This window comes from Flavonifractor hominis, from assembly GCF_040095835.1.
Lineage (GTDB): Bacteria > Bacillota > Clostridia > Oscillospirales > Oscillospiraceae > Flavonifractor > Flavonifractor hominis.
The window spans coordinates 1-57671 of the sequence record NZ_JBBMFT010000006.1; the positions used below are offsets into that span (position 1 = coordinate 1).

Genomic DNA, 57671 nt, shown 5'->3' on the forward strand with positions numbered 1-57671 from the left:
GGGTGGTCGCTGGACACTTCCGTGATGGCCGTGCCCTCTTCCGGATATGTATTGATGTACAGATACTTGTCGGTGCCCGCCTCCAGGCTCTTCACGTCAAAGAGGCCATTCAGCACCAGCTTCGTGCCGGTGGGCACCTCTTCTGCGGCCACTGCCGGTTCAGCTGGTTCTGACGTGTACGCAGACGCCGGAAGTGTGCTTCCTGCGATGCTCAGTGCCAAGGCCAATGCTAGGACTCGGCTCATCTTCCGTTTCATCAAATCCCTCCTAATGTTACATGCGGTGACCGTGGAGTTTTGTGCGCAGCACAAAAACAACAGCCAATTTGCACACTAGTATAATAGATTACCTTAACGTTTACGTCAAGAAGATAGAATTAGCTAACACAATATTTAAGTAAAGTGCAACAAAAACAATAGAAAAAATTATACATTATGCATAAGGCGAGAAAAAGGAGTGTTCGCGGATTGTGGACAAGAAGGGGAATCTATGAAGGAGAATTGGAGCCCTTTTGACGCATTTATTGACAAACAGATCCTTTTAGCGGTATTTTAAGAATAAAATACAATGTTTCTGAAAGCAGCTGTTTTGATGCGTGGAAACGAGGTGGAGGGATATCATGAACTATACAGCACAAGAGGTTATGCAGTATGTACAGGAGGAGAATGTAAAATTTATCCGCCTGGCGTTCTGTGATGTTTACGGACGGCAGAAGAACCTCTCCATCATGCCTGGCGAGCTTCGCAGAGCCTTTGAAAGCGGCATGGCCTTTGATGCTTCTGCCATTACGGGGTTCGGCGGGGAGGTGCGTTCGGACCTGTTCCTGAGGCCTGACCCGACCACGCTATCAGCGCTGCCATGGCGACCGGAAAATGGTCGGGTGGTGCGAATGTTTTGTGACATTATCCGGCCTGATGGCTCCGCATTTGAAGCTGATGCCCGGCAGCTGCTGAAGCGGGCACAAGCGGAGGCTACGCGCCGGGGATATGCCTTCTCCTTTGGCGCGGAAATGGAGTTTTATCTGTTTCGGACCGATGAAAACGGTATGCCTACCAATCAGCCCTATGATCGGGCGGGTTATATGGATATTGCCCCTGATGACCGGGGGGAAAACGTCCGGAGAGAGATCTGTCTCACACTGGAGCAGATGGGCATCCGCCCTGAGAGCTCTCACCACGAGGAGGGGCCCGGGCAGAACGAGATTGACTTCCGCTATTCTGCCCCTATGAAGGCCGCCGATGATGCGGTCACATTCCGTTCGGTGGTCAAGACCATTGCCGCCAGCAATGGACTGTGGGCCGATTTCTCTCCCAAGCCCATCAGCGGCGCACCGGGCAGCGGATTGCACATCAATCTTTCGGTCCACGGCCCGGACGAGAGCGACCCTATGCCTCAGGTTATTGCCGGCATGATGGAGCACATTTATAATATGACCGCGTTTTTTAACCCCTGCCAGGAATCCTATTTGCGCCTTGGCAGCAGTAAAGCGCCGGGCTTTATCACCTGGTCTTCGGAAAACCGTTCCCAGCTCATCCGGGTACCTGCGGCAGAGGGAGAGTACCGGCGAGTGGAATTGCGTTCCCCCGATCCTACGGCCAATCCTTATATTGCCTTTGCATTGCTGATTTATGCCGGACTGGATGGCATCCAGAGAGCACTTCCACTGCCACCCAGTACTGACCTTAACCTCTATGGCGCGCCGGAGGAGCAGCTGGCCGCTTTCCGCCGCCTGCCCGCTTCGCTGGAGGAGGCCAGGGCTGCTGCGGCATCCAGCGCATTTATCCGCCAATATCTGCCGGCTGCTTTGCTGGCGGCCTACACTGGGGGATGAGCAGTATCTTCCGCAGCGGTGGAGGAGGGAGAGAGATGGTGTTTCAAGAGCGGACTTACAGCGTGCTGCTGGTCTCCGCAGGCGAGAAATTTGCAAAGACCCTGGCGGAGCTGATGCCGCCCGCGCGTTTCTGGCCGGTGACAGTGGTAAAGAGCGCCGATGAGGCGCGGCGGGTCCGGCTTTCCGGCGGGTATGACATAATACTTATAAATACGCCCCTCCCCGACGAGCTGGGGGTACAGCTGGCCATTGATCTGTGTGCCCACAGTGATGCCGGCGTACAACTGCTTGTCCGGACGGAGCTGTTTCAGGAGGTCTATGACAAGGTGACGGAGCATGGCGTGCTGGCCTTGGCAAAGCCCACTTCCACCCCCATGCTGGTCCAGTCTTTGCGGGCACTGTGTGCAGTCCGGGAGCGGCTGCGGCGGGCAGAGGCCAAGCAGGCCACAGTGGAGGAGAAAATCCAGGAGATCCGCCTGGTGAACCGGGCCAAGTGGACGCTGATTCAGTGCCGGGGCATGTCGGAGGAGCAGGCCCACCGCTACATTGAAAAGCAGGCTATGGATACCCGCTCGTCCAGGCGGGAGGTGGCGGCCCGTATTCTGGAGGAGTGTGGGTAAACCATTATGGTTCCACCCGCTTCGAAATGTGCTAAAAAGGCGGCCGTAATTGCAAAATGCGATTACAGCCGCCAAAATAATTGAGTTGCCCCCTGGTACAGGCCAAACGGTCCTGTACCAGGGGGCTTTTTGTTCATTGATCAGCGTGTCCAGATGTAGATGCGGATCTGATCCTGCCCTTGATCAAAGTCAGCGGGCAGATCCCAGTTGACATTTACTGTGAACTCACCTACGTCAGCTTCTTCCGCCGAAAGCTGTTTTGCGTGGCTGTCTTTCAGAGCGCCGTTTTGATCATAGACCGCGATGACGAATGCCAGGTCCTCATCAGGCACATAATTCATGGTTCCGCTCAGGTTGACCAGACGTGTGTACTCTTCGTTGAAACCGATGGTCTGGATCTGGAGCATCTCCACAGGGGTAATATGGACATCCCACTCATCGTAAAGAGCAGCGTCAGTCTTACTGGTAGCCCGGACAGTAATGGTCTGCTCTGACGTGCTGCCAAGGACCGTCAACAGGCCGTCCTCTCCGATGGAGATATCGTCAGGGAAGATTTTCTCTCCATCCTGATAGAGTTCGTACATGAAAGCGCTGCTGCTGCTGGGCATCGCTTCGCCCTTGGCGGTGAACAGTTTGCCGGTGAACTGAAGCGTGCTGGCAGCAGGGATCTCGGTTTTGTCACCCTCAGCGCTCAGCTTGACTTCGCTGGGAGCCACTTCATAGACCCGAACATTGTCGATGCTGACGCCCTTGTCAATCACCATGCGGTTGGTGGCGCGGTCATTCCGCCGATAGATATTCTCGAATTTCTGGATCTCGCCGGTCAGCTGACCATTGCTGTCGTAGGCCTGAACATAGAGGTCCACCTGACCGTCATCCACACCGTAGGTGCCGCGCAGAGTGATCTGGTACCAGGTATCGGCGTCTACATTCGCGTCATAGCTGGCGCCTTTTTCTACCGCGAGCGTGGTGCCGCTGCGGTAAAGATGGGTGTTAAAGTTACCGCTTGTACCGGATTTATTCCGCAGAGTGAAGCCGGCACCGTCTGTTTCAAACCGGATGTCCGCCTGCCAGACGGTAAAGCTGGACAGCTCACGGCCCCAGTTGAACTCAAACAGAGTATCGCTGCTGTTGCTGGGGTCGGTACGGTAATAGGGGGTGCCATTGGGAGACTGACCATCCTTGATCAGCAGAGCGCCGGTACGATCTTCAGCGGCACAGTTGTCGTAAAAATAGGTGCTGCCCTGGAGCCAGTCCGAGTGCTCTTTGTCAAAAGGATCCCCGGGCTCGGGCTTGCTGTTGTCCTCACCGGGATTTACCGGGTCGTCAGAGGCGTTGACCGTGATCTTCAGCTCATCCGAGGTCACACCGCCGCTGGTGGCTGTAACGGTGACGGTCTGGTCGGCAGCATCGGCGTCCGAGGTCAGAAGACCGGTATCGTTGATGTGGACCTTGTCATCTGTGCTCCCGCTCAGGGCATAGGTAACGGCATCGGGCATGGGCTCATTGTATTCCGTCAGAGCGGTTCCCGTCAGCTGGAGCATTTCGCCTGCGGTGATTTCTGTCTTGTCTTCTTCGGCGTTCAAACGGACGGAAGACACGGGGACCTCGGTCACATGGATGTTGTCTGCGCTGGCATCCCCGGTAAAGACCAGACGGTCGGGCTTGGCCTTGTTACTGCGGGAGGCAAAGCCTTCTGCAAAGGTCTGCCGCTCGCCCGTCAGTACCCCGTCCTGATAGGACTGGAGATAGAGCGAATAGTAGGAATTGCCTGCGGTCTGATCGCCAAGGCTGTAGCCGCGTATCGTGACATGGTACCAGGCTGCAGGATCAATAGCGACTTCAGCTCCGCCGCTGACGCGCTGCAGCACCAGTTTCCCGTCGGTTACACTGGCCTGGATTGCGGGGTCGCCGCCGTACATCCTGTCGCGGTTTTTGTCGGCCTCGCGCAGTTCAAAACCGCCGCCCTCCTGTCCAAACCGCAGATCAAACTCGATGTTCAAAAAACTGCTCTTCTGTTCCTCAGAAAAATCAACTGCAAAGCCGCTTTTGCCGTCTGCGTCGTTTTCTCCGTTCCACTGGTAATATGAGGTGCTCCAGGTGCTGTCGGCATCGGTTACCTTTACATATCGGCCATTGGAGGCATCGCTGCCGTCGTTGGAATAGTCCAGCCGGCTGTCGGCTGCCCAGGCGGTCGAGGTGCAGCCCAGGGTCAGAGCGGCAGCCATCGACAGGGCCAGCACTTTTTTCCGGATTGTGTTCATTCTGTTTCCTCCCTTATGCCGTTTTTCCGGTAGTGACACGGAACTCCGTCATGCCGGATGTCCAGTCGTTGGTCTGGAACCCAAAACCTCTGGCAATGGCGCTCAGTTCTGCATAAAGTACACCGTCACGGAATTCCGCCATCTGATTGATGGTGGAGTCCTGACCGCTGGCGTTGGTCATCAAGGAGCCTGTCAGCGTTACCGTCTTATCACCCACTTTGATGGTCAAAGGGGTGCTTTCCAAAACATCTCCAGGTTTTGGCAGGGTATACTCTGCACCCAGTGCTTTCAGGAAAGGCTCCACGGGGCCAAAAACGCAACTTGCCGTTTCATAAGCGGTCAGCGCTGTACCGGAAGTGCCGGTGCCAAAATCTACTTTGTTGTCATTGACGTAGACATCCACAACTTTTACTTCGGGGCCTTCGTCCTTGACGATAACGGTATTACCACCTTCGCCGAACTTGACCTCCACATATCCGGCCACGGGCTTCATGCCGCTGATGGAGGGCTCGGGCTCGGGCTCAGGTACGATACCGGGGTCAGCGATCTGCTGCGGCATCTGAGTGGTCAGCCCTCCGGTGGTTTCCACGGACTGAGAAGTGAGGGTAATGCTGGCGTCGGGCAGACCTTCCCGCTTAACGGTGAGAGTGATATCACCGGCGGTGTAGCCCGCACGCAGGAAGACACGGTTGGTGCCGCACTCCGCGCGAATGGTGCTGGGGTCACGGTTCAGCTCTGCAGCATTGACCTGATCCTCACCATAGTTGACAATATAGCCGCTGTTGTAGCCGCCGCGCAGTTCCGCCGGACCCTCCACGGAGAGCTTGAGTTCGCTGTAATCCAGAGGAAGGACACGGCCCTGAGCGTCTACGATTTCCACATCTACAAAAGCCACATCCGAGCCGTCGGCCAGCAAGCCCTGAGGGCCGGTATGGGCCGTCAGGCGGATGGAAGCGGCCTCACCGGCGGTTTCGATTTTGTGGCGGGCCAGCTCTTCGCCCTTGCTGTTGTAGGAGACGGCCTCGATGTAGCTGCCTTCGGTGCACTGGGTGATGTCAATACCGGGGAAGGCGTAAACGAAGCCATCGGACGGACTTCCGTTCTTGCCTACGGACTGACCGTTGATGAACAGTTCCACATACTTACAGTTGGAGGCCAACACATAGACCGTCTTATTCTTGGGGTCACGTCCCTCGGGATAGACACTGGGGTCGGTGGGATAGTTCCAGTGGCCGACCAGATAGATGGAGGGCTTTGTGCTCTGAAGCACCTGGAATGCGTAGAAAGACTGCTTCAAATTACGGGCGGGGTCTACGCGGCCGCTCATACGGGCGTTCTCGGTCTGGGTATTACGCCCATGCTGGATAGAGTCGGTCCAGCACAGGGCTGCCGCTGCAGAGTAGACCGGGGTTTTGCTGTTGGCCCCCACACGGCTGTTGTAAAACTCCATGTAGGCCCCGGCGCTGTTGATTACAAAGTCCTCGGCGGTCATATCCCAGGCATCGCCTTCATTGGCGGTGGGTCCATGCTTATAATCAAAGTCCGGGGGAGAGAAGTCGTCCCATACCCGGCGGGGCGCCTCTTCGCGGTAATATTCGCTCTCTACAATGGCACGCTTATCACGGGTCTCTTCGCCGTTGCCGGTGAATTTGCCGTCGTAGTAGACTTTGCGGCCAAGCATAGTGCCTACGTATTCGGAAGCGTCAACTGCAGCCATCTCATCCGCCAATGCGCGGCAGCCCATGGAACGACCGCCGTGGGGATCCAGCTGCTTGCGCAGGTCGGTCATCTCTTTCATGTGTTCAGCGCTGACACTGCTGTTGCCTGCCTCCCAGAAAAGAATGGAGGGGCTGTTGCGGAAATAAATAATGGTGTCCCGCATGGCTTCTACACGCTGGTCCCACTGGCGTCCGGAGACATCGCCCTCCTTGTCGCCGGCGGGCTGCACACAGGCAATGCCATATTTGTCGCAAGCACGGATATCTGCCGGCTGGGCGGCCACGTGCATCCAGCGAATAAAGTTGGCGTTGCTCTGGCGGACCAGCTCCATATCATAATCATGCATCCAGTCCGGTGCTACGCCGATTGCGGCCCATTCGTTGGTGGAGCGCTGCGCATAGCCGGTGAGCCATACCAGCTCATCATTGATATAGATGCCGCCATCTACACCGCCCTTGGATTCCACCTTGCGGAAACCGGTGGTAATTTCGGTGACATCAAGCACATTGCCTTCGCTGTCCTTCAGGATGGAGTAGACCTGATAGAGATAGGGATCCTTGGTGCTCCACAGATGCAGTCCGCTTACCCGTGCAGACGCAGTAATGGTCTTTACCTCTACGGTAGAGGTATCGGTAGGAGCGGGGTCTTCTGCATAGGCGTCATCGGGAACAACGGTCTGAAATGCTGCGCCTTTATCCTGGGCAACGGGAACGGTGACATTGGCCTCGGATGCAAAGTGATACCAGAGCATTCCGTCACGGTCCACCACAGCCACTTCAAGGGTCAGGTCTTGGGCGGCCTCGGATTCGTTGCGTACTTCGGCTTCCACAGTGATCGTGGCGGTTTTGTTGGGAATGTCAAAGTCGCTGCCGTACACATAGGCGCCGGTGGTTTTCAGGTTGCTGTACAGGGGCAGGGTCTGATAGACGTCATTTTTTACATGCAGAATGACATCCCGTGTCAAACCGCCGACGGTGGGATTAAAGTCATTGGTGTTCCACTGGTAACCCACGCCATCGTTGCTGCCCGGTGTGCTGCCTGGGCGGGTCTCCGACATGTAGTTGGTCATACCGCGGGCGGAGGTGTTGTCCAGCGCCACCGCAATGACGTTATCTTGATCGGAACCGAACTGCACATACTCGGAGATATCGAAGCCAAAGGGGTCTACGCCGTGCTCATAGTATCCGACAAACTGGCCGTTGACATAGAGATAGGCAGCCTGACGTACTCCTTCGAATTCGAGGAAAATCTTCTTGCCGGCATGTTCCTCATCCAGGGAAAAGTGTTTGCGGTAAAAGGTGATGCACCGGGTTCCAGCATCGCCTGCACCGGTGATGAGGCTGTCAAACAGCTCACCGTCATTAAAGGTGTGTGGTACGCTCACGGTTTCCCAGGAGCTGTCATCCAGAGCGGGATCGTAAAATTCCTTGCCGCCAAACGCATTCCGTACGCTCTCCTGTGCGGCGGACAGGGGCCAGTTGTTCCCCTCCGGCATATAGAACTTCCAATCCAGATTCATGTTGTAGTCCACATTGGGGGATACCGGTACCACATAAGTGGTATCCTCTGCCGGTGCCTGGGGGTCGCTGGTTTCGGCAGCCAGGGCGCTCCCGGCAGGCAGGAGCATCTGGACCGCCATCAGTACGGCCAGAAATAGGCTCAAACGCTGTTTCTTCATGATCTTACCTCTCCTCACTTCTCGAAGCTGTCCAGTATGATGGACTCGCCGCCGCCGATCAGCAGGGTATAGACACCCTCTCCGGCTCCGCGTTCCAACGGGAAGGAAACGGTAAAGCGGCCATCGGCGTCCACGTCAAACTCTCCGATGTAGCTGGCCTGGTCCAGGTGGTCAAACCAGCCGGCAGCCCCACCCGTGTAGCCAGGTTCCATGCAGATGACGGAGGCCCGGCTGTCTGCAAGTTCGACCAGCGTACCCGTTACAGTGACGGTATCTCCATCCACAACGGCATCCACATTGGGATTGTCCGGATATTCAGAGCCTTCCTCCTCTACATAGACCCGGAAGGTTGTACTGGCATCCTTACAGTTTTCAGCCTGCGCCTTTACTGTAATGGTGGTCATACCAGGCGCGCCCGGAACGATGAGCAGTTCAGAGCCTTCCAGAGAGACCTGTGCTACACTACTGATGCTGGAGGATGCACTCAGTGTTGCCTGGCTGTCATTGCTGGTTTTGGCCGTTAAAGTTACACGATGAGTGGCCCCTTCTGCCTGAAGCGTCAGGTCCTCAAGAACGGGCAATGTGATCGTTCCCATTTCGGTGTCAGGCTCCTCAGTGTCGCCGCCGCTGGAGCTCTGGGTCCATTTGGCGTAGAGGGTCAGATCTGCATTCACAGGCTCGGAGAAATCATATTTCACAGTCAATGCCTTGTCACTGTACCAGCCCGAGAAGCGATATCCGCTCCTGGTAGGATCTGCGGGGCGCTGGGCACGGGTTCCGGCCTGCACCACCTGTCCCTCCACCGAGCTGCCGCCATTGCTGTTGAAGGTAATGCGGAAACTCCCTGCCGGGACCTCACCGGACGACTGACCATCTGCGATGTCGGCCAGCCGAGAGATCACTGCGGCCACTTCCGCACGCTGTACCTGGCGTGCGGGACCAAAGCTGCCGTCTGTGTAGCCGTTCATCAGACCGCTTTGCTGACAGTCCGTGACCGCTTCCGCAGCCCAGCTGCTGATGGAACTTGCATCTGTAAAAGCCGCAGGGGTCTGCGTCTGTTCCAGATCAAGTCCTGCATGCGCGCAGTAGCGGGTAAGCATCACTGCCATCTGCTCACGGGTGATTGCCTGTTCAGGCAGAAAAGCATCGTTGCCATTGCCCTGGGTGACACCGCTGTCAACAGCCCAGTCTACGGCGCCAGTGTACCAGCTTCCGGCCGGTACGTCGTGGAACCCGGTAGATGCGCTGTTATCCACACTGGTTCCGTCCAGCCGGCTGAGGACCGTCACGAACATGGCTCTGGTCATAGGACTTTCGGGAGAAAAGGTCGTGCCATCTCCCGTTCCGAGAAACAGACCTCTGGATGCCACATCCGATATGTACGCATAGGCCCAGTGCGTTCCGGGCACATCTGTAAACTGTGCAGGTTCCGCTGCGGAAGCGTATCCCGTGCCCAGATAAGGGATCGCAGATGCCAGCGTGGTGAACGCCAACAAGAGCGACAGACTCCGTTTCGTCCGATTCATCTTCATCCAAACACTCCTCTTTTGATAAGATCCTCGCTTGTCAGTAATTCGTTTTCGTAGCCCCTGTGGCCAGTATCTCCCTTCTTTCCGGTCTATAAGCGTTACTTTTATTGTAGCATACTTGAATGATATGTTCAATATTGCCCAAAGTGTTGCCTTAATTTTTGTGCATAACATAAAATTCTATTGGAATTATAAAATGCGATACAAGCGGAAAGATTCCTATTTAGGACAATAAAAGGATAATTTTAGGTAAAACGTTTTCGAAATGGACCAAAATTGATTTGTACAATCTGCTGACTATTTTGGAAACTCCAAACATAAAAAATATGGGCGCAGAGGAAACCAGCTCTCAACGCCCACATTTTTATGTTAAGGAAAAGAAGTAAAGGCTTGGAATATGAACTTGATAAATTTGCAATAGCGGAAATCAAATTCTACCCACGTTGCGGGCAACATAATAGGCCTGTGTTGTGGCATTCATAATGTTTTTGGGAGACACACAGTCTCCGATCTGATAAAACTCCTTTGCCATGCCGGCCAGTGCCGCTCCTTCTTTCTGCAGCGGCTGCTGCCCCACGGCATAGACCACCGTATCTGCGGTAAAAACGGCTTCGCCATCTGTGGTGCTGCACAGAACGCCTTCTTCCGTAATCTGTTCCGCTTTTGTTTCAAAATGAAGCTGAATTCCATACTTCTTGAGCTGAACCTTCACGCCCCGCACATGGCGGTCATTTCCACCGTCGTTGATTTTTGTATCCATCTCAACAATCGTTACATGCTTTCCCAAACTGGCCAAATAGATTCCCAGCTCTACTCCAACCAGTCCGGCACCGAGGATTACGACCTCTTGTCCCACCTGTTCAGGGGTCACATAGGCCTGCTCAGCGGATTTTACATGGGGAAGATGGATACCGGGAATGTTGGGGCGAACCGGCCTAGCCCCCAAGGCGGCGATTATGACATCTGTCCCGATGCGAGCGGCATATTCCGGGGTCACCTCCGTGTTGAGCCGGAGATCAATGGGCGCTTTGCGGATGGCCCGCTCCTGTCCGCTGATATACTCCGCCAACTTTTCCTTAAAAGGTACTTGCTCTTCACAGAGAAGCGTGCCGCCCAACCGCGGCCCCTTTTCACACAATATGACGTCATGTCCACGCTGCGCGCAGATCAGAGCGGCCTCCATTCCTGCAATGCCGCCGCCGGCCACCAGCACCTTTCGTTTATGCATGGGCGGCGTATCGTTGCGGGCCTCCAGTTCCCGACCTGCCTGGGGGTTAATGGCGCAGTAGAACTGCCCCTGAGACATCAGACTGGAAAAACACGCCAGGCAGCGCATGCATTTCCGAATCTCATCCTCACGGCCCATCCGGGCCTTCAGCGGCATATCAGGATCGCAGATCAGACCCCGGGCCATCTCCACCACGTCGGCCTGACCGGAGGCAATAATTTCTTCCATCAAGGCGGGATCATCCAGTGCACCCACCGTGGCGACGGGCGTCTTTACATGCTTTTTGATCTCCGCGGCATACTTGACATTTACTCCATCCGGCAAAAACATGCTGGGGTGGGTAATAGTAAACACTTCCTCCACCTCATGGTTACCGGCGGAGACGTGGAGCAGATCGCAATACCCGTCAAGCTGTTTGGCAAAGGCAATCCCCTCTTCGATGCCAAAGCCGCCTTCATAGGCCTCGCTGCCGGAGAAACGGAACTCGATGGGAAAGCGGGGACCGCATGTCTTGCGGATGGCCTTGCAGATTTCAATAGCCAGCCGGGAGCGATTTTCAATATCAGGGCCGCCCCATTTATCCGTCCGGGTATTGAGAATGGGAGACATAAATTGGCTGAGCAGCCATCCGTGGCCGCCATGGATGGTAACCATGGTAAATCCTGCTCGTTTGGCATATTGGGCGGCGGCCGCGAATTGCCCGACCACTTCCCAGATTTTTTCCTCTGTCATGCCCAGAATGATCCGTCCATTTTTCTCACAGTCCACTGGTCCGTACGCCAGACCCCGTGAGGCTTCACCGGTGATCCCGCTGAGCCTGCTGGCGAACATGCCCGCATGACACAGCTCGGCAGAGCAGTTTGCTCCATGCATCCGCACGGCGTTGGTAATGCGGCAGAGCATATAAAAGCTGTTGGGATCGTCCATCGGCACATGATGGGTGCCGCTGCGCCCGGTTTTGGAATCCACAACAAGCTCTCCCAGCGCAACGGAGGCAACGCCGCCCTTTGCCTTTCTCTCATAGTAGGCGATGGCCTCTGGAGGAAGGTCGCAGAAGCGATTCATGTCCTGGTAGCCTGTGGGGGATGCGAAAATCCGGTTATTGAACAGCGTTCCTGCCAGTACAATGGGTTCAAACAGATGCTTGTACTTCAGTTGTTCCATGAGAGACCATCCTTTCTTTTATGAGTGATAAACGGCGGAGCGGCCCGCTTTTAGATGACCCAGGCCGCTCCGATGATGTACGATCTATGCTTAGTCTCTGCCAATATTGCGGGCAATGCTGTATGCCACAGAGGTAGCGTTCATGATATCCTTGGGTGCGACGCAGTCTGCAATCTGATAGAATTCCGGCGCGCACTCATTAAGCGCCATGCCTTCATCCCGCAGAGGCCGCTGGCCAACCGCATAAAGCACACTGTCCGCCTCAAAGAACCGCTCGCCCTCAGGGGTGGTGCAGCGCACGCCATGTGCTGTGATTTCCTCCGCCTTGGTAGACAGGTGGACGCCGATGTTGTGCTGCTTCAGCTGCATTTTTACGCCCCGCATATGGTGGACATGTCCGCCGTCGTTCATGTGGTCCGTCATCTCCACAATATCCACTGTTTTTCCCTGCCAGGCCAGGAAGATGGCCAGCTCCACGCCAACCAGGCCGGCACCCAGGATGACAACCCGCTGGCCGGTTTTTTCGGCGGCCACGTAGGCCTCCTCAGCAGACATGACGTTGGAGTTATCAATTCCCGGAATACAAGGCTTGACCGGCCGCGCGCCCAAAGCCGCGATGATCACATCCGCCTGAACGGAGGCGGCGTACTCCGGCGTCACTTCGGTATTCAATCGAACCTCAATACCTGACTCGGCGATCTTCCGCTCCTGCTGGTCCAGGTATTCCGACAAATGCACCTTGAACGGCACCTTCTCCTCACAACGAAGGGCACCGCCCAGCCGGCGGGTCTTTTCGCAGAGGATAACATGGTGCCCCCGCTTGGCGCAGGTCAGAGCTGCCTCCATGCCGGCGATACCGCCGCCGGCCACCAGCACTTTCTTGGACTGTGCAGGAGGGATCTCATACCGGGATTCCAGCTCCCGGCCGGCCTCGGGATTGATGGCACAGTAGAACTGGCCGTTGGACATGATGCTGGAGAAGCAGGAGAGGCAGCGCATGCATTTGCGGACGTCATTCTCCCGGCCGGTGCGGACCTTGACGGGCAGGTCAGGGTCGCAGATCAGTCCTCTTGCAATTTCCACCACATCGGCCTGGCCGGAGGCGATGATCTCCTCCATGAGGGCCGGATCGTCCAGCGCGCCCACCGTGGCAACGGGGGTCTTTACGTGCTTTTTGATCTCTGCGGCGTACGTTACATTCACACCGTCGGCCATAAACATGTCGGGAGAAGTGACGGTAAAAGCTTCGCTTTCGTGGTTGCCGGCGGAGACGTGCAGCAGGTCGCAGTATCCCTCCAGCTGCTTGGCAAAGGCAATGCCCTCTTCAATGCCGTAGCCGCCCTCGCACACCTCGCTGCCAGAGAACCGGTACTCAATGGGAAAGTTGGGACCGCAGACCTTTCGGATGGCCTTACACACCTCAATGGCGAACCTGGAGCGGTTTTCAATGCTGGGGCCGCCCCATTTATCCGTCCGGGTATTGATCTGGGGGGACATGAACTGGGTCAGCAGCCATCCGTGGCCGCCGTGAAGGGTGACCATACCAAAGCCGGCACGCTTAGCGTAGTCCGCCGCCGCGGCAAATTTTCCAATGGCATCCCAGATCATCTCCTCGGTCATGGGCAGGATGATCCGCCCGTCTTTGACGCACTCGATGGGGCTGTAGGCCAATCCGCGGGAAGCCTCGCCGGTGATGCCGCTGGAGCGTGCTGCAAACATGCCCGCATGGCACAGCTCTGCCGAGCACACTGCGCCCTGATTGCGCACGGCGTTGGTAATCCGGTTGAACATGACAAAATTGTGAGGGTCATCAATAGGGACGTCCTTGGCAATACGGCCCAGCTTGGAATCTACCGTCAGGTCGCCGATACACACAGAGGCCGCACCGCCTTTGGCCTTACGCTCATAATAGGCAATGGCCTCGGAGGGGAGCTCGCCGAAGCGGTTGGAATCCATAAAGCCAGTGGGGGCGGCAAAGATTCGGTTCCGAAACAGGGTACCGCCCAGAATGATGGGTTGGAACAGATGCGGATACTTGTTTTCCATCATGATAATGTCCTCTTTTCGTCTCAGTATGGTCTTACCTCTCCGGCATCATGCCTGCGCGGAGGTGATGTTTCGCCCTTTTACAATGTCCATAATTTTAGTCACCACAATACCGATGATAAAGATGATGCCCACATAGGAGGACATGGTCAGTACCAGATTCAGCAGCTGAGTAAAGGAGCCAAACAGGGAGTACACATAGGCGGCTACTCCTACCAGTACGGCTACCAGTCGATACCACTTATTGGTCTCTGGCACAAGATTGGAGGCCACAATCCAGTCCATGCCGGTTACTGTGGTATAAATTGCCAGAACCAGAATGATGCCATACACCGCGGAGAAGGCATTGCCCAGTCGGCCTGCCAGCATCAAAACGGGCACATCCGTGCCGCCAACGATGGAGCCATTGACCAGAAACGCAGTGAGCATGATGATCTGGATTACCATCATCGTAAGCTGACCAGAGATATTGCCGATGATCATCTCTTTGTCGCTGGTGTTGGGCCTGGTCACCACGGAGGCTACGTAGGACCCGGCCATCAGTACCACCAAGCTGAACTGCAGAAGACCTGCAATGACAAAATTGTCGGAGATACGCAGCTCTACACCCTGCTCCAGCAGCGCCGCATTGCCGGCGGCAAGACCATCGGTGGGATTGATAATGTTATAAATGCAAATAATCAGCACACCGGCCAGAATAATAGGAGCAATATTGCCCAAGATCGTGACCAGTTTCTTCATGCCCAGCATAGCAGTACCCACAGTAACCACCATCATGATCAGAGCACCGATATTGAGGTCAAGACCATAGTTCTGGTTCATGGTAGATGCGCCACCGGCAATCATGACCCCGCAGAACATAAACATCATAACAACGGTGTACCATCTTAAAAAAATACCCACGTATTTTCCACAATAATGCCGAAACATGCTGTTCATATCCACAATGTTTTTCTTCCGGCAGTCCCGTGACACGATAAACACCAGTACAGCAGTCAGGCTGGTGGAAAGGATCAAGCCTAGGATGCCCACCGCGCCCAGGGAACCAAAATACTGCATCAGTTCCTGGCCTGTACCAAAGGAAGCACCTACAGAAAATGAGAGATAGGCGCCGCTCAAAATGATGATTGTTGCCAGTGAGATTTTGTTGTTTTTCATGGTAACCCTCCTTGTTCTTAGCTCTCTCAATGGGATCTCTGCCGCTTACCACACTCCTTTTCCAGGACAGGGTTAGAATCCGCGCTTCTGATAGGCACTTTCTAACTGCTCTAAAGCCTGTTTCAGTGTTGCCCTGGCACATCCGATGTTCATGCGCATAAAGGACGCGGACGCACCTCCAAACAGCGTTCCTTCTTCCACCCCTACTCTTGCATCTTCCACAAAGAAACGCTTCAGCTCCTCTTGCTCAAGTCCCAATCCCGAACAGTCCAGCCACATCAGATAGGTTGCTTCGGGTTTTTGACAGCGAATCTTGGGCATATGCTCACGCAGATACTGATCCAAATAGAGATAATTGCCCCACAGGTAGTTCATCAGTTCCTCCACGTATTCCTCGCACCCGCCGTCAGAGTAGGCTGCTTTCCATGCAATAGAGCCGAATAGGTTTGGAATGTAACACCGGCGATCCAGCTCTTCCTCCAACCGCTCCAGCATGTCTCTGGACGGAGCAATCAACGCGGACATCTGCAGACCGGCGATATTAAACGTCTTGGAGGGGGAGACCGCTGTCACGGTAATTGCCGCAATCTCCGGACTGAGAGAGGCAATGGGAATGTGTTTGTGGCCGGGGTAAATCAGGTCAGAGTGAATTTCATCAGAGGCAATGACCACATGATGCTTCAGACAAATTTCCCCGATCTTCTCCAGCTCATCACGACGGTATACGCGGGAAACCGGATTGTGAGGATTACACAGCAACAGTATTTTATTGCAAGGGTCTTTTGCAAGACGTTCCAACTGTTCAAAGTCGATTGCCCAATGATCTCCATTGTTATACAGCTCATTGAGGCACAGTTTTCTTCTCGTCTTTTCAACTGCTTCCCGGAAGGGATAGTACACAGGCGGCTGAATAATCACGCCATCGCCCTCTTCACTGAAGGCGGAAATGATAGCATTCAGCCCAACGACCACGCCATTGCAATATGTAATCCATTGAGGATCCACATCCCACTGGTTCCGTTTTTTCTCCCACTGTGCCAGCAACGCGGCAGAATCGTGGTCGATTTGTCCGTATCCGTAGATGGGATGCGCCGCCCGCTTCTGAATGGCCTCCACAATTTCCTTTGGGCACGGAAAGTCGGTATCCGCCACCCACATAGGAATTACATCCGGCGCCTGGGGAAATTCTGATGCAACCTCATCCCACTTGTAGCTGAAGGTTCCATGCCTGTCCGGCAAATGGTCAAAATCGTAGTTCACACTGATGCCTCCTTTATAAAGCTTCCTAATAATTAAGCTAATTAACTATCTTGTGGCTACACTATAGCATATCCGCCAAAAAAGTCAAGATATATTTTTCAAAAAACGCCAAAAAACACAAACAAAACCGCCAGTCCGCATTTTCACGGAACTGGCGGCCCCATTATACTTTGTTTTCAGCCGTTTTCGTCAATATCGGCTTTAAATGCTTCATTCAGCCGTTTCTGGATGGCGATATACACAAGCAGTTCCTGTTCTGAAAAGTTATCCAGATAAGTATAACTTCTCTTTAAACAGGCTTCATCAAATTCCTCATGGGCACAATAGATTTCCCGGCCTCTATCGGTGAGGTAAAGCTTATACTCCCGGTTGTTCTGGCTGTTACGAACTTGGGTAAGCAGGCCCCTCTTCTGCAGTTTATGAACCATCTGAGAACAAGCGCTCTTCGTCTTGGAGGCATTGACTGCGATTTCTGTCATAGTGATACCGGGAGCTCTTCCAACCGCCTGTAATAAATGCATTTCCGATTGATAAAGGGTTTCCTCTCCATATCTGTGGACCATGGAATCATACTTCTCAGCTAAATCAAACCCTTCGTCAAATGCAGCAATCACATCACGAAAAAGTTCCATCCTACGTTCCATTTTATTACCCCTATATTTTGTATCTTTCTATTTATACATGAGCTACATAATTAAGCTATTTTAATATATTAGCTGTTCTCTTCTCTTTTTGCAAGCATTTTAGCTGCGACTTTGTTAAAGTTACGGAAAGGCACAGCACGCCGACATCACTTATGGAAAACAACTTCGGTAATAAAAATAGCAAATGGACCTTGAAACCCTTTTGGTTCAAGGTCCATCACTGGAATGTCAAACTCATATAGAGGATGCTGCGAATTAGGACTCGTAGAGCAAGATGGTACGTTTGTGCTGCAGCAGGGGGTTAATGCCGTCCGAAATTGCGTTCAAATGCTTGTGGGATATCGCAACGGTATAGATGCGGCAGTTTCCAAGTTTGTACCCAAACCCAAATCGAAGCCCAGCGACAGCGGGTTCGACTTGGAAAGGAGAACAAAGAAGCGGGCGAATGGCGTCTTTCTTGCCATGAAAATAAAAAGATGTCGGAGCAAAGCGAACTTTGCTCCGACGTGGTGCGCCTGAAGGGACTCGAACCCACACGCATCGCTGCACGAGAACCTAAATCTCGCATGTCTACCAATTCCATCACAGGCGCATATTCAGTTTGAAAGGATGTTGGTACCAAAAATCGAGTGCGAATCCTTTGCCGAGATGACCCACCTAAATCCGATCCATTTACCGGTTCTGTGATATCTGTAATTGAACGGACTCTAGTTTACCATCGAACGGCGTCGTTGTCAATTATGCTTGGAAACGATATAATCAGACGTAACAAAGCCTGAGATGTTCCAATTTTCAGCCGCAGTTACCAGGAGAAAAAAGTAAGACCGTGTGAAGGGTGGATGGCGGACCGGGGCGCGGAAAACCACGGGCTTTTAGGTACCGCCACTGCCAAGCAGCAGATCACCTGAACCGGAAAATGCCGTAGAAGAAAGACAGGCTTTCCATGTCTTTCTTTTTTGAGTCCATCGGAAGAAGGTCACGGGGCAGAATTGCCGATTGCGCCGCAGCGCGGAAGAGACTATAATAATCTCAATTGCAAAAGAGGAGGAAGACAACATGGCACAGGCACCACGCATTGCCGCGATACAGGATGTCTCAGGGTTTGGACGCTGTTCCATGACCGTGATCCTGCCGGTACTGGCCGCCATGGGCGGGCAATGCTGCCCGCTGCTGACGGCATGGCTGTCCGCCCATACGGCATTCCCGCCCAGCCGACATGCCACTTTTTTGGATCTGACCGGACAGATGGAGCAGACAGCGCTGCACTGGGCGGAGCTGGGCGTGACATTCGATGCGATCTATAGTGGATTTCTTGGTTCGGAGGCACAGATCGGATTGATCGAGGAATTCTACCATCGGTTCCGCCGGAACGATACCCTGGTGCTGGTGGACCCGGTGATGGGCGATCACGGCAAGCCCTACCGGACCTATACGCCGGCTATGTGTGCGCGGATGGGGGAGCTGGCAGCCCAAGCGGATGTGATCACCCCAAATCTGACGGAGGCAGCTTTGTTGTTGGGGGAGGACTATGCGGACGTACCGCGGGATGAGGTGGGACTGCGTGACTGGCTGACCCGGTTGAGCCTGGACGGGCGGCGCTCGGTGGTGCTTACCGGCGTGAGTTTGCGGGAAGGGACCATCGGTGCAGGCTGCTTTGAGCGGGGAACTGGGGAAATCTGTTTCCCGCAGGCCAGGCGGGAGCCGGCGCAGTTCCCGGGGACGGGCGATCTGTTTGCAGGTGTGCTGCTGGGCAGCCTGCTGCGGGGAGAGCCGCTGGGGCAGGCGGCCCAGCGGGCGGCGGATTTTGTACAGAAGTGCACCGCACGAACGCTTCAGCTGGGGACTCCGGTGCTGGAGGGCGTGGAGTTTGAGCCCTTGCTGGGAGAATTGATGCGATAAAGGCCTTCTTTTTGCCATGCAACCGATTGTTGACCGATAGATGGTTGCAGTTGCCGGACTTGCCCGGTACAATCGGGACAGAAGGAGGGCATGGCTATGACATTGGGCGAACGAATTGGAGCAGCTCGAAAGCGTAGCGGACTGTCTCAGGCACAGGTGGCGGAGCGGCTGGACGTCAGCCGTCAGGCTGTATCTAAGTGGGAGACGGATACATCCCGTCCGGATATGGAGAACCTGCTGCATCTGGCGGAACTGTTTGATGTACCGCTGGAGGAACTGGCGATGGAACGGACGGCCCCGGAGAAGGAGAAGAAGCGCCCGCCCATCCAGCTGTGGATTTGCCTGGGTGTGCTGCTGCTGGCCGGAGTGCTGGCGATGGGACTGCATGTTGCGCCGGTGGACCTGGAGGCAGGCGGGCCATCCTGGCAGAATGAAGAGCGTGCTCAGCGCTACGCACAGAAACTGTTTGACCGGTATGAGGAACAGCTGTTGGAGCAGGCCTATGTTATGGCGCCAGACGTGGAGGGAGCCGGGCTGGTACCGGACAGTCTGTGGTGCAGTTGGTCAGGGCGGGACCTTACCCTGACCTATACGGTGGGACCATCAAAGCGTGTTTTTTATGACAACGCCAGGGGAGAAAGCGTGCGCCACAGTGCTCAGGTGACCCTCTATGGTACCCGAATCTGGCCCAACGTGTTCCGTTGGGATAAACACAGCGTGAGCCTGCTGGAGGTACCGGAATAGAGCAAAACGGCATCCGTGCCTGGTCACGGATGCTTTTTTGTGTTTCGTGGTTAAGATTCCGGCAGACCGGTCCAGCACTCCATACCTTTATTTAAATAAAACAGCGCCGGAGCATATGCTCCGGCGCTGTTTTCCCAGAAAGGGATAGAAGAGAGAAGAGAGGAGAAAACAAAGTTATTTGCCCAGACGGCGCACCATTTCCTTGGCGCAGAAGGTGGCCACGTCGTCGGCGTAGGTGCCGGCGCCAAAGCCGGCGTCATAGCCCAGCTCCTTGGCCAGAGCGTGGGTAATGCGGGCGCCGCCGCAGCAGAAGATATACTTCTCGCGGACACCTTCGGCCTCGGCCAGCTCGATGAGCTCGGTCAGGTTCTGGATGTGAACATCCTTCTGAGTAACGGTCTGGGAGACCAGCAGCACGTCGGCGTTGACCTCGGCGGCCTTGCGGAGGAACTCCTCGTTAGGCACCTGGGAGCCCAGGTTGTAGGCCTCGATCATCTCGTAGCGCTCCAGGCCGTAGTGGCCGGCGAAGCCCTTGCGGTTCATGATGGCGTCGATGCCCACGGTGTGAGCGTCGGTACCGGTGGAGGCGCCCACCACAACCAGCTTGCGGCCAAGGCGCTCCTTCAGGAACTCATCGGTCTCGTCCATACCCATGGCCTCGTCGGCCACGGTCTGCACCACGATCTCATTGTAATTGATAGTGTGGGTGAGGGAGCCGTACACCACATAGAAGGTGAAGGCCTCGTCCAGCTTCTGGCGCAGAGCCACGTTGGGGTCGGCCAGACCCATCTTCTGAGCCATGAGCACGGCGGCGGCGGCGCCCTTGTCGTCGTCCTTAACGGGCAGGGTGAAGGAGAGCTGCACCTTGCCGTCGTTCATAGTATCTCCGTAGGGTTTCAGCCGGGTCAGGTCCAGCGTGGTGTCAAGGTCCTTGTCACGAATCTGATACAGTCCGGAACTCATTTGCCGGCACCCCCTTTCATCATGGGCTCAAGGAAGGGGTTGAAGTACCCGGCGGCCTTGGTCACAACGCCGTCCAGGCCCTTGCCGCCGTCCCGAGGACGCTTGATGTCGGCAAAGATGCCCCGCTCCAGGGTTTCGAAAATGCCCAGCTGTTCAATCTGGCCCAGCAGATCGGTGGCCTTGTGCAGCACGTCGGCCGCGCGGTTCTGCATGATGCCGCCTTCCTTGAAGACGATCTCGCTGCCCAGATCATGCATGGTGCGGAAAATATACTGGGCGTTCTGGATGGCCAGGAAACGGTCGGACAGGAAGGGAGTATGAATGGCCTCGGTCATCATGCCCAGCAGGTGAATCTTCTGGTTGGTCAGGATGGTCACCATGTTGAACAGGGCGTCCTGAACGTGGCCGCGGAAGATATTGCCGGTCATGAACTTGGTGGGAGGCATGTACTTCAGGGGGGCGTTGGGGAAGATCTCCCGGGCCATCTCGGCCTGGGCCAGCTCATACAGGAAGCCGTTCTCCACATCGGGATCGATCTCGAAAGCGTGTCCCAGACCCATCTGCTCCTCAGGCAGGCCGGCCCGGAGGGCAAAGGCCTCGTTGAGGAACTGGGAGGCCAGCACGGTGTGAGCCTCTTCCACAGCGTCAGCGGTGGTCAGGTAGTTGTCCTCGCCGGTGTTGATGACCACGCCGGCATAGGCGTTGATGGCGCGGGAGAAGGACTGATCCACCAGGGTGCGCTGCATGTTGATGTCGCGGAACAGAATGCCGTACAGAGCATCGTTCAGCATCACGTCCAGACCCTCAAAGGCGCCCATGGCGGCGATTTCGGGCATACACAGGCCGGAGCAGTAGTTACATACACGGATGTAACGGCCCAGCTCCTCGCCCACCTTGTCCATGGCTTCGCGCATCAGGCGGAAGTTTTCCTGTGTGGCGTAGGTGCCGCCGAAGCCCTCGGTGGTGGCACCGTAAGGCACATAGTCCAGCAGAGACTGACCGGTGGTACGGATTACGGCGATGACGTCGGCGCCCTGGCGGGCAGCAGCGGTAGCCTGTACCACGTCCTCATAAATGTTGCCGGTGGCCACGATCAGGTAGATCCAGGGGCCCTGCTTCTCGCCGCCGTGGGTAGCGATGAAGTCCTCGCGGCGTTTGCGGCGAGCGCGGATCTTGGAGAGACTCTCCTCCACGATGGGGTCCAGCGCGGCATGGATCTCGGCCTCGCCGTGGGTGGGCAGAGCGGTCAGATCCAGCTTGTCGTTGGCTACGTCCTCGGCGATGGCCTGGGGACCCTTACCGGTCTCCACCATGGCGTTGCCGATCCAGAAAGCGGCGCCCTGGGGCAGAGCACCCTTGTCCATCAGATGTTCCACTACTACATTGGGCAGGGGAACGTCGGCGGAGTCTACTCCGTCGATACCCAGCAGACGGCAGATGGTACGTTCAACAGCTACAGTAGTGCAGCCGTCGATGAAACGCTGGGTGTCGTCCGCCACCCGGGAAGCGTGGGCACGGGCCTGTTCCACCAGCTTAAAATCAAGATTCAGCTTGGATTCCAACATCGATCACTTCCATTCTCGGTTTGTGAGAGAAAAACGGGGGGAAGCGGACCGCCGCCCTGGGGCAGCGGTCCGCTTGTACAGCGGAGAAAAATTATTCTTCGTGATGGGAACGCTTATGACGCTCCAGGTTGGCGGGCTCCATGGACAGCGCCTGACCGCGCTCCAGACCGGCCACGCCCATGAGCTCTTTCTTCTTCTTACCGGTGCAGTAGTCGCACTGGCAGTCGGTGTAGTGCTCGGGCTCGGTGTAGGTGGTGATAACACCCTCGTAGTTGCGCAGGATGACCTTCTTGGGGGTCTGAGAGATGACGTACTGAGGCATGACAGGAGTCTTGCCGCCGCCGCCGGGGGCGTCCACCACGAAGGTGGGTACGCAGAAGCCGGAGGTGTGACCGCGCAGGCCTTCGATGATCTCGATGCCCTTGCTGACGGGAGTACGGAAGTGCTCCAGGCCCATGGACAGGTCGCACTGATAGATGTAGTAGGGACGCACCCGGATCTTGACCAGCTCGTTGACCAGCTTCTTCATGGTGTAGACGCAGTCATTGATGCCGGCCAGCAGCACGCTCTGGTTGCCCAGGGGGATACCGGCGTCAGCCAGCATGGCGCAGGCCTTGGCGGACTCGGGGGTGATCTCGTTGGGATGGTTGAAGTGGGTGTTCAGCCAGATGGGGTGATACTTCTTCAGCATATTGCACAGCTCGGGAGTGATGCGCTGAGGCAGCACCACGGGGGTACGGGAGCCGATGCGGACGATCTCCACGTGGGGGATCTCACGCAGCTTGGCGATGATGTACTCCAGACGTTCGTCAGAGCAGAGCAGCGCGTCGCCGCCGGAGAGCAGCACGTCCCGGATGACGGGGGTGTTGCGGATGTACTCGATGGCCTGATCCACCTGATCCACGGGCAGGCCGGCATCGTTCTGACCGGCGAAGCGGCGGCGGGTGCAGTGGCGGCAGTACATGGAGCACTGGTCAGTGATCAGCAGCAGGCAGCGGTCAGGATAGCGGTGGGTCAGACCGGGAGCGGGGGAGTCCTCATCCTCATGCAGGGGGTCCAGCAGGTCGGCAGCGGACTGATGCAGCTCCTTGGCGGTGGGGACGGCCTGCAGCCGGACGGGATCGTGAGGATCGCCGGGCTGGATCAGGGACAGATAATAAGGAGTGATGGCCATGCGCAGGGTGCCCAGGCAGGCCTTGACGCCTTCTTCTTCCTCGGGAGTCAGGTCCACATATTTCTTCAGGTCCTCCAGGGTCTCCACGCGATTCTTGACTTGCCAGTGCCAGTCATTCCACTCTTCGTCGGTCACGTTGGGGAACAGGATCTTACGACGGGACTCTACCATAACAAGGTCATCCTTTCTAAATGAAAATAGGTGCGTTGGGAAGAACAAATGCTGAATGCAGCCAACTGCGTGCCGAATACGGGGGGAGAAGGTTGGGGAGGAGGAGTTCCCGCCGCATTCCGCGTGGAGTGCAGCATCAGCAGCAGTCTACTTTTAAAATTACAGATACTTCTTCTCGAAGTAGGCCTTCAGCTGGGGATTCTCGCGGAGCTCGGACAGGGTGATCTCAGCATGGTCCTTGGTGTAGCCGTTGCCAACGATCATGGTGACATCCTTTCCGCAGCCCTCGGCGCCCAGAGCGGCCTTGGCAAAGTCGGTGGCCATGGAGAAGAAGTAGACGGTGCCGTTGTCATGGACGGGCAGAATGGCGGCCATCTCGCAGGCGGGGACGTTAACGATCAGAATGGATACGTCATACTCCTTGCCGCCGTTGACGGCCAGAGACTTCTCCAGCACCTCCACGGGGTTGGTGGCGGAGCCAACGATGGCGTGGTGGCACAGGTTCATGCTCTTGAGCAGGTCGGCGTCCTCCTGGCAGATGACCAGGGCCACCACATTGCCGGTGGGGCCAACGCGCTTCATGGCCTCGTAGCAGCACATCATGCCGCCCTTGCCAGCGCCGCCCAGAATCAGAACGCTGTCGCCGGGTTTGACCAGCTTGGCGGTCTGGGCGGGAGCGCCGGCCACATCCAGGGCAGCCAGAGCCAGCTCCTCGCTCATGTCGTCGGGCAGCTTGGCATACAGGCCGGACTCAAACAGGATGGCCTGAGCGTCCACATCCACACGGTCGATCTCGGGGTGGATGGCTTTGATCTTATTGATCTTCAGAGGAGTCAGAGACAGAGAGACCAGGGAGGCAATCTTGTCGCCCACCTTCAGGTCGATCTTACCAGCCAGATCCTCGCCGATCTCACGGACGGTGCCGATGAACATACCGCCGGAGCCAGTGACCGGGTTCTGCATTTTGCCGCGCTCATTGACGATATCCAGGATCATCTGCTCGGTCTTGCCCAGATCCTTGCCGCAGGCTTCATAGATCTGAGTGAAGGAGGCAGAATCGATGTTCAGTGCGGACACGTCGCACAGGATCTCGTTGGAGTAGCACTCCATGGTGTTGTCGATCTTCTTGGCTGCCTGGGTCAGCAGGCCCTGGGGCTCGATGACGCGGTGGGTGCCGTACTTGTTGCCTTTCTTCTGCATGGAAGATTCCTCCTGTTTCATTGAGTGTTGGGGTGGTTGGGGAGATGTATGGTTGGGGAGATAAGTAAAACAGAGTCAGCGGCTCAGGCCAGCGACAGAATCTTGCGGGCCTCGTCCGGAGTGGCAATCTCACGGCCCAGTTCTTTGGCCAGGCGGACTACCTTTTCCACCAGTTCACCGTTGGAAGCGGCTTTGTGACCTTTTTCCAGGTAGATGTTATCCTCAAAGCCCACGCGGACGTTGCCGCCCATCACAATGCCGGCGGCCACCATCGGCCAGGCGCCCCGGCCGATGCCAGTGACAGTCCAGGTGGACCCGGCGGGAATCTGCTTCACCAGGTAATCCAGGTTACCCACAGTGGCGGGGGTGCAGCCGGACACGCCCAGTACGAAATTGAACTGCATGGGTGCGCCGGGGACCAGACCCTTGTTGGCCATGTTCACGATGGTGTCCAGATGGCCAATCTCGAAGCACTCGTACTCGGGCTTGATGTTATTTTCGATCATGCGCTTGCCGAAGGCACGCATGGTGGGCATATCATTGACAAAAATGTCATCGCCGAAATTGCAGGTGCCGCAATCCAGAGTGGCCATCTCAGGGCACAGCTCGGTGGGCTGGAGCCGCTCTTCGGGGGTCATGCCGGTAGCGCCGCCGGTGGATGGGATCAGGATTACGCCGGGGCAAGCCTCTTTGATGGCATCCAGCACGACCCGGAACCGCTCACGGTCCTGAGTGGGGGTGCCGTCGTCTTCCCGGACGTGGACGTGGATGACCGCAGCGCCCGCCTCAAAGGCGCTCTTGGCCTCCCGGACCATTTCGTCCACCGTGTAAGGAACCGCGGGATTATGCTCTTTGGTGACCTCCGCGCCGCAGATGGCCGCGGTGATGATCAGTTTTTCCATGACACGCCTCCTCAAAAAAATAAACGCCATCCCGCCATGGAAAAGGGTCCTCCTGGCGGGATAGCGCTTCATGAACAAAAAAACACTACTCATGTCCGCGGGAGGGGTACTCTCGTTCAGACACAAATAGCGCTTCATGTGACTCATGACAATCCGTGAGCGCTGGGCCCACGGCTCAGGGGGAGGGCTGTACGATTCACGTCCCCCTTCGGCGGAGCGGACATTCACAGAACACATCGGGCTCGCCAGCCCTTAACATTGTTCTCCTACCTTGCACTCCGCGCCTCTATCCATGCGTATTATTCACTTTTGACAAATTCACTATAACGCAGCCAAAATGATTTGTCAACTATTTTTTAGGAAATTTGGTTTATAAAATTTTTCTCCCGCCGGAGGACTTTTGTATGCTGCAACAGGACGCTGGTAATGTGCCGCTGCGGTAGAGTAAAAAAGAGACCGCCCCGATTTAGGGGCGGTCTCCCAAAGCTTACAGATCGGCCTGGAACAGTTCCATCAGTGCTTCATCCAGCTTTAAAAGCCGGCAGACACGCAGTGCATCCCGGGGACAGGGGGCTCCAGGCGGGGCGGGCAGCAGGTGGTAGTCCATCCGCCGGGCGATGCGTTTGCGGGGATCGTCTCCCTCATCCCCCTGAATGTCCCGCACCAGGCCCGCTACCTGATAGTGGGCCCCGGCCACATCGGAGACGCCATCGTAGTGGGTGGTCATGAGGGCGACGCAGTCCAGTGTGCCCAGATGGCGTACCAGGGCGCGGGCCAGGGCGGCGCCCTCTTGGGGATTGGTGCCCCGGGCAAATTCATCCAGTGCCACAAAGAAAAACTGCCCGCGGGTTTTGCACAGCAGCTGGTCCAGCAAGTGGACCTCACGGCCGAAGGAGGATAGACCGCCGCTTCCCGGTCCGCTGTCGGCCAGGATAAGTTCCACCCGGTGGAACAGAGGCAGCCGGGCTGCGCGTGCAAATACAAAGAATCCGCACTGGCACAGCAGCAAGCTAAGTACGGTAGCGCGCAGAGAGACGGTCTTGCCGCCCATATTGGCGCCGGTAATGACCGTACATCCCCGGTGCAGATGCAGGTCCAGAGAGGTGAACTGCTCCCCCCGGGCGGCCAGATCTTCCGCCACCTGGGGATGGATGACCTCATGCAGCTCGATGGAACCGTCTTCGCTCAGGGTGGGGCGGACACACTGGAAACGCAGGGCCAGCTTGGCCTTGGCAACGATCAGATCCAGGTGTCCCAGCGCCTGCATACAGGCAAGAAAATCTTCCCGCCAGGCCATCAGCTTTCCGGTGAGCATGACCCGTACCTCCAGCTCCAGCTGGTCTTCCTGTACAGCCAGTACCCGGCGTTTCTCCAGCAGCGGGCCCCGTTTCTCCTCCTGGGTCATGCGGATGGCTTTTTCCAGCTTGGCCTTCTCCGCACGCAGGGGGGCCAGATCGTTGTGGTAACTGTTGACGATGGAGAAGGTGGGCAGACGCCGCCCCTCCGGGTCCATCAGCTCCAGCGCGTCGGACAGGGAGGGAAACGTGATGCCAGCCAGAGCGGGCATGGCGGCATAGGCCTGGTTTACCTGCTCCATGGTAACCAGAAAATGCTTGATCTCAAACAGCTCCACCAGATCGAACGGGGCACCGGGGTCCCGGTCAAAGGAGCCCCGGATATCGTGGAACAGAGGCAAGCAGCGGGTTACGCCCCGCAGGGCCGCCGCCGCATCCTTCCGGGCAGAAGCATCCAGACGGGGAGTCTCACAGCAACAGGACTCGGTCTGCTGGGAGGCAGTGCCACCGGCGGCCCAAAGTTCCATGGCCAGAGCCACATTGTCCAGCTCCTGCTCCAGCTCTTCCTCATCCCCGGGGCCATACCAGCGGGGATTGCGTGCAGCCTGTTTGCCGAAGGGAGACAGGGGGCTCAGGCGCTCAAGCACCCACTGAAAGCCCGCGTTCTCCCGCAGTTCATGAGTCAGTTCCATGGCTTACTCCTCCTTTACGTTCACAACCGGCAGGTCCAGGGCCTCCTGGAGGGCATGGACAAACCGGTCAGCCTCAAAATGCCAGCCGTAGGCCGACCAGGGGTTGGCGGCGACAGCGGCAATGGTCAGCTCCCGGCGTACCGCCAACTCACCGCCGCTGCGCAGGAACAGTTCCAGCGCGGCACGGCCAGCCAGCACATGGGTAGCGTCGGATGCCACCAGGGTGGTGGGTGCTCCACGGCGGGCCAGGGTCTTGAGCAGCGGGTCAGTAATCCCACCCGCTGCCCAGACCACCATAGGCTGTCGGGGGAGTTTGTTCCATTTGGGGGCGCCCGACTCATCCAAAGGCAGCTCAGCTGGTTCTCCCTCGGGGGTGAAGAGAGCAAAGCGGGCCTCCAGAGCGTCCAGCGCCTGACACAGGCGAGTATTTTCTGGACGCTTGCGGGCAAAGAGCCAGCAGGTGTGAGCGGTTTCAGCTACTACCAGCTCCATATTCCGGTCCAGGGATGCGCCGGTGCACAGCAGGGCCACGCCCTCCACTCCGGCGCCGGCCAGGGATTTGCGCCCGGCAGCCCCGTCGATGAGTACGCGCTGGGCACCCAGTTCCCGGAAACGCTGGGTCAGAGGGGGCAACTGTCCGGCGGCTGAGGGTCCGGCCAACTGGACATAGCCGTCGGACAGGGCACGAAATACCCCTACCGGCCCAAGAGGGGTCATCACATCGGTGAGGTCGACCACCTCCAGTGTGGCGTCACACAGGGAGAGCATTCCTCGGGCAGTGGCAAACAGATCGCCGGCCTTCAGGTACAGGTCGGGTTTTTCTGTGCCGGTGACCAGGTCGGTACATTCCCCGTCCCGGCCCACCGAAGTCAGGCCGAGGCATTCCTCACCCAACTCATTCATCAGGCGGCGCATGGTGGTGGTCTTGCCGGCGTTTTTGCAAAGGCCGATCAACGTCACGGGGGACGCGTCTCCCACCAGCGGCGCTAACAGCTGTTCCAAAATAGGACCTCCCATCCAGTGAAAATTTGGTCTGATTGTCAAAGCCATTATAAGAGCCGGGCGCGGACGCTGTCAATGACAGAAAAAAACGGCGCAGTCCAAACGACTGCGCCGCAAGGGATAGAGAGGATATGTTTCAGGCGTGACGATCCATTTCCTCCACGATGTTTACCGCTGTGCGGTATACGCCTTCAAAATCCACGTGGGGATTGTAGAGCCCCTCCAGCTCATCGTGCATAGCCTTGGCTTGGGCCAGAGCCTCCACGGCCTCGTCGGTCAGGGCGGCGGCCACCTTGCGGGAAAATTTGAGCCGGGCCTTATTCCGGCGCAGCAGCTCCGGGTCCAGCATGGCGTCCAGCCGGATACGGCGATAGGGACGGCGGGGATAGGGCTGGGCGGGGGAGGAGGAGAGGAAAGCCAGGGACAGCGAGGGGATGAGCAGGTGCTCCATCCGGTCGGGGGCCATGGGGGAGGGGCAGACGATGATGTCATGTCCCGCCGACAGAGCGCCGGCGGCCAGGTGATGGAGCATGCCGTGGGCCAGACCGTAAGTGTCGGACAGCTCGTAGACACGTTTACATAATGCATCGGCAGTGCTGTAATTGCACAGCACGCCCTTCCAAGTGACACCGCCCAGGAAGCGCTGAACAGACCGACCGTCCTCCAGGGCGGTCTTTTTGACCTCCCGGGAGAGGATGCCCCGGGCACGCTTGGCCATCTTGGCTTCTAAGACCTGAGTAGACAGGAGTGCACGCATATCCTCTTCGATTTGGGCTGCGGCGGTGAGGCAGCGGTAAGCCCGGCTGTAGCAGGCCTTGTAGCCTTTCATGCATCCCATCAGTTCCGAGCGGACGGTTTGAAGGGCGTCGCGGTCGTAGTAGTTTCCTAAGTTTACGTAATGTTCAACCAGACCGGGGTAGGACGGCTCTACCACGTGGGGAGCGGTGCCGTCCACCAGGGCGGTTTTCCGCTCCGGAATGAGCACAGCATCCAGGGAGTCCGGATCGCCGGAGCAGACGATGTACTCTACCTGAAGGCCGCGTTCCTCCATGGCTTTGCCCACCTTGCGCATCAGGGAGGATTTGCCGCAGCCGGGACCGCCCTTGAGGATATAGATATCCCGGGCCTGGGCCGGGTCAATCAGCTGGTCGTAGAGGGAGTAAAAGCCGGTGGGGGCGTTGGCGCCCAGGAAAAAGGAGACCTGCGGTTCACTTTGCATAAATGACCCTCCAATATCTGAGTTTCTCACCCCAGCGTATGCCGGAGCGGAAGGGAGGGTGCGGCAGTTCAGGGCTGATTCTGGAAGAAATAGGGCAGCTCCTGCAACAGCATGGAGGCCGCCGGGGAAAGGGCGCGGCTGCGGTGATAGAGCAGATAAAACTCCCGGGTCAGCAGAGGGTTGGAGTCGGGAAAGAGGAGGATTTGGCCGGCGGCAGCCTGGTCACGAGCGGCATAGGAGGAGACGATGGCGATGCCCAGGCCGTTTTTTACGCCCTGCAGGATGCTCTCGGTGCTGTCAAGCTGGGCGGTCAAGGTCAGCTCCCGGGGGTCCAGACCGATGCCCCGCAGATACTGTTCTCCCTGCTTTCTGGTGCCCGAGCCGGGCTCCCGCACCAGAAAGGGGGCGCAGCGGAGCACTTCGGGGGTCATGCGGCCGTTCAGCGCCCGATATTCCGCAGTGTTCGGCGTGATGATGACCAACTGTTCGGTGAGAAAGGGTACGCACAAAAGCCCCGTACGCTGGACCGGTGCGCCCACGATGCCAAGCTCCGCTCCGTTTTCGCTCATCCACTGGGCCACCTGGCCGCTGTCCCCCTGCCGGACCTGAAAAAAGACCTGAGGATAGCGCTGGCGCAGGGAGGGGAGCACCTGGGGCAGCAGGTACTGGGAGGGAACGGTGGAGGCGGCGATGGACAGGGTCCCTGCAATGGAGCAGGCGGCGGTGCGCACCTCCTGTTCGGCCCGCTGGCACAGGCCCAGGATCTCCCCGGCGTACCGGGCCAACACCCGGCCGGGCGGGGTAAGATGCAGCTGTTTGGTGGAGCGCACCACCAGACGGGTCCCAAGCTCCTCCTCCAGCGCGCTCATGTGGGCGCTGACGGTGGGCTGGGTGAGGTAGAGGGCCTCCGCCGCCTTGGAAAAGCTGCGCAGGCGGGCTACCTGGACAAAAATCTCCAGCTGTTTGAGCTGCATAGCGGACCTCCTCATTGTGTTTTTAAAAGAAATGGGGTATAGTGTAGCCAGAAAAAGCAAAGGGGGTGGATGTATGCCGTATGAAAAACTGCGCCTGACCGCCATGACCACGGCCGGTGGGTGAGGGGCCAAATTAGGGCCGGGAGTCCTAAACGATATTTTGTCCGGTCTGCCCCGGACCGCCGACCCCAATCTGCTGGTCGGCTTTGATTCCAGCGACGATGCTGCGGTCTACCGTGTCAGCCCCGACGTGGCCATGATCCAGACGGTGGACTTCTTCCCGCCTGTGGTGGACGACCCCTATACCTTTGGTCAGATCGCCGCAACCAACGCCCTCTCCGACGTGTACGCCATGGGCGGACAGCCCCGGCTGGCCATGAATCTGCTGGCCGTGCCCTCCTGCCTGCCGCTGGAGGCGGTGGGCGCGATCCTGGAGGGAGGCGCGTCCAAGGTAGCTGAGGCCGGTGCGGTCATTGCCGGGGGCCACAGCATTGAAGATCCGGAGCCCAAATACGGCCTGTGTGTCACCGGACTGGTCCACCCCGACGCCATACTCACCAACAGCGGCGCCCGGGAGGGGGATATCCTGGTGCTCACCAAGGCGCTGGGTACCGGTATTCTCACCACCGCAGCCAAGGCGGAGCTGCTCACCCCCGCGGAGCTACAGGAGATGACCGGGCTGATGACCACCCTCAACAAGGCGGCGGCCGAGGCGGCTGTGCCCCTGCGCCCCAACGCCTGCACCGATGTGACGGGCTTTGGGCTTATCGGCCACGCCCGGGAGATGGCCCAGGGGGCGGGGTGTACCGTGGAGCTCTGGCCCGGACGCATCCCTATCCTGCCCAAGGCACTGGAGCTGGCCCGGGACGGGATCATCCCCGCCGGAGCCTACCGCAACCTGGATTTTGCCGGGGGCGATGTGGCAGTGGATGGGAACTTCCCACAGGAAGTGCTGGACGCCCTCTACGATCCCCAGACCGCCGGCGGATTACTGCTGAGCGTACCCGAGGCCAAGACGGCGGAACTGCTGGAGCGCATGGCCGACCGCGGCGTATCCGCCGTGGCGGTGGGTGCGGTGCGCCGGCGCGGAGAAAAGATGGTGTACCTGAGACAGGTGTAGACCGGGCCCCCCGGACGGCACAGCCGTCCGGGGGTTTTATTATAAAACACTTTATAGAAAAAAGCGATAAAGTATAGAGAAAATATGGAAAAAATCAAGTTCCAATTCCGGACAGGCAAGGGTATGATAGGGACAGAGAGGACCATATGGAAAAGGAGGTCATTTGTGTGACAACGAAACGAGAGCATCTGTTCCTGATCCTGGCCGGGCTGGTGGTAGGCGCGGCGTCGGTGGTGTTGGTGGCCCTGGGCAATCCGGTGAACATGGGCTTCTGCATTGCCTGTTTCCTGCGGGACATAGCCGGCGGCGTGGGACTGCACCGGGCCCCCATCGTACAGTACATCCGTCCTGAGATCATCGGCCTGGTGCTGGGCGCCATGGTGATGGCCCTGGCGGGCCGGGAATTCAAAGTGCGGGGCGGCTCCTCCCCCATGACCCGGTTCGTGCTGGGCTTTTGCGTGATGGTGGGGGCGCTGATGTTCCTGGGCTGCCCGCTGCGCATGGTCATCCGCCTGGGCGGCGGCGACGGCAACGCCATTCTGGGCCTCATCGGCTTTATTGTGGGGATTTTTGTGGGCACGCTGTTTTTGAAAAAGGGCTTCTCGCTGAAGAAGTCCCAGCCCCAGGCCATGGTGGAGGGGCTGCTGATGCCCGCCGTCAACGTGGCCCTGCTGGTGCTGGTAATCGCGGCTCCCGCCTTCCTGTTCTTCTCCACGGAGGGCCCCGGCTCCATGCGGGCGCCCATTGCGGCGGCTCTCATTGCCGGGCTGGTGGTGGGCGCGCTGGCCCAGCGCACCCGGCTGTGCATGGCTGGCGGCATCCGGGACGCCATGATGCTGCGGGACTTCCATCTGCTGATGGGATTTGTGGCCATCTTCGCGGCGGTGCTGGTGGGCAACCTGATCGTGGGCGGTATGGGCCTGCGGGGCGGCTTTACCCCCGGTTTTGCCGGACAGGCCGTGGCCCACACCGACGGACTTTGGAACCTGCTGGGCATGGTGCTGGTGGGCTTGGGCTCCGTGCTGCTGGGCGGCTGCCCCCTGCGGCAGCTCATCCTCTCGGGCAGCGGCAACAGCGACTCCTCCGTGGCCGTACTGGGCATGGTGACCGGGGCCGCCTTCTGCCATAACTTCGGGCTGGCCTCGTCCACCGACGGGCCTACGCTGGCCGGCAAGATCGCCGTCATCATCGGCTTGGTCGTGGCGTGTGCCATCGGCGGGGCCAATACCAAGAAAGTGTGAGGTGCGGATTATGAACCAGATCGACGCCAGGGGCTACTCCTGCCCCGAACCGGTACTCATGACCAAAAACGCCCTGAAAAACGGCACCCCCCTTGTGGTGCTGGTGGACAGCGAGACGCCGCTGCAGAATGTCCGGCGCTTTGCCTCCAACCACGGCTACCAGGTCAGCTGGAAAGCGGTGGGGGAAGACTATGAGATCACCATCTCCTGACATGGACCAGATCGCCACCTTTTACACCCACTTCGGGGCGCTGCAATTTCACAAGCGGCTCAAAAGCCAGGGAGATCAGGCTGTGCTGATGCCGGTGCCGCGGAAGCTCTCCGCCTCCTGCGGGACCTGTGTGCGCTTTACGCTCCCGTTTGATCCGGCATGGGCCGGGGAGGACCTGGAGGCGGTCTATGCCGCTGAGGAGGGTACGTACCGGCTGCTGTTTGAAAACCAAGAGGAATAGCATACAGGGCCGCGGGAGGCTTGTACCCCCCGCGGCCCTGTGTTATACTGAAAAAAACAGCGGGGGGTAGCGCATATGCAGACGATGGTGATCGGCATCGCGGGAGGGACAGGGTCGGGCAAGACCACCCTAACGCTGCGGCTGAAGGAATGTTTTGGGGACGACGTGTCCATCCTGTACCACGACAATTATTACCGGCAGCACGACGAGATGCCCTATGAGGAGCGCTGCAAGCTCAACTATGACCATCCGGATGCCTTTGACACCCCGCGGCTGATCGCCGATCTGGCGGCCCTGCGCCGGGGAGAGACGGTATACAGCCCCACCTATGACTACACCATCCACAACCGCGCCGCCGGGACTGTGGAGGTCCGCCCGGCCAAGGTGATCCTGGTGGAGGGCATCCTCATTTTTGCCGATCCCGCCCTGCGGGAGCAGATGGACATCCGCATTTTTGTGGACACCGATGCCGACGTGCGCATCCTCCGGCGCATCCTGCGGGACGTGAAGAAGCGGGGCCGCTCCCTGGACTCGGTGGTGGAACAGTACCTCACCACCGTTAAGCCCATGCACGAGCAGTTTGTGGAGCCCTCCAAGCGGTTTGCCGACATCATTGTGCCCGAGGGCGGCAAGAACACCGTGGCCCTGGATATGATCGTTCAGCGCATCCGCAGCCATATTGCCCTGGAATGACGGATCAAAAAAGGAACCTGCCTCTGGCAGGTCCCTTTTTTGATGTTCATGCGCCGTCACGTGGTGAGAAGGGCGTCCTCCAGCGAGCAGACCCAGGTCAGTGTCCCGTCGTCATACTGATAGATCCCCGTCTCATTGATCTGTCCGCTGCCGGCTTGTACCATATTGCTGTACTCCTGTTGGAGGTTGCCGATGAGGCCGGTGTACCCGGCAAATTCCACCCCCAGCGTCTGGGCCGGGTTGGTCTTTTGGATCTCATTGTCATAATAATCATAGATGATCAGATTTTGGACGTCCCCTGCCGGCCAGGCCAGCACCTCCTGGAACCCATCGCCGTCCAGGTCATGGAACTCCACGTCCGGGTGTTCCACCGCCGCCATCAGGTAGAGGTACAGCTGGGGGTCCTCTGCCAGGGCGGATTCGTTGACCGTATCGCCCACATAGCGCAGCAGCACCGTGGCGGGCTGGGACAGAATGGCGTAAAGGCTGATGTGACAGTCGCCCGGACCGTCCAGATAGAGGCACAGTCCGCCGTCGGCATCCATATAGGACTCCGGGTCCTGGATGGGCTCCAGCTTGGATGCCGCCGCCCGCATTACCTCGCTCTCTGTGCCGTTGCGGGTCAGCTCTGTCTCCTTGTTGCACTCCACCCGCACCAGCCTGCCGCCCTCCGGGGACAGGTTCTGCAAAACAGCCGTCATAGCAAGGGTTTCCTCCGCCGGGGTGATCCGGCTGTCCAGGGTGAAGCTCTCCGCCATGAGCGCCATTACCTGGGGCTCAATGGCGATATAGGGGTAGTCAGTAATGGCGTCGTCCTGCCACTGGGTAGTGATCTTCCAGCAGCCGCCGTCTGCCGCATCCGTGTAGTAAGTGCGATAGGTCCAGCCATCCGCCTGGGCGGTGAAGATACGCCCGCTGTCGTCCGCGGGGGTCATACCACGGGTGCTGTCTGCCAGGCTGGTTTCGAGGTAGTCCACCGTGACGGCGGAGCCGGTGTTGTATGCGGACACCCATACGCTGTGGGTGGGGTCCGCCGCCCACTGGTTCCAGGCCGACACCGGGATGTAGAGGTACCAGCCGTCCCCGTCGTAGCGGTGGACCGGGAAATTGCCGTGGTATTCCCCGTCCGGGTAGGTGATCTGCTCTGTCCAGTCCTCCACATAGAGGGGCAGGTCCAGACCTTGGTCGGTTACATACCAGTCGTAGATGGCCTCCTCATAGCTGTTGTGATAGCCATAGAAATCTCTGTTGTCGTTGACCGGCTGGTCGTAGAGGACATCATAGGTGCCGTCCGGGCAGCGCAGGGCGACGATGTTGTGTCCACCCTGACCCTCCAGGTCAAACCAGCCGTCCTCTTCGGACATGCCGCCCACCAGAGCGACCTCCTCCGTGGGGGCGTCAATCTGTACCAGGTAACAGAAGGTCCAGAGCTCCAGGATACCCTCGGGGGCCAGTCCATCCATTTCCCCCATCTTGTCCAGCCAGGCTATCTTGGTGCCGGTGACCTGGGCGGTGGCCTCCTCGGTGGTGGCTGTCCCGTTGGAGAGTTTATAGTAAGTCACCTCTTTGGTGTTCTCCATGGTCTGCTGGGCAAAGTCCTCCATGCTCGCATACTGTCCCGTCCTGTTGTGGTCGGGCGTGGGACTGCTCTGCACGGCAGGGTTGGCGGCGCAGGCGGCGATGACCGCCACACAGGCGATACCGGCCGCCGCGGACAGCCATAGTTTGGGGCGTTTCCAGCGCAGCAGGTTGCGGATGCGCCCCTTGGGGTCCCCTTCTCCAAAGGCCAGGGGGGTGCCTGCGATGGTGAGGCGCCCGGTAGCCAGGGTGAGCAGGGAAGCGGAGTAGTCCGCCCGGATGTTTTCGCCCAGCTGCTTCACCACCGCCTCGTCGCACCGCATCTCCATGTCCTTTCCCGCCAGCACAAAGGCGAGCCACACCAGGGGGTTGAACCAGTGCAGGCACAGCGCGGCAAAGGCCAGCACCTTCACCACGTGGTCCAGATGGCGGATGTGATACTGCTCATGGCAGATGATATAGTCCATTTCCTGCTCTGTCAGGGTGGAGGGCAGATAGATCCGGGGCCGCACCAGCCCCAGCACAAAGGGGGTGGAAATGTAGTCGGCCAGATAAAGATTGTCCTTCAGATGCAGACTGCCCACCAGTCTGTGCCGCAGACGGAGCAGGGCGAAGATGCTGTATCCTGCCATGCCGGCCGCCCCCGTCATCCACACCCAGGCGGCTACCACGGCCCAGTCCACCGATGGGGCCGTCTGCACCGGGGATACAGGGGTTACCGGTTCAGGGACAGGTGTGTCCGGCTCCGCCGGCTGCTGCTCCGCCTGGGACGGTGCTTCTGCCGGCTGCTGGGGCTGGAGGTAGGTCACGGTGCTCACCACCGGGGTGGCCTGCCGGGCCGGGGCGTCCAGGGCCCCCAGCAGGGAGAAGCCGGAGGGGAGGGACACCGGACAGAGCAGCCGGAAGAGCACCACCGCCCACAGAGCGTAGGAATATACTTTTGGAGCCTGTTTCAGGGCCAGCCGCACCACCAATATGCACAGGATCACGATGCCGGCCGTGAGGCTCATGTTGAAGAGCGCGGGAAAAAGCGTCTGGGACAAAAACTGTGTCATGGCTGCTTACCCCCTGTTCGCATCGATCAACTGCTGTAACTGCTGGATCTCCTCCTGGGACAGTTTTTTCCGCCGGGTAAAGGCCGCCAGAAATGCGGGCAGGGACCCGGAAAAGGTCTCCTCCACAAACTGCTCGCTCTGCCGGGCGTAAAATTCCTCTCTGGACAGCAGGGAAGTCACCTTCCCGTCCCGGTTCTGAAAGATGCCCCGCTGGCACAGCCGCTTGAGCACCGTGTACGTGGTGGACTTTTTCCAGCCCAGGGCGACCTCCGCCTGACGCACCAGCTCGGTGGAGGTCATGGGCTCCCCCTGCCAGATGAGCTCGGCAAAACGGGACTCCACCGCACCTAATCTCAGTTCCGTCATGATCACACCTCCTTTGGTCTACTGGTTGTCGTCCTTGCTTGTAGTCTACAACCTATAGACCAATTTGTCAATGACAATCCGGTTACAAAAAGAGGCGGCCTGAACTCAGGCCGCCTCCTCGGGAAAACCGTTTCGCAGGACAAAGAGCTGATAGAGAATGAACAGGCAGATAAGAAACCCAATGACAAGCAATCCGCCGTAGAGAACGGTCAGAGAGGCGTTGTCCTCCCAGGGCAGAGGGAGCATCAGAATGACCTGAATGACGGCCTCCGCATTGCGGCAGAACCGCATGCTGTCCGCCCGTACCTCATGGTCCTCCGCCAGTTGGGCCAGGTCGGTGAGCAGCTGGAAACGGAAGTAGATGCCCACGCAGCTCAGCAGGATCTGAAGCAGGAAGAACCGGCCGGTAAGTTCCTGGCCGGTCAGCAGCACTGCCAGCCAGTCCACTGCCGCCACTACCCCCAGCAGGGTGCAGAAGGGCTTGAGCAGGAGCAGGTCCCGCAGCTCTGAGCCCAGCAGGGCGATGGCGGAGAAGATCAGCAGATAGCCCGCCCAGTTGGGCAGTACGTCCAGCATGTGGTCGTTGATCCCCAGATTAAAGTCCAGACAGAGCAGTACATAGCCCCAGGCGATCTTGGTCAAAGCCTGGCGGATTCGGATGTTGTCAGTCATAAGCAGCCTCCTCCGGTAGGGCGAGGCCGGTGTAATCCTGGCCCTGATATCGGAATTTTACCGCGATGGCGGCGGGGGATTGCTGCTGGTCGCAGCCCCTGTGGTCGCTGCCTCCGCCGCCCCCCAGGCCATACTCCTCCGGGGTGTGGAGAGATCTGGGGCCGAATTCCGTCGGGAAGGTCTCACCCTGGGCCAGCGGCTCGTACCAGACGGTGAGAGAGACCTCCTCCCCGCCTTTCCAGGCCCGGCCGCCCACGGAGTGATAGTAGTCGGTAAAAAGAGAATCTGGTCTAGGCACGGTATCCAGTTGGTAAGAGCTGCCGAAAACGCTGTCGGAATAGACCTCGTTGTCGACGCTGAGCAGGTACTGATAGTCCACCTGAATGGTAAAGTCCTCCACATGAGTGGTATAGGTCAAAGCGGGCAGGACGGAATTGGTGTGGGTGGCCAGGGTACACGCCGGATCCACCGCTGTCCAATCATCCAGGGGTTCCACCGCCCAGAAATCCCCCTGCCGGAACACCTGTACCGGCTGGGACACGGCGATGGATTGGCCGTCCTCATAAATACCGGCAAACCAGGTGCGGTAGGCGTCCAGCACCAGCAGGCCGGTGTAGTTGCCATCGGAGCCCTCCAACAGGTTGTACACCACCCAGTCGGCCTGGGCGCCGCTCTCCTCCGAAAGGCCCAGCGGCTCCAGCGGGTAGGAGGTGTTCAGTCCCTCGCCTGCTTGGGCGGCTGAGAGCAGGGGCCCCAGATCCTCCTCTGGGGCGGCCATGACCAGATAGGCGGGACTGTCTGTCAACAGGGCTTTTACGTAGCTGTCCAGGGCACCGGCCACGGTGGTGGCCCGATTCAGCCGGGCCCGAGCCAGGGAGAGCGGGTCGGATGCGTGCTGGTCAGGCAGGTCCACTGCCCCCACCGTCCCCGCCAGGCAGGCAATGGCCAGTACTGCCGCTACGCAGCCAGAGCCCAGGCCCACCCCCTTGGGATAGCGCTTGAACCGGGCGATGGAGGCGATACGGGCCTTGATGTTCTGCCCTCCGTTGGCCATGGAGGTGGTACCAGGTGCGCGGGCGTATTTGTCGTCCGCCATGGACAGGAGAATTACGCCGTACGCCCGGCGCTCTTCCCCCTCCAGCCGCTCCAGCACCCGCTGGTCGCACAGGGCCTCGCTGTCGTTCTGGGCCCGGTCCCAGCAATACCATAAGAGGGGATTGCACCAATGCAGGCACCGCAGGGCACACATGCCCACGCCAGCCCACAGATCACCGTATTTCAGGTGGAGCAGCTCGTGGAGAATCACCTTGTCGTCCACTGCCCGCTCCGGCAGCACCAGCACCGGGGAAAGGGGCCCACACACAAAGGCGCTCTCCACCCCAGGCAGCACGATTACCCGCTTGGGGACCTTCAGACCATATTGAGCGGCTACCCGATTGATCTGCTCCAGCGTGTCAGAGGCGGGTGAGGAGCCCGTTGCCACCCGACGCCGCAGGGCCAGATAGGACAGGAAAAACCACAGCAGTGTGACAACCAACCCGGCGGCGTAGAGGTAGAAGAGCACGTCGGTAACGCTGCCCGGTGCGGTCAGTTGCACCAGAGGAATAGGGGCCAGGACCTCCGTCACGCCGTAAGGGCTGGTGAGGGCGGAGGACAGATGGGATTCCAGCCCGGTTTTCATGGTTTCCAGCAACACGGTGAGGCCGGGAATCAGTGTCCGGCCAAAGAGCCCTGCGGGGAGCAGCAGCCGGACGGCCAGAATGGCCCATACCCCGTACTGCCACCGGGGGGAGAGCTTATCCAAAAAGAGCCGCTTGGCGATGAGCAGCACCGCCGCCGCAATGGAAACGGTGAGGGCCTGCATCAGAAAGGACCAGAGGTTTTGCAAAGCTCACACCTCCATTTCGTCCAGCAGTCGGCGCAGTTCCTCCCGCTCCTGGGCGGTGATCGTCTCCTCCTTCAGAAAAGCGGCCACCAGTTTGCCTGCCGAGCCGTGATAGGCCCGCTCCAGCAGGCCCCGCCGTTCCTGGGCGGCGCAGCTCTCCCGATCTACCCCTGCTCGATAGCGGTGGGGAGTATCCTCTTTCCGAATAACCACCAGTCCCTTATTCTCCATTCGGGTGAGATAGGTGAGTACGGTGTTCCGGCTCCAGCCGGTGATGGGGCGCAGGGCTTCTACCGTTTGTCCCAGAGTCAGCCCCTCCGGCGCTGCCCACAGAACTTCCAGCACCTGCCATTGCTTGTCACTCAGTGTCATGGCCATCCCTCCTACAGCTGTAGTATCTGTATGAATACTACAACTGTAGGAACGATTTGTCAAGGCAAAGGGCAAAATACGACGAAGATGGAAAAAAAGCTATTGCTGGAATGGGAAATGTGGTACAATAACCATCAAGTGAATTTTGTGTGAAGGGACGGGGTCCGGAATGGACAAGATCGGGTTCGACAATCAGAAATATCTAGAGATGCAGTCGGCTCATATTCGGGAACGTATTGGTCAGTTTGATAACAAGCTCTATCTGGAGTTTGGCGGAAAGCTCTTTGACGACTATCATGCCTCCCGGGTGCTGCCTGGCTTTGAGCCGGACAGCAAGATCCGCATGCTCAAGGAGCTGCGGGATTCGGTAGAAGTGGTCATCGCCATCTGCGCCAGCGATATCGAGAAGAACAAGGTACGGGGTGATCTGGGCATCACCTATGATGTGGATGTGCTGCGCCTGATCGACGCGTTCCGCAGTCAGGGCCTGCTGGTGGGCAGTGTGGTGATCACCCAGTACGCCGGCCAGCCCGCTGCCGACGCCTTCCAGCGGCGGATGGAACATTTGGGTGTGCGGACATACCTGCACTATCCCATTGCCGGCTATCCCAATAACATCCCCCTCATCGTCAGCGATGATGGATACGGTAAAAATGACTACATCGAGACGCAGCGGCCCCTGGTGGTGGTCACCGCGCCCGGCCCGGGCAGCGGCAAGATGGCGGTGTGCCTGTCCCAGCTCTATCACGAGTACAAGCGTGGGATCAAGGCAGGGTATGCCAAGTTTGAGACCTTCCCCATCTGGAACCTGCCCCTCCAGCACCCGGTGAATCTGGCCTATGAGGCAGCTACCGCTGATCTGGGGGATGTGAATATGATCGATCCCTTCCACCTGGCTGCCTATGGGGAGACCACGGTGAACTATAACCGGGATGTGGAGATCTTCCCGGTCCTCTCGGCCATGTTTGAGAAGATCATGGGAGAGTGTCCCTACAAGTCCCCTACCGACATGGGAGTCAACATGGCGGGTAACTGCATTGTGGACGACGAGGCAGTGTGTGCCGCCGCCCGGCAGGAGATCGTACGTCGCTATTACGCCGCCCTGTGTGACCGCCGGGTGGGCGTGGCCGATGACGAGCTGGTGTATAAGCTGGAGCTGGTGATGCAGCAGGCCAAAGTGGATGTGTCCATCCGTTCGGTGGTGGCTGCCGCAGCCCAGGTGGCGGAAGAGACGGGGAATCCCGCCGGTGCCATCGAGCTGCCCAACGGAGAAGTGGTCACTGGGAAGACCACCGACCTGATGGGCTCCTCTTCCTCCACACTGCTCAACGCCCTCAAGGCCCTGGCGGGGATCGACCATGAGCACCACCTCATTTCCAGAGAGGCCCTGGAACCCATCCAGCAGGTGAAGGTACACCATCTGGGATCGGTCAATCCCCGGCTCCATTCCGATGAGATCCTGATTGCCCTGGCGATCTCGGCCACGACCAACCCTCTGGCCCGGCAGGCCATGGACCAGCTTTCCCGTCTGCGGGGGTGTGAGGCCCACTCCTCGGTCATCCTCTCCCCGGCGGATTCGGGTACTTACAGCCGCCTGGGCCTGCGCCTGACCTGTGAACCCCAGTATGAGACCAATAAGCTCTATCACCGATGAGCAAACTGACCGGCGCGCCCCTTATGGGGCGCGCCGGTTTTTGTGCGATGGGACAAAATGAAAGATAGGGAAATAAAACCTGCAAAAAGTACCTTGACGCAGGGCGCGCCGGCTCGTAAAATGAAGGATATTTTTTGTTGCATATGAGACGTAAAAAGGAGGACTGGAGCATGACAAAATATGTATTTGTGACCGGAGGCGTAGTTTCGGGGCTGGGCAAAGGGATCGCTGCGGCATCCCTGGGACGGCTGCTGAAGCAGCGGGGGCTGCGGGTACGGGTGCAGAAGCTGGACCCTTACCTCAATGTGGACCCCGGTACCATGAGCCCTTACCAGCACGGCGAGGTATTTGTCACCGACGACGGGGCGGAGACCGACCTGGATCTGGGCCATTATGAGCGCTTCATTGATGAGGACCTCACGCTCCACTCCTCCGTGTCCTCGGGCAAGGTGTACTGGAACGTCCTCAACCGGGAGCGGGCGGGGGACTATCTGGGCGGAACGGTGCAGATCATTCCCCACATCACCGACGAGATTAAACGCAACATCTATACCCTCGATCGCGAGGATACCGATGTGGCGATCGTCGAGATCGGCGGTACGGTGGGCGACATTGAGAGTCAGCCCTTCCTGGAGGCCATTCGTCAGGTGGCCGCCGAGCGGGGCCGGCCCAACGTCATGTTTATCCATGTCTCTCTCATCGTCTCTATCCCGGGCAGCGGCGAGCTCAAGAGCAAGCCGACCCAGCACTCGGCCAAAGAATTGCTGGCGCTGGGGATCCAGCCCGATGTGATCCTCTGTCGCTGCGACGAGGAAATTCCCGAGGAGATCCTGGAGAAGATCGCCCTGTTCTGTAACATCCCGAAGGAGAGTGCCATTCCCAACCGGACGGCTTCGGTGCTGTATGAGGTGCCTCTGATGCTGGAGCGGGCTGGCTTAGCCAGCGTAGTGGTGCGGCGGCTGGGACTGATCTGCCCCATGCCGGACCTGACCGAGTGGGCCACCATGGTACAGAGGGCCAAGCATCCCAAAGGGCGGGTGGAGATCGCTCTGGTAGGCAAATATGTGGGGCTGCATGACGCCTACCTCTCGGTGGTAGAGGCCCTCACCCACGGCGGCATTGCCAATGAAGTACAGGTGGAGATCCGTTGGGTGGACTCCGAGACGGTGAGTGATGAAAATGCCGCTCAGGTTCTGGCCGGGTGCCAGGGTGTAATTGTTCCCGGCGGCTTTGGTGATCGGGGCGTAGAAGGGATGATTTCTGCTATCCGCTGGGCCCGGGAACATGAAGTTCCCTTCTTTGGCATCTGTCTGGGCATGCAGATGGCAGTGGTGGAATTTGCCCGCCACGTGGCCGGACTCGCCGGCGCCCACTCCAGCGAACTGGCCGCCACGGAGTATCCGGTCATCGACCTGATGCCCGACCAGCGGGGGGTTACCACAAAGGGCGGGACCATGCGCCTGGGCGCCTGCCCCTGCCGGGTGACCGGAGAGGACAGCCGTACTTTCCAGGCCTACGGCGCACATGAGATCAGCGAGCGTCACCGCCACCGCTATGAGTTCAACAATACCTTCCGGGAGCAGCTGACCAACTGTGGCCTGCGGCTGGCGGGTGTTTCTCCCGATGGACGGTTGGTGGAGATTGTGGAACTGCCCGATCACCCCTGGTTTGTGGGTGTGCAATTCCACCCGGAATTCAAATCCCGGCCCAACCGGGCCCATCCTCTGTTCCGGGCCTTCATTGGCGCGGCCAAGGAATTTGGTCAGCAGGGATAATAGAAAAACAGGGGGACCGCGCACGCAGGTGCACGGTCCCCCTGTTTTTTGCAGTTAAGCGCACAGGTCGATGATGGCCTGGGCGAAGATCTTAGCAGCGGTGAGCTGATCGGCAATGCAGGTGTGCTCGTCAGCGCCGTGCATGTTCCCGTTAAACCCGGGCATGGCGCAGCCAAAGGCCACACCGCCGGGGATGTCGTGAACATAGGTGCCGCCGCCGATGGCCAGGCACTCACCCTTGCGGCCGGAGTACTGCTCGTAGCACTTGAGCAGTACCTGTACCAGAGGAGTGTCAGCCGGGGTGTGGTGGGGAGCGTCCATTTCGCCCTGGACGGCAAAGCCCTGCCGGGCAAAGGAGGCCTCGGCCACGGCCTTGCAGTTGCTCTCATTGGCGCAGATGGGTACCCGGCTGTCAAACTGTCCCTTCAGGCCGGTAGAGGTGACCTCCAGCAGGGAGAAGGCCAGGGTGAGCGGACCGGAGATCTCGTCGCTCTGGGCGATACCCAAAGCATGTCCGGCGGTGTCCCCGTGGGGGAAAAGAGCGTTCAGACTGTGCAGAGCGGCAGTGCTGGGGGTGTCAGCCAGGGGCAGGGCGCAAAGCAGCTGGAGCAAAGCGGTGATGGCATTGTTGCCCTCCTCCGGAGTGGAGGCGTGTGCTCCCTTGCCATGGCAGAGCACCCGCAGGTCGTCTCCCTCCACGCGCACCTCAAAACGGACCCCCGTCTCAGTGGCTACGGCATCACAGCAGGACTGTACGTGCTCAGCAGACAGCCCGACCAACAGGCACTCGGCCTCAGGGGGCAGCACATTGATGCGGAACCCGCCATGGAGTTCCTTTACCCGGGGCAGGGCGGTCTCCTCCGGCCAGCTCTGGGTAAATACCGGCTTGTAGCTGCCCTTTTCGATGTTGATCACCGGAAACTCTCCATCGGGGGAGAAAGTATAGGGGGCATAGGGCTCCCGGGCGTAATAGTAGGCCAGATCGGAGGAGCCGCTCTCCTCGTCGGTGCCCATGAGCAGCCGCACGTTGCGCTTGAGGGGAACTCCGAGTTCCCGCACCGCCTGCATAGCCAGCAGCACGGCGGCTACGGGACCCTTGTCATCGTCGGTGCCCCGGCCGTAGAGCATGCCGTCCACCTCTTTGGGCTCGTAGGGCTGGGTGACGGTCCATCCCGTGCCCTCGCCCACCACGTCCAGATGGCAGAGAATGTGCAGGGCGGTCTCTTGGTCGTTGAGGTCGGCCGCGCCCACGTAGTTGTCATAATTATGGGTGGTAAAGCCCAGCTCTTCGGCCAGCTTCAGCCCTTCTGCCAGAGCGGCGGCGGGGCCGGGTCCAAAGGGCATGCCGGGCTGGGGATCCTCCCGGACGCTGCGGATGCGTGCCAGGCGGGAAATGGCCTCCACCAGTTGGGTCCGGCGGGCCGGATCATCAAAATAGGCGTTGATCTGTGCTTCGTACATAAAATATCCTCCTTTATTCATCCTCGGCTGAGTCCGCGGCGGCGCCGGACAGCTCCCCCAGGTATTTGTACACCGTGTATCGGGATACCTGCAGGCGTTTGGCCACGAAGGGCACCGATTTGCGGAAGGAAAAAGCATTTTTCTGGTCCAGCAGGGCGATGATCTTCATCCGGTCCCGCTTGTTCAAGGAATTTACCGGCTTGCCCACCGCCGCCAGACATTCTTCAAAAATCTCGCTCAGACCGCTGTCGCCGCCATGCCACATGGCGCTTTGCAGGTCGGCCTCCGCACTCATCAGATCCACCAGGATACGGTTGGCGTATACCAGCGAGCTGTAATCGAAGTTAATACCCAGTGCCAGATTGTAGTCTGCTCCGATGAGATGAAAGGTACTACTCTTGATCTGTTGTCCTGAGGGAGTAGTGGCATAGAGGTTGACAAAGTCAGTGACCAGCGCATCCTCATCCAGTTCACGGGCAGTACCCAGAATATCCAGTGTGGAACCCACGGTGCGCCCGGAGACATGTCCATTGTAAATTGATAGAATAGGATGGCGGGGGTCTCCCATATCATGTACCAGCGTCTCACAGCTGGAGCCGAACATTTCGGCGATACCGCGGGCCGTGCGGTCCAGAAATTCAAAAGCTTCGTCACGCTCCATGGACACACCTCCTTAAAATCCCAAAAACAGATTACCCTTCATTGTAAGCGCCCCGGAAGGAAAATGCAAGGTGAATTGCGCTTGTTTTGCGAACATGCTATACTGAAAAATAACATCTGATCAAAACAGGAGGAGTGGCTATGAATAACGCGCCGACCGGGACGGAGCGCCGCCGTGCGGTGATACAGATGTTGGAACAGGCCGAAGGCCCGGTGAGCGCCACAGCGCTGGCGGAGCGATTTTCGGTCAGCCGGCAGATCATTGTAGGAGATGTGGCTCTGCTGCGGGCTGCGGGAGCAGCCATCTCAGCCACACCCAGGGGCTATGTACTGGATCGCCGGGATGGCGTGAGCCATACGGTGGCCTGTGTCCACACTCCGGAGGAAATGCAGGCGGAGCTCAATACCATCGTGGATGCGGGTGGGGAAGTGGTGGACGTGGTGGTGGAGCACCCGGTTTATGGGCAGCTTACCGGTAATCTTGGGGTACGTTCCCGTTACGATGTGCAGGAATTTTTGCACAGGGTAGATGCACAGGGGGCAAAACCGCTCTCCGACCTGACCAGCGGGATTCATCTGCACACCGTCCGCTGCCCGGATGAGCAGACCTTTCAGCGGGTGTGTGAAGCGTTGCGGCAGGTTGGATTTTTGCTTGATATGTGAAATTTACCACGCTAAAGTGTGGTGGATATGTTAAAATTGCCGAAAAACTATTGCCAAATTGTGAATGATGGTGTATCATACGTATGAATCCTTGGGTTGGGGAGGCTTTTTGGATTCGCAATTTAAAAGGGAGGGTCTTTATGAACTCACCACGGATGAGACGATTTGGTAAATTCCTGCTCGTAGTATTTGCCCTCGCATGTGTCCTTACGACAGTTGCGTTTGCCGAAGGCGACGCAGAGCAAGCCAGTGCAGTATTCGGTACCATCGCATCCCTGCTTCCACCCGTTGTGGCTATCGTCCTTGCCCTGATTACCAAGGAAGTGTATTCGTCCCTGTTCGTCGGAATTATCGTTGGCTGTTTCCTGCAGGTTAACGGTAATCCTGTCGACGCATTCCAGTTCTTTGTGGACCACCTGTGCTCCAACGCCGGCGGCAACATGGGCATCCTGATGTTCCTGGTCATCCTGGGCACCATGGTGGCCCTGATGATCCGGGCGGGCGGCTCCAAGGCCTATGGCGACTGGGCTGTGTCCCACATCAAGACGAAATCCGGCGCCTTGTGGTCTACCTTTATTCTGGCCATCGTGCTGGGCGTGGATGATTATTTCAACAACCTGACCACCGGTAACGTGATGCGGCCCGTCACCGACGGCCACCACATCTCCCGCGCCAAGCTGTCCTATATGTGCGACGCTACTGCGGCTCCGGTTTGTATCATGATGCCCGTCTCCTCCTGGGCGGCGGCTGTCACCGGCGTCATCGGCAATGAGGAGGTCGGCTTCCAGATCTTCCTGCGGGCCATCCCCTATAACTACTACGCCATCCTGACTCTGGTCTTCATTATTATGATGACCTGCCTCAACATCGACTATGGTCCCATGCGTACCCATGAGGTCAATGCCTCCAAGGGTGACCTCTACACCACTCCTGAGCGTCCCTTTGCTGATGCTAAGGAAATGAAGTTTAACCCCGATGGCAAGGTTATCGACCTGGTCATCCCTGTGATCATTCTGGTCATCGGCTGCATCAGCGCCATGATGTATGTCGGCTATCAGGGCATCGCTGGTACGGAGACCCCTGTTACTCTGGTCAATATGTTTGCCAACACCGACGCGTTCTCTGCGCTGCCCTTTGGCTCCCTGATCGCGCTGATCATCAACCTGGTTTACTTCATGGTCCGTCGCTCCATGAAGTTTACCGAACTGATGGACTGCCTGCCCGAGGGCTTTAAGCAGATGGTGCCCGCCATCCTGATCCTCTGCCTGGCCTGGACCATCGGCGACGTGACCAAGGGCCTGGGCGCCCCCGAGTTCGTGGCCGGCATCGTGGACCAGCTGGGCCACAGCCTGTACTCCCTGCTGCCCGCTGTGGTGTTTATCATCGCCGCATTCCTGGGCTTTGCCACCGGTACTTCCTGGGGTACGTTCTCCATCCTGCTACCCATCGTGATTCCCGTGTTCTCCGGCGGTGTTGCGGCGGTTGACCTGAGCGTGGGCGACCTGAACAACAACCTGCTGATGATCGCCATCGCTGCTACCCTGGGCGGCGCGGTTATGGGCGACCACTGCTCTCCCATCTCCGATACCACCATCATGGCGTCCTCCGGCGCACAGTGCTACCACCTCAACCACGTGGCCACTCAGCTGCCCTACGCCCTGACTGTGGCGGCTGTCGCCTTCGTCAACTACATCATTACGGCCTTCATCAAGGTCCCCTACATCTGCCTGCCCATCGCCATCGTTTCCATGGTCGTGGTCATGATCATCATCGGTATGCTCAACCACTCCATGAGCCGGCATTCGCAGCGCGACTGATTCGATGTACATAAAAAGATCCGCTCCATTGGGAGCGGATCTTTTTTGCCTTAGCGTTTGGGGCGGCTGTAGGGGGTGTTCTCCAGCGGAAGGCTGGTGCGGAACACGCCGTCGTAATTGTAATAGGCCAGCTGCACGGCCGGCGGAGTGGGAATGGAGCAAATCTCGCCGATGCCCTTGGCGCCACAAGCCAGTTCACTCTGGTTCTTTTCCACAATGAGGGCGGTGACGTCGGGGGTCTGATTGGCCCGGAAGAGTCCCAGGGAGGCGTAGACCGCCTTGGGCGCACCATCCACCAGAGGAAGATCCTCGGTGAGGGCATAACCCAGGCTCATCACGACACCGCCCTCAATCTGACCCTCTACGCTGATGGGATTGACGGCCCGACCCACGTCATGGGCAGCTACCACCCGGCGGATGCGTCCGTTTTCATCCAGTTCCACCAGATGAGTAGCATAACCGTAAGCTACATGGCTGATGGGATTGGGGCGATCGGAGCCCAGTTTGTCGGTGATGCCGGTGTACTCCTGATGGAAATCCACACCTTCCACCGCGCTTAGTTCCCGTCCCTCCAGAGCCCATTTCAACTCTGTGGCAGCACGACGGGTTGCCTCGCCGGTAAAGACCGTCTGACGGGACGCGGTGGTATTGCCTGAGTTGGGGCAGGTGGAGGTATCCGGGGCGTCCCATACCACCTGGCTGGGGGACAGACCCGTCACCTGGCAGACGATCTGGGTGACCACCGTACCCATTCCCTGGCCGATACAGGCCGCAGAGGTACGAATATGTACCACGCCGTTTTCCACGTGCAGGGTAACCCGACCGGTGTCGGGCACCCCAACACCCAAACCGGAGTTTTTCATGGCGCAGGCAATACCGGCTTTGGGATTGGCCTCATAATAGGGGCGTACCGCGTCCAGGGTTTCCACCAGGGCGGTGCCCTCGTCAGCAATTTGGCCATTGGGCAGTACCTGGCCGGGGCGGATGGCGTTGCGGTAGCGGATCTCAAAGGGGGAGATACCGACCTTCTCGGCCAGCAGGTTCAGATTACACTCGGCTGCAAAGCAGCTTTGGGTTACGCCGAAGCCACGGAAAGCGCCGCAGGGGGGATTGTTGGTATAATAGGCCTTGCCGTCGATGTCAATGTCCTGATAGTTATAGGGACCGGCAGCGTGGGTGCAGGCACGCTGGAGCACCGGTCCGCCCAGACTGGCAAAGGCACCGCTGTCGGTGAGCAGCACAGCCTTCATGGCAGTGAGGTAGCCGTTTTCATCGCAGCCTGTGGTAACTTCCATCTCGAAACCGTGGCGCTTGGGATGACACAGCATGGACTCAGCGCGGGTCATGGCCACCTTTACCGGCCGCTGGGTGAGCAAAGCCAAAATGGCAGCGTGGTGCTGTACGCTCATATCCTCCTTGCCGCCAAAGCCGCCGCCCACGCATTTGGCTACCACCCGTACCTGATCGGGAAGCAGCCCGGTGGCGTCGGCACACTCCCGGCGGGTCTGGTAGATCCCCTGGTCGCTGCTGTATACCACTACGCCGGCCCGTTCGGGATCGGGTGCGGCCACGGCGCACTCGGGTTCCAGAAAGGCGTGCTCGGTGGGCGGAGTGTGGTATTTGGTGGTCACCACATATTTTGAATGTTTAAGTTTTTCTTCCGCGTTGCCCCGGACCAGATGCTCATGGGAGAGCAGGTTGCCGTCCTCCTGGATCTGAGGGGCGTCGGGGGCCATGGACTCCCAGACGCTGAGCACGGGAGGAAGGACTTCATATTCCACTTTGACCAGCGCTTTTGCCTGGTTTAAAATTTCTCGGCTTTCAGCAGCAATCAAAACAATGGGATCGCCCCGATAGTGGATCTCGCCTCCGATGGGAACCAGCACCCACTGATCCCGCTTCAGATGGCCCACCTTGGCAGTACCCGGCAGCTCTGCCGCCGTCACCACCTGTACCACGCCGGGCAGGGCGGCAGCCTCCGATACGTCCACACCGCGAAGAATGGCGCGGGGGTGATCCGAGCGCACTGCGCCGCCATAGAGCATGCCGGGCAGGTGCAGGTCATCGGTGTATTCCGCTGTACCAAGCGCCTTGGCCGGGGCATCCACACGGGGCAGATTTTCACCTAGCTTTCCGGTAAACGCCTCGTGGGGCACAGGAGTATCCTCACGAAACAGGCGGGCGGCCAGCAGCACCGCGTCCTCAATTTTCTTATATCCTGTGCAGCGGCAGATGTTGTTGCGCAGAGCAAATTTGACCTCTTCCCGGGTGGGGTCCGGGTTCTGGTCCAGCAATCCCTTGGCCGAGATGACCATACCAGGGGTGCAGAAACCACACTGTACTGCTCCGCAGGAGGTAAACGCATAGGCGTATACGTCCCGTTCCCGCTGGCTGAGTCCCTCACAGGTCACAATGGACTTTCCTTCGCAGCGGGACGTTTTCTGCACGCAGGCTTTCATGGCTTTGCCGTCCACCAGGATCATACAGGTACCGCACGCGCCCTCAGAACAGCCGTTTTTCACGGATGTGAGCCCGAGATCCTCCCGCAGAAAGTCCAGAAGCCGGACATCCCGTTCGGTGGAAACGGCTCTGCCGTTTACTTGCAGGGTAAACAAGGCGAACGCCTCCTTTTCGATGGTAGGTCAGATTGCTTTCCACTTATAGCTTAGCACTAAAGTTTACGGATAGCAACTGCTTGCATATCGTCAAAATCTACAAATATCTAAAAATGTTTTAGGTAAAACAAAAAATTTTTTGCGAAGGCCTTGACTTGTGCGTTGCAAGTGATATGATGGGTGCAGAACTGATACATTCGGAGGCGTGATAAGATGAAAGACCAGATCAAATGGGTCCTCAATCGGATGCCGCGGAGCGAGGATAAAGAGCTGTCCGTTATGTCCCTGCCCAATGTGGCAAAGGCCCGTTTCTTCCACAGTGGTTTTCCCCAGTATTCCATTACCCCGCTGGCCCGGTTGGAGGGTATGGCTAAGTACCTGGGGCTGGGAGGCGTGTACGTCAAGGATGAGTCTTACCGCTTCGGATTGAACGCATTTAAGGTGCTGGGCGGCTCCTTTGCCATGGCCCGTTATATCGCCAAGGAGATGGGCCGGGATGTGTCTGAGATGACCTATGACTATCTGACCAGCGAGGCCTTCCGCAAGGACTTTGGACAGGCCACCTTCTTTACCGCCACCGACGGCAACCATGGCCGGGGCGTGGCATGGGCGGCCAACAAGCTGGGCCAGAAGGCCGTGGTCCACATGCCCAAGGGCAGCAGCCAGTCCCGGTATGACAACATTGCCAAGGAGGGAGCCCAGGTCACGATCGAGGACGTGAACTACGACGACTGCGTGCGTATGGCGGCCGCCGAGGCCGAGCAGACCGAGCACGGCGTCATCGTTCAGGACACCGCCTGGGACGGCTATGAGGAGATCCCCTCCTGGATCATGCAGGGTTACGGCACCATGGCCAACGAGGCCGCCGAGCAGATGCGGCAGCTGGGTGTGAATCGTCCCACTCACGTGTTTGTGCAGGCAGGTGTGGGCTCTCTGGCCGGTGCTGTGGTGGGTTACTTCACCAACCTGTTCCCCAACGATCCCCCCAAGTTTGTAGTGATGGAGGCACGGGCAGCCGACTGCCTGTATCAGGGCGCTCTGGCCGGGGACGGCAAGCCCCGGATCGTTACCGGCGATCTCCAGACCATCATGGCCGGTCTTGCCTGCGGCGAGCCCAACACCATCTCCTGGGACATCCTGCGCAACCATGTCTCCGCCTTTGTCTCCTGCCCCGACTGGGTGAGTGCCAAGGGCATGCGGATGTTGGGCGTGCCTGTAAAGGGAGATCCCACGGTGATCTCCGGAGAATCGGGTGCTGTAGGCATGGGCTGCCTGGACGCCATCATGTGTGACGATACCTATAAGGAGCTGCGGGAGGCGCTGGAGCTCGACCGTTTCAGCCAGGTGCTGATGTTCTCCACCGAAGGAAATACCGACCCGCAGAAGTTCCGCCGGGTCATTTGGGACGGCGAGTATCCCACCACTGATTCGCCCCAGAACCCCTATTGACCGCCGGTCCGCGCCGGCAAAACCGTAAGGGATCAACCGATAGTGTATGGAGGGTACGACAATGGATTACGAGCAGATCAAACAGGCAGCGGAAGGCTACAAGGCGGATATGACCCGGTTTTTGCGGGAGATGATCTCCCATCCCAGCGAGAGCTGTGAGGAGAAGGAAGTGGTAGCCTGCATCAAGGCCGAGATGGAGAAGCTGGGCTATGACGAGGTGGAAGTAGACGGCCTGGGCAACGTCATCGGCTGGATGGGCGAGGGCGACAAGATCATCGCCATCGACTCCCACATCGACACGGTGGGCGTTGGTAACCGGAGCAACTGGACCCACGATCCCTATGAGGGCTATGAAGATGATGAGGTCATCTACGGCCGCGGCGGCTCCGACCAGGAAGGCGGCATGGCCTCCGCTACTTACGGAGCCAAGATTATGAAGGATCTTGGCCTGATCCCCGCCGGCTACAAGATCATGGTGGTGGGGTCTGTCCAGGAAGAGGACTGCGACGGCATGTGCTGGCAGTACATCGTCAACAAGTTCTTCCCCGCCAAGGGCATCAAGAAGGAGCAGGTGGAATTTGTCATCTCCACCGAGCCCACCGACGGCGGTATCTACCGCGGCCACCGCGGCCGCATGGAGATCCGGGTAGACGTAAAGGGCGTGTCCTGCCATGGCTCCGCCCCCGAGCGCGGCGACAACGCCATCTATAAGATGGCTGACATTCTCCAGGATGTGCGCGCCCTCAACGAGAACGACGACGCCGACTCCACTGAGATCAAGGGCCTGGTGAAGATGCTCAATCCCAAATACAATCCCGAGCACTATGAGGACGCCCGTTTCCTGGGCCGGGGCACCTGTACCACCAGCCAGATTTTCTACACCTCTCCCAGCCGCTGCGCCGTGGCCGACTCCTGCGCCATCTCCATCGACCGGCGCATGACCGCCGGCGAGACCTGGGATTCCTGCCTGGAGGAGATCCGCAACCTGCCCAGCGTGAAGAAGTATGGCGACGACGTGAAGGTCTCCATGTACATGTATGACCGGCCCTCCTGGACCGGCGAGGTCTATGAGACCGAGTGTTACTTCCCTACCTGGATCAACAAGGAGAACGCCGCCCATGTGCAGGCCCTGGTGGACGCCCACCACGCCCTGTTCGGCGACAAGCGGATCGGGCCCGACGGCGCCATGCACCTGCGTAACCGGCCTCTGACCGACAAGTGGACCTTCTCTACCAACGGTGTGGCTATCCAGGGCCGTTACGGGATTCCCTGCGTGGGCTTTGGCCCCGGCGCTGAGAGTCAGGCCCATGCGCCCAATGAGATCACCTGGAAGCAGGATCTGGTCACCTGTGCCGCCCTGTATGCCGCCGTGCCCGGCCTGTACAAGGAAGAGAATAAGACCGGCGATGTCTCTCAGTTCCGGGCTACCCTTACGGATAACGATATCAAATAATCACAAATTGCAGGCGCCAAAGTTTGGTGCCATTCCTGTGTGAGCCTGCGATATAATACTTCATGTAAAAGGAGCGTATATTAGGATGGATCAGACTCTTCAGATGTACATTGACAAGCTCAATAAGCTCAACTTCAAGGAGATGTATGAGGGCGATTTCTTCCTGACCTGGGAGAAGACCGACGATGAGATCGAGGCCGTCTTTACTGTAGCCGACGCGCTGCGTTACATGCGTGAGAACAACATCTCCACCAAGATTTTTGAGTCCGGCCTGGGCATCTCCCTGTTCCGGGACAACTCCACCCGTACCCGCTTCTCCTTTGCCTCCGCCTGTAACCTGCTGGGACTGGAGGTCCAGGATCTGGACGAGGGGAAGAGCCAGATCGCCCACGGCGAGACCGTGCGTGAGACGGCCAACATGATCTCCTTCATGGCCGACGTCATCGGTATCCGGGACGATATGTACATCGGCAAGGGCAATGCCTACATGCATGAGGTGGTGGATTCCGTTACCCAGGGCCACAAGGACGGCGTGCTGGAGCAGAAGCCCACCCTGGTCAACCTGCAGTGCGACATTGACCACCCCACCCAGTGCATGGCTGACATGCTGCACATCATCCACCACTTCGGCGGTGTGGAGAACCTGAAGGGCAAGAAAGTGGCCATGACCTGGGCCTATAGCCCCTCTTACGGCAAGCCTCTGTCCGTGCCCCAGGGCGTAATCGGTCTGATGACCCGCTTTGGCATGGATGTGGTGCTGGCCCATCCCGAAGGCTACGAGGTCATGCCCGAGGTGGAGGAAGTGGCCCGCAAGAACGCGGAGGCCACTGGCGGTACCTTTACCAAGACCAATTCCATGGCTGAGGCTTTCCAGGATGCCGATATCGTCTATCCCAAGAGCTGGGCTCCCTTCGCCGCCATGGAGAAGCGCACCAACCTGTACGCCCAGGGCGACAGCGAGGGCATCAAGGCTCTGGAGAAAGAGCTGCTGGCCCAGAACGCCGAGCACAAGGACTGGTGCTGCACCGAGGAGCTCATGAAGACCACCAAGGACGGTAAGGCTCTGTATCTGCACTGCCTGCCCGCCGATATCAACGGCGTCTCCTGCGTGGACGGTGAGGTAGAGGCCAGCGTATTCGACCGCTACCGTGACCCGCTGTACAAGGAGGCTTCCTACAAGCCCTATATCATTGCCGCCATGATCTTCCTGGCCAAGTGCAAGGATCCCCAGGCCACGCTGAAGGCCCTGGAGGAGCGCGGCACGCAGCGCTGGTTCAACAAGTAATTTCCGCCTCCCTTTGGAGCAGGCTTCTCTTTTCCTGAGACCTGTTCCTGACCTGCACCCCCCTTCATCCACGGCCCGTCCGCAGAGTTCCAACGCCGGTATCTGTGCGGACGGGCCAAACCATTCCTATTGTGACAAAAGGAGGTAACTTTGTCATGGGCAAGCGTATCGTCATCGCCCTGGGCGGCAATGCCCTGGGTAACAACCTGCCGGAACAGCGCATCGCCGTCACCCAGACCGCCAAGGCCATCGTAGATCTGATCGAAGAGGGGCACGAGGTCATCATTTCCCACGGCAACGGTCCCCAGGTGGGTATGATCCAGAAGGCCATGGCCGAGTTGACCCGTGCCGAGCCGGAAAAATACATACCATGTCCCTTGTCTGTCTGTGTGGCTATGAGTCAGGGCTACATCGGCTACGACCTGCAGAACGCGCTGCGGGAGGAGCTGCTGGACCGGGGCATCCAGAAGGGTGTGGCCACCGTGCTGACCCAGGTGGAGGTAGACCCTACCGATCCGGCCTTCCAGAATCCCACCAAACCCATTGGAGCCTTTATGACCAAAGAAGAGGCCGAGCGACTCAAGCTGGAGCGCGGCTACAATGTGATTGAGGACGCCGGTCGGGGTTATCGACGGGTAGTGGCCTCTCCCAGACCCAAGGCCATCGTGGAGATCCAGTCCATCCGGGACATGGTGTCCGCCGGGTTGGTGGTGGTGGCCTGCGGCGGCGGCGGCATTCCGGTCTATCCCACCGAGGGACACCAGCTGAAAGGCGCGGCCGCTGTCATCGATAAGGACTTTGCTTCCTCTGTGCTGGCGCAGCAGGTAAATGCCGATACCCTTATCATCCTCACTGCGGTGGAGAAAGTAGCGGTCAACTTTGGTAAGCCGGATCAGAAGTGGCTGGACCGGCTTACCCCGGAACAGGCGCGGGTCTATATGGGAGAGGGACACTTTGCCCCCGGCTCCATGCTGCCCAAGGTACAGGCAGCAGTAGAATTCGCCGAGAGCGGACCCGGGCGCTCCGCCCTCATTACTTTGCTGGAGAAGGCAAAGGACGGTGTGGCCGGCCGGACTGGTACCGTGATCTGTCAATAAACAAAAAAATACCGCCGGACAAACGGTCCGGCGGTATTTTTATACCCGAAACAACAGGACATAGTAGATGGGAATGCTGAGAAACAGCAGCCAGCCAGGATGCCAGTTGTCCAACAGAAATCCAGTGATCAGGTAGGCCAGTGTGACTACTACGGCATACACCGGGCTCAAATGGAAAACGACACTGAGGATCGGCAGCAGCACCATCAGAGCCAGGGTCAACACCCAGAGCAGGCCCTCTTTGTATTTCTTAAACGCCTTTTTGCGCTGCTTTCGCTCAGCTTTCTCTGCTGCCTCCCACTCTTTGGCGGCGTCAAAGACGTCCCGGGCCTCCTGGCTGGGCTCCGGGTCTGGCGTGTGGAGCAGCAGAGCGTCCAGCGAGACATGATAGAGCTGGGCCAGAGCAATCAGATTGTCGGTATCCGGTGAGGACTCCGCCCGCTCCCATTTGGAGACGGCCTGACGGCTCACGCCCAGCCGGGCCGCCAGGTCCTCCTGAGAATAGCCGTTGGCCCGGCGCAGCTCTACCAGGTGGTTTGCGATCTGAATGTTCATTGAAGTCCCTCCCGGGATAGGATAACAAAGCCGCCGCCGGTTTTCCACCCATTTTACAGTACATGGGCGCAACTATGGGTTGCGTTCCATCAGCAGCTCATATACCGCCCCCTGGGCATAGTCCAGCTCAGCAAAGGTGGTAAAGGGCCCCACGGAAAAGCGAACCGCCCCCTGGGGAAAGGAGCCCAGCGTCCGGTGGGCCAGCGGCGCGCAGTGCAGGCCGCAGCGGGTCTGCAGCCCATATTCCTGCTCCAGCCGGAAGGCCATCTCACCGTTGTCGGCGTGGAGAAAATCAATGGATACCACTCCGGTCCGACGGGCGGGATCACGGGAGCCCAGCACCCGCAGACCGTCTTCCTCCAACTCCATCATCCGGGCCCACAGATGACCGGCCAGCCGGCGCTCCCGCTCTCGCAGGGCGGGACCCTCGGATTCCAGATACCGCAGGGCGGCCCCTAGCCCAAAAATGCCGGGCAGATTCAGGGTGCCTGCCTCCAGGCGATCTGGGAGGAAAGGGGGCATTTCCAATGATTCGGATAAACTGCCCGTTCCACCGGAGACCAATGGCTCCAGTGCCTGGGCCAGCGAATTGGTAAGAGCCAGGACCCCGATGCCCTGTGGCCCCAGCAGCCCCTTGTGACCAGGAAGCGCTAACCCGTCAATCCCCATGGCGGCCATGTCGATGGGCAGCACCCCGGCGGTCTGCGCTGCATCCACCAGGAAAAAAATTCCCCGCGCCCGGCACAGAGCCCCAACTTCTGCCAACGGAAACACCGTGCCCGAGACATTGGAGGCGTGGGTGAGCACCAGTG

At 58.5% G+C, this 57671-nt stretch carries 45 protein-coding genes, 1 tRNA gene and 1 riboswitch (1 of these 47 running past the window's edge); of the genes, 17 read left to right on the top strand and 29 right to left on the bottom strand.

The genetic code is table 11. The features are described from left to right. The coding region (locus tag WMO45_RS10050; RefSeq protein ID WP_349140594.1) for a hypothetical protein at nucleotides 1-257 on the bottom strand (257 nt) is incomplete at its 3' end. A 362-nt stretch (nucleotides 258-619) separates the two neighbouring features. Here WMO45_RS10050 and WMO45_RS10055 point away from each other — a divergent pair. Beyond that, complete coding sequence (locus WMO45_RS10055; RefSeq protein ID WP_349140595.1) at nucleotides 620-1831, top strand: glutamine synthetase family protein; 1212 nt, start codon at nucleotides 620-622, stop codon at nucleotides 1829-1831. 35 nt (nucleotides 1832-1866) lie between these two features. Next, nucleotides 1867-2451, top strand: coding sequence for an ANTAR domain-containing response regulator (locus WMO45_RS10060; protein WP_349140596.1), 585 nt, complete (start codon nucleotides 1867-1869; stop codon nucleotides 2449-2451). A gap of 140 nt (nucleotides 2452-2591) precedes the next feature. Here WMO45_RS10060 and WMO45_RS10065 read toward each other — a convergent pair whose 3' ends face one another. From WMO45_RS10065 to WMO45_RS10105, 9 genes are all read right to left on the bottom strand, one after another. Beyond that, on the bottom strand, nucleotides 2592-4715 hold the full coding sequence (locus WMO45_RS10065; protein ID WP_349140597.1) for a hypothetical protein: 2124 nt from the start codon (nucleotides 4713-4715) through the stop codon (nucleotides 2592-2594). Nucleotides 4716-4728: 13 nt separating this feature from the next. After that, nucleotides 4729-8112, bottom strand: a complete 3384-nt coding sequence (locus WMO45_RS10070) for a sugar-binding domain-containing protein (protein ID WP_349140598.1) — start codon at nucleotides 8110-8112, stop codon at nucleotides 4729-4731. A gap of 14 nt (nucleotides 8113-8126) precedes the next feature. Next, on the bottom strand, nucleotides 8127-9644 hold the full coding sequence (locus tag WMO45_RS10075) for an S-layer homology domain-containing protein (protein WP_349140599.1): 1518 nt from the start codon (nucleotides 9642-9644) through the stop codon (nucleotides 8127-8129). A 424-nt stretch (nucleotides 9645-10068) separates the two neighbouring features. Continuing rightward, a complete protein-coding gene (locus WMO45_RS10080) occupies nucleotides 10069-12033 on the bottom strand; it encodes an oxidoreductase (RefSeq protein ID WP_349140601.1) in 1965 nt (654 codons plus the stop codon). 90 nt (nucleotides 12034-12123) lie between these two features. Further along, nucleotides 12124-14082: an oxidoreductase gene (locus tag WMO45_RS10085; protein WP_349140602.1), complete on the bottom strand. Its 1959-nt coding sequence runs from the start codon at nucleotides 14080-14082 to the stop codon at nucleotides 12124-12126. 45 nt (nucleotides 14083-14127) lie between these two features. Further along, nucleotides 14128-15237, bottom strand: coding sequence for a YkvI family membrane protein (locus WMO45_RS10090; protein WP_349140603.1), 1110 nt, complete (start codon nucleotides 15235-15237; stop codon nucleotides 14128-14130). Nucleotides 15238-15309: 72 nt separating this feature from the next. Beyond that, nucleotides 15310-16497 carry a MalY/PatB family protein gene (locus tag WMO45_RS10095; protein WP_349140604.1) on the bottom strand — a complete coding sequence of 396 codons (1188 nt, stop codon included), beginning with the start codon at nucleotides 16495-16497 and terminating at the stop codon, nucleotides 15310-15312. 176 nt (nucleotides 16498-16673) lie between these two features. Next, complete coding sequence (locus WMO45_RS10100) at nucleotides 16674-17141, bottom strand: MarR family winged helix-turn-helix transcriptional regulator (RefSeq protein ID WP_349140605.1); 468 nt, start codon at nucleotides 17139-17141, stop codon at nucleotides 16674-16676. Between the two features lie 507 nt (nucleotides 17142-17648). After that, a tRNA-Leu gene (locus tag WMO45_RS10105) sits at nucleotides 17649-17733 on the bottom strand. Between the two features lie 464 nt (nucleotides 17734-18197). On the opposite strand from WMO45_RS10105, the gene WMO45_RS10110 reads away from it, so the two are divergent. Both WMO45_RS10110 and WMO45_RS10115 read left to right on the top strand, forming a co-directional pair. Continuing rightward, entirely contained in the window at nucleotides 18198-19040 is an 843-nt protein-coding gene (locus WMO45_RS10110; RefSeq protein ID WP_349140606.1) for a pyridoxamine kinase, read from the top strand. Between the two features lie 96 nt (nucleotides 19041-19136). After that, nucleotides 19137-19784, top strand: coding sequence for a helix-turn-helix domain-containing protein (locus WMO45_RS10115; RefSeq protein WP_349140607.1), 648 nt, complete (start codon nucleotides 19137-19139; stop codon nucleotides 19782-19784). Between the two features lie 174 nt (nucleotides 19785-19958). On the opposite strand, the gene kamE is transcribed toward WMO45_RS10115, so the two are convergent. The 9 genes from kamE to WMO45_RS10160 all read right to left on the bottom strand — a co-directional run bounded on the left by kamE (nucleotide 19959) and on the right by WMO45_RS10160 (nucleotide 30941). Continuing rightward, complete coding sequence (gene kamE, locus WMO45_RS10120; RefSeq protein WP_349140608.1) at nucleotides 19959-20747, bottom strand: lysine 5,6-aminomutase subunit beta; 789 nt, start codon at nucleotides 20745-20747, stop codon at nucleotides 19959-19961. Beyond that, nucleotides 20744-22312: a lysine 5,6-aminomutase subunit alpha gene (kamD, locus tag WMO45_RS10125; protein WP_349140609.1), complete on the bottom strand. Its 1569-nt coding sequence runs from the start codon at nucleotides 22310-22312 to the stop codon at nucleotides 20744-20746. The genes kamE and kamD overlap by 4 nt, the downstream gene beginning before the upstream one ends. 91 nt (nucleotides 22313-22403) lie before the next feature. Continuing rightward, entirely contained in the window at nucleotides 22404-23657 is a 1254-nt protein-coding gene (gene kamA, locus WMO45_RS10130; protein WP_349140610.1) for a lysine 2,3-aminomutase, read from the bottom strand. Nucleotides 23658-23816: 159 nt separating this feature from the next. Then, complete coding sequence (kdd, locus tag WMO45_RS10135; protein WP_349140612.1) at nucleotides 23817-24857, bottom strand: L-erythro-3,5-diaminohexanoate dehydrogenase; 1041 nt, start codon at nucleotides 24855-24857, stop codon at nucleotides 23817-23819. A gap of 83 nt (nucleotides 24858-24940) precedes the next feature. Further along, nucleotides 24941-25759 carry a 3-keto-5-aminohexanoate cleavage enzyme gene (gene kce, locus WMO45_RS10140; protein WP_349140613.1) on the bottom strand — a complete coding sequence of 273 codons (819 nt, stop codon included), beginning with the start codon at nucleotides 25757-25759 and terminating at the stop codon, nucleotides 24941-24943. A 119-nt stretch (nucleotides 25760-25878) separates the two neighbouring features. Beyond that, nucleotides 25879-26056: riboswitch (Lysine riboswitch) on the bottom strand. A gap of 190 nt (nucleotides 26057-26246) precedes the next feature. Beyond that, a complete protein-coding gene (gene kamC, locus WMO45_RS10145; RefSeq protein ID WP_349140614.1) occupies nucleotides 26247-27746 on the bottom strand; it encodes a lysine 5,6-aminomutase reactivase ATPase KamC in 1500 nt (499 codons plus the stop codon). Nucleotides 27747-27749: 3 nt separating this feature from the next. After that, nucleotides 27750-28748, bottom strand: a complete 999-nt coding sequence (kamB, locus tag WMO45_RS10150; protein WP_349140615.1) for a lysine 5,6-aminomutase reactivase subunit KamB — start codon at nucleotides 28746-28748, stop codon at nucleotides 27750-27752. Nucleotides 28749-28884: 136 nt separating this feature from the next. Continuing rightward, nucleotides 28885-29967 carry a hypothetical protein gene (locus tag WMO45_RS10155; protein WP_349140616.1) on the bottom strand — a complete coding sequence of 361 codons (1083 nt, stop codon included), beginning with the start codon at nucleotides 29965-29967 and terminating at the stop codon, nucleotides 28885-28887. A gap of 68 nt (nucleotides 29968-30035) precedes the next feature. Then, on the bottom strand, nucleotides 30036-30941 hold the full coding sequence (locus WMO45_RS10160; RefSeq protein ID WP_349140617.1) for a selenium metabolism-associated LysR family transcriptional regulator: 906 nt from the start codon (nucleotides 30939-30941) through the stop codon (nucleotides 30036-30038). Between the two features lie 73 nt (nucleotides 30942-31014). On the opposite strand from WMO45_RS10160, the gene selD reads away from it, so the two are divergent. The 5 genes from selD (at nucleotide 31015) to udk (ending at nucleotide 34447) form a co-directional block, all read left to right on the top strand. Further along, nucleotides 31015-32061 (top strand): selenide, water dikinase SelD, encoded by a 1047-nt coding sequence (gene selD, locus WMO45_RS10165; RefSeq protein ID WP_349140618.1) that lies wholly within the window; start codon nucleotides 31015-31017, stop codon nucleotides 32059-32061. 167 nt (nucleotides 32062-32228) lie between these two features. Then, on the top strand, nucleotides 32229-33302 hold the full coding sequence (gene yedE / locus WMO45_RS10170; RefSeq protein ID WP_349140619.1) for a YedE family putative selenium transporter: 1074 nt from the start codon (nucleotides 32229-32231) through the stop codon (nucleotides 33300-33302). Nucleotides 33303-33312: 10 nt separating this feature from the next. Beyond that, nucleotides 33313-33513 carry a sulfurtransferase TusA family protein gene (locus WMO45_RS10175; protein ID WP_349140620.1) on the top strand — a complete coding sequence of 67 codons (201 nt, stop codon included), beginning with the start codon at nucleotides 33313-33315 and terminating at the stop codon, nucleotides 33511-33513. Beyond that, nucleotides 33494-33754: a putative Se/S carrier protein gene (locus tag WMO45_RS10180; protein WP_349140621.1), complete on the top strand. Its 261-nt coding sequence runs from the start codon at nucleotides 33494-33496 to the stop codon at nucleotides 33752-33754. Before WMO45_RS10175 ends, WMO45_RS10180 begins: the two co-directional genes overlap by 20 nt. Nucleotides 33755-33829: 75 nt before the next feature. Continuing rightward, nucleotides 33830-34447, top strand: a complete 618-nt coding sequence (gene udk / locus WMO45_RS10185) for a uridine kinase (RefSeq protein WP_349140622.1) — start codon at nucleotides 33830-33832, stop codon at nucleotides 34445-34447. Nucleotides 34448-34503: 56 nt separating this feature from the next. Here the strand turns inward: udk and WMO45_RS10190 are convergent, their stop codons facing one another. From WMO45_RS10190 to WMO45_RS10210, 5 genes are all read right to left on the bottom strand, one after another. Then, entirely contained in the window at nucleotides 34504-37080 is a 2577-nt protein-coding gene (locus tag WMO45_RS10190; RefSeq protein ID WP_349140623.1) for a M56 family metallopeptidase, read from the bottom strand. 6 nt (nucleotides 37081-37086) lie between these two features. Further along, nucleotides 37087-37446 carry a BlaI/MecI/CopY family transcriptional regulator gene (locus WMO45_RS10195; RefSeq protein WP_349140624.1) on the bottom strand — a complete coding sequence of 120 codons (360 nt, stop codon included), beginning with the start codon at nucleotides 37444-37446 and terminating at the stop codon, nucleotides 37087-37089. A 105-nt stretch (nucleotides 37447-37551) separates the two neighbouring features. Continuing rightward, the gene (locus WMO45_RS10200) at nucleotides 37552-38118 is read right to left on the bottom strand and encodes a hypothetical protein (RefSeq protein ID WP_349140625.1); all 567 of its coding nucleotides are present in this window, start codon (nucleotides 38116-38118) and stop codon (nucleotides 37552-37554) included. Next, nucleotides 38111-40006: a M56 family metallopeptidase gene (locus WMO45_RS10205; protein ID WP_349140626.1), complete on the bottom strand. Its 1896-nt coding sequence runs from the start codon at nucleotides 40004-40006 to the stop codon at nucleotides 38111-38113. Before WMO45_RS10205 ends, WMO45_RS10200 begins: the two co-directional genes overlap by 8 nt. Before the next feature lie 3 nt (nucleotides 40007-40009). Continuing rightward, nucleotides 40010-40375: a BlaI/MecI/CopY family transcriptional regulator gene (locus WMO45_RS10210; protein WP_349140627.1), complete on the bottom strand. Its 366-nt coding sequence runs from the start codon at nucleotides 40373-40375 to the stop codon at nucleotides 40010-40012. Nucleotides 40376-40544: 169 nt separating this feature from the next. On the opposite strand from WMO45_RS10210, the gene WMO45_RS10215 reads away from it, so the two are divergent. Both WMO45_RS10215 and pyrG read left to right on the top strand, forming a co-directional pair. Continuing rightward, complete coding sequence (locus WMO45_RS10215; protein WP_349140628.1) at nucleotides 40545-42029, top strand: DUF1846 domain-containing protein; 1485 nt, start codon at nucleotides 40545-40547, stop codon at nucleotides 42027-42029. A 170-nt stretch (nucleotides 42030-42199) separates the two neighbouring features. Further along, nucleotides 42200-43804, top strand: a complete 1605-nt coding sequence (gene pyrG / locus WMO45_RS10220; protein ID WP_349140629.1) for a CTP synthase — start codon at nucleotides 42200-42202, stop codon at nucleotides 43802-43804. Between the two features lie 54 nt (nucleotides 43805-43858). On the opposite strand, the gene WMO45_RS10225 is transcribed toward pyrG, so the two are convergent. Next, nucleotides 43859-45265 carry a Sapep family Mn(2+)-dependent dipeptidase gene (locus tag WMO45_RS10225; RefSeq protein ID WP_349140630.1) on the bottom strand — a complete coding sequence of 469 codons (1407 nt, stop codon included), beginning with the start codon at nucleotides 45263-45265 and terminating at the stop codon, nucleotides 43859-43861. A gap of 13 nt (nucleotides 45266-45278) precedes the next feature. After that, on the bottom strand, nucleotides 45279-45926 hold the full coding sequence (locus WMO45_RS10230; RefSeq protein ID WP_349140631.1) for a helix-turn-helix transcriptional regulator: 648 nt from the start codon (nucleotides 45924-45926) through the stop codon (nucleotides 45279-45281). Between the two features lie 140 nt (nucleotides 45927-46066). Between WMO45_RS10230 and WMO45_RS10235 the strand changes: the two genes are divergently transcribed. Together WMO45_RS10235 and WMO45_RS10240 are read left to right on the top strand one after the other, a co-directional pair. Further along, nucleotides 46067-46588, top strand: a complete 522-nt coding sequence (locus WMO45_RS10235; RefSeq protein ID WP_349140632.1) for a transcription repressor NadR — start codon at nucleotides 46067-46069, stop codon at nucleotides 46586-46588. 140 nt (nucleotides 46589-46728) lie between these two features. Further along, nucleotides 46729-48405 (top strand): Na+/H+ antiporter NhaC family protein, encoded by a 1677-nt coding sequence (locus WMO45_RS10240; RefSeq protein WP_349140633.1) that lies wholly within the window; start codon nucleotides 46729-46731, stop codon nucleotides 48403-48405. Nucleotides 48406-48455: 50 nt separating this feature from the next. Here WMO45_RS10240 and xdh read toward each other — a convergent pair whose 3' ends face one another. After that, on the bottom strand, nucleotides 48456-51020 hold the full coding sequence (xdh, locus tag WMO45_RS10245) for a selenium-dependent xanthine dehydrogenase (protein ID WP_349140634.1): 2565 nt from the start codon (nucleotides 51018-51020) through the stop codon (nucleotides 48456-48458). 213 nt (nucleotides 51021-51233) lie between these two features. Between xdh and dpaL the strand changes: the two genes are divergently transcribed. The 4 genes from dpaL to arcC all read left to right on the top strand — a co-directional run bounded on the left by dpaL (nucleotide 51234) and on the right by arcC (nucleotide 56304). After that, complete coding sequence (dpaL, locus tag WMO45_RS10250) at nucleotides 51234-52469, top strand: diaminopropionate ammonia-lyase (protein ID WP_349140636.1); 1236 nt, start codon at nucleotides 51234-51236, stop codon at nucleotides 52467-52469. A gap of 61 nt (nucleotides 52470-52530) precedes the next feature. Further along, the gene (locus WMO45_RS10255; protein ID WP_349140638.1) at nucleotides 52531-53922 is read left to right on the top strand and encodes a YgeY family selenium metabolism-linked hydrolase; all 1392 of its coding nucleotides are present in this window, start codon (nucleotides 52531-52533) and stop codon (nucleotides 53920-53922) included. Nucleotides 53923-54007: 85 nt separating this feature from the next. Next, on the top strand, nucleotides 54008-55207 hold the full coding sequence (gene ygeW / locus WMO45_RS10260; RefSeq protein ID WP_349140639.1) for a knotted carbamoyltransferase YgeW: 1200 nt from the start codon (nucleotides 54008-54010) through the stop codon (nucleotides 55205-55207). 155 nt (nucleotides 55208-55362) lie between these two features. Further along, nucleotides 55363-56304: a carbamate kinase gene (gene arcC, locus WMO45_RS10265; RefSeq protein ID WP_349140640.1), complete on the top strand. Its 942-nt coding sequence runs from the start codon at nucleotides 55363-55365 to the stop codon at nucleotides 56302-56304. Nucleotides 56305-56343: 39 nt separating this feature from the next. Here the strand turns inward: arcC and WMO45_RS10270 are convergent, their stop codons facing one another. Both WMO45_RS10270 and WMO45_RS10275 read right to left on the bottom strand, forming a co-directional pair. Next, nucleotides 56344-56859: a helix-turn-helix domain-containing protein gene (locus WMO45_RS10270; protein WP_349140642.1), complete on the bottom strand. Its 516-nt coding sequence runs from the start codon at nucleotides 56857-56859 to the stop codon at nucleotides 56344-56346. A gap of 72 nt (nucleotides 56860-56931) precedes the next feature. Then, a protein-coding gene (locus WMO45_RS10275; protein ID WP_349140643.1) for an aminotransferase class V-fold PLP-dependent enzyme crosses the window boundary here: on the bottom strand, nucleotides 56932-57671 show its 3' portion. It continues 424 nt past the right edge of the window; 740 of the gene's 1164 nt are visible here — the last part of the coding sequence; the start codon falls outside the window, past its right edge — the gene reads right to left on this strand; it ends in the stop codon at nucleotides 56932-56934.

Bases quoted from the DNA above. Each gene is read 5' to 3' on its own strand.
- WMO45_RS10075 (WP_349140599.1), bottom strand. From the start codon at position 9,644: ATGAAGATGAATCGGACGAAACGGAGTCTGTCGCTCTTGTTGGCGTTC.
- kamA (WP_349140610.1), bottom strand. From the start codon at position 23,657: ATGGTAGAGTCCCGTCGTAAGATCCTGTTCCCCAACGTGACCGACGAA.
- udk (WP_349140622.1), top strand. From the start codon at position 33,830: ATGCAGACGATGGTGATCGGCATCGCGGGAGGGACAGGGTCGGGCAAG.
- WMO45_RS10240 (WP_349140633.1), top strand. From the start codon at position 46,729: ATGAACTCACCACGGATGAGACGATTTGGTAAATTCCTGCTCGTAGTA.
- arcC (WP_349140640.1), top strand. From the start codon at position 55,363: ATGGGCAAGCGTATCGTCATCGCCCTGGGCGGCAATGCCCTGGGTAAC.
- WMO45_RS10190 (WP_349140623.1), bottom strand. From the start codon at position 37,080: ATGACACAGTTTTTGTCCCAGACGCTTTTTCCCGCGCTCTTCAACATG.
- WMO45_RS10175 (WP_349140620.1), top strand. From the start codon at position 33,313: ATGAACCAGATCGACGCCAGGGGCTACTCCTGCCCCGAACCGGTACTC.
- WMO45_RS10235 (WP_349140632.1), top strand. From the start codon at position 46,067: ATGAATAACGCGCCGACCGGGACGGAGCGCCGCCGTGCGGTGATACAG.
- WMO45_RS10085 (WP_349140602.1), bottom strand. From the start codon at position 14,082: ATGATGGAAAACAAGTATCCGCATCTGTTCCAACCCATCATTCTGGGC.
- dpaL (WP_349140636.1), top strand. From the start codon at position 51,234: ATGAAAGACCAGATCAAATGGGTCCTCAATCGGATGCCGCGGAGCGAG.
- ygeW (WP_349140639.1), top strand. From the start codon at position 54,008: ATGGATCAGACTCTTCAGATGTACATTGACAAGCTCAATAAGCTCAAC.
- WMO45_RS10055 (WP_349140595.1), top strand. From the start codon at position 620: ATGAACTATACAGCACAAGAGGTTATGCAGTATGTACAGGAGGAGAAT.
- WMO45_RS10180 (WP_349140621.1), top strand. From the start codon at position 33,494: ATGAGATCACCATCTCCTGACATGGACCAGATCGCCACCTTTTACACC.
- pyrG (WP_349140629.1), top strand. From the start codon at position 42,200: ATGACAAAATATGTATTTGTGACCGGAGGCGTAGTTTCGGGGCTGGGC.
- WMO45_RS10100 (WP_349140605.1), bottom strand. From the start codon at position 17,141: ATGGAACGTAGGATGGAACTTTTTCGTGATGTGATTGCTGCATTTGAC.
- WMO45_RS10155 (WP_349140616.1), bottom strand. From the start codon at position 29,967: ATGCAAAGTGAACCGCAGGTCTCCTTTTTCCTGGGCGCCAACGCCCCC.
- WMO45_RS10115 (WP_349140607.1), top strand. From the start codon at position 19,137: ATGACATTGGGCGAACGAATTGGAGCAGCTCGAAAGCGTAGCGGACTG.
- WMO45_RS10065 (WP_349140597.1), bottom strand. From the start codon at position 4,715: ATGAACACAATCCGGAAAAAAGTGCTGGCCCTGTCGATGGCTGCCGCT.
- WMO45_RS10110 (WP_349140606.1), top strand. From the start codon at position 18,198: ATGGCACAGGCACCACGCATTGCCGCGATACAGGATGTCTCAGGGTTT.
- WMO45_RS10255 (WP_349140638.1), top strand. From the start codon at position 52,531: ATGGATTACGAGCAGATCAAACAGGCAGCGGAAGGCTACAAGGCGGAT.
- kdd (WP_349140612.1), bottom strand. From the start codon at position 24,857: ATGCAGAAGAAAGGCAACAAGTACGGCACCCACCGCGTCATCGAGCCC.
- WMO45_RS10200 (WP_349140625.1), bottom strand. From the start codon at position 38,118: ATGACTGACAACATCCGAATCCGCCAGGCTTTGACCAAGATCGCCTGG.
- WMO45_RS10230 (WP_349140631.1), bottom strand. From the start codon at position 45,926: ATGGAGCGTGACGAAGCTTTTGAATTTCTGGACCGCACGGCCCGCGGT.
- WMO45_RS10070 (WP_349140598.1), bottom strand. From the start codon at position 8,112: ATGAAGAAACAGCGTTTGAGCCTATTTCTGGCCGTACTGATGGCGGTC.
- WMO45_RS10060 (WP_349140596.1), top strand. From the start codon at position 1,867: ATGGTGTTTCAAGAGCGGACTTACAGCGTGCTGCTGGTCTCCGCAGGC.
- WMO45_RS10215 (WP_349140628.1), top strand. From the start codon at position 40,545: ATGGACAAGATCGGGTTCGACAATCAGAAATATCTAGAGATGCAGTCG.
- WMO45_RS10195 (WP_349140624.1), bottom strand. From the start codon at position 37,446: ATGACGGAACTGAGATTAGGTGCGGTGGAGTCCCGTTTTGCCGAGCTC.
- WMO45_RS10210 (WP_349140627.1), bottom strand. From the start codon at position 40,375: ATGACACTGAGTGACAAGCAATGGCAGGTGCTGGAAGTTCTGTGGGCA.
- WMO45_RS10080 (WP_349140601.1), bottom strand. From the start codon at position 12,033: ATGGAACAACTGAAGTACAAGCATCTGTTTGAACCCATTGTACTGGCA.
- kamD (WP_349140609.1), bottom strand. From the start codon at position 22,312: ATGTTGGAATCCAAGCTGAATCTTGATTTTAAGCTGGTGGAACAGGCC.
- WMO45_RS10270 (WP_349140642.1), bottom strand. From the start codon at position 56,859: ATGAACATTCAGATCGCAAACCACCTGGTAGAGCTGCGCCGGGCCAAC.
- kamC (WP_349140614.1), bottom strand. From the start codon at position 27,746: ATGGAACTGACTCATGAACTGCGGGAGAACGCGGGCTTTCAGTGGGTG.
- WMO45_RS10160 (WP_349140617.1), bottom strand. From the start codon at position 30,941: ATGCAGCTCAAACAGCTGGAGATTTTTGTCCAGGTAGCCCGCCTGCGC.
- kce (WP_349140613.1), bottom strand. From the start codon at position 25,759: ATGGAAAAACTGATCATCACCGCGGCCATCTGCGGCGCGGAGGTCACC.
- WMO45_RS10225 (WP_349140630.1), bottom strand. From the start codon at position 45,265: ATGTACGAAGCACAGATCAACGCCTATTTTGATGATCCGGCCCGCCGG.
- WMO45_RS10090 (WP_349140603.1), bottom strand. From the start codon at position 15,237: ATGAAAAACAACAAAATCTCACTGGCAACAATCATCATTTTGAGCGGC.
- kamE (WP_349140608.1), bottom strand. From the start codon at position 20,747: ATGAGTTCCGGACTGTATCAGATTCGTGACAAGGACCTTGACACCACG.